The sequence below is a fragment of the Saccharopolyspora sp. NPDC050389 genome (genome assembly GCF_040655595.1).
Lineage (GTDB): Bacteria > Actinomycetota > Actinomycetes > Mycobacteriales > Pseudonocardiaceae > Saccharopolyspora.
The window spans coordinates 1-56877 of sequence record NZ_JBFAKG010000055.1 but is presented as its reverse complement, the minus strand read 5'-3'; the positions used below and the strand labels follow the sequence as shown (position 1 = coordinate 56877).

Below are 56877 nucleotides of genomic sequence, written 5' to 3'. Positions count from 1 at the left end.
GCGTGCCGGCGTCACTGGCCGGTCCCAAGCCCGAGCCCCAGGACCAGTGGGTGCACCGCGACTTCACCGCCGGACCGACGTCGCGATCACCGGGCACCGAGTTCGAATCGCATCCGCTGCTGGTGGTGCTGTGCTCGCAGCACGACAGCCGGGAAGCCGATCTGCGGGCCGGGCAGGCCCTGCAGCGGTTGTGGCTGACCGCGACCGCGCGCGGGCTGGTCGCATCGATGCTCTCGCAGGTCATCGAGGTGCCGGAAACATGCGAGGAGCTCCGGCGGCTGCTGGGCGGGAGCGTCACCCCGCAGGCGTTGCTCCGCATCGGCCACGGCGCACCGTCGGCTGCCACGCCCCGCCGCGATGCCGGAGACATGCTTGTCAACGGCGCCATCGAAGCGTCCGAACCCTGATCACGTATTGGTTCCGCCACCGGCCCGACGAAGTCTCATCGGGCCGGTAGCCGAGTTGATCAGATGGCCGCAACCGGTTCCTCGATCGTGCGCAGTTCCTCGTCGAGCTGCACCCACCGGGTGATGCCGATCGACATGAGGAACGGCACGTCGTGGCTGGCCACGATCAGCGCTCCTTCGTACGACTTCAGGGCCGTGACCAACTGACGTGCACTCGCCATGTCGAGGTTGTTCGTCGGTTCGTCCAGCATGAGCAGCTGCGGCGCCGGTTCGGCGAGCATGAGCGCGGCGAGGGCCGCGCGGAAGCGCTCACCTCCGGACAGCGTCGCCGCCTGCTGATCGGCGCGTGCCCCGGTGAACAGGAAGCGGGCCAGGCGGGCCCGGATCTGGTTGTTGGTCGAACCCGGCGCGAACCGCGCCACGTTCTCGGCGACGCTCAGCTCCTCCGCCAGGACATCGAGCCGCTGGGGCAAGAAGCGCAGCGGTACGTGCGCGATGGCATCTCCCTCCAGTGGTTCCAGTTCCCCGGCGATCGTGCGCAGCAGCGTCGTCTTGCCCGAGCCGTTGCGGCCCACGAGCGCGACGCGTTCGGGTCCGCGCAGGTCGAACTCGCCCCGCACCCCCGCCCCGTGGCGCGGGCGCAGGTCGCGCAGGGTCAGGACGGTTCGCCCGGGCGGCACCGCCGTGTGCGGCAGATCGACCCGGATCTCGTCGTCGTCGCGCACCGCGTCCACCGCTTCGTCGAGCCGCTCCTTCGCCTCGGCGAGCTTCTCCTCGTGCATGATCCGGTGCTTGCCGGCCGAGACCTGGGCCTGCCGCTTGCGCTCGCTCATCACGACCTTCGGCTCGCGCTTGGTGTCCCACATCTTCTGGCCGTACCGCTTGCGCCGGGCCAGCTTGACGTGCGCGTCGGCGAGTTCGCGCTTCTGCCTCCTCAGGTCGGTCTCGGCGACCCGGACCATCCGCTGCGCCGCCTCCTGCTCGACGGCGAGCGCCTCCTCGTACGCGGAGAGGTTTCCGCCGTACCAGCTGATCTCGCCGTCCCGGAGATCGGCGATCTGATCCACCCGCTCCAGCAGCTCGCGGTCGTGGCTGACCACGACCATCACGCCGGACCACGTCTCGACCGCCTCGTACAGCCGTCGCCTGGCGTGCAGGTCGAGGTTGTTGGTCGGCTCGTCGAGCAGCAGGACCTCCGGCCTCGTCAGCAGCAGCGCGGCCAGCCGGAGCAGCACCGACTCGCCGCCGGAGACCTCGCCGATGGTGCGGTCGAGCTCGATGTGGCCCAGCCCGAGTCCGGCGAGCGTGGCCACGGCGCGCTCCTCGACGTCCCAGTCATCGCCGATCGTGGCGAAGTGCTCCTCCCGCACGTCACCGGCGTCGATGGCGTTGAGCGCGGCGCGGATCTCGGCTATGCCCAGGGCCTCGTCGACGCGCATTCCGGTGTCGAGCGCGACGTTCTGGGGCAGGTAGCCGACATCGCCGGATACGCGAACCGCGCCGCCGGTCGCCGCGAGCTCGCCGGCCACCAGCTTCAGCAGAGTCGATTTTCCCGACCCGTTGAGCCCGATGAGCCCGGTGCGGCCGGGTCCGAACGCCGCCTGCAGGCCGTCGAAGACCCGGCTGCCGTCCGGCCAGACGTAGCTGAGCCCGGTGCAGGCGATGGCGGCGATGCCGGGCAGGCGCAAAGAAGTAGACATGAGGGCCTCACGGTTGCTCGAAGTGAACGGTGTGGATGCAACGCGTTCGAGACGCCGTGAGCGACAACGGACGAAGCAGGAAACCGCCAGTGCCCCGCCCATTTCGGGGCGGAGGCGGAGGAACGGCTCACATCGCAGAGGTCGCGACCGGGTCGGCGCTTCGGAACGAGCGTGACGCACGGCGTCTCAGGACCTCAGATGAGCAACGTTCCCTCTCCAATCGACGGCAGCAGAAGCTCGATTACTTTAAAGCGGCGCAGGAGGAACGTCAAGGAATAAACGAGACTTCTTTCATCAGCACGAGCACGCGCAGGGTTGACCGACCACGTCGGCAACCCTGCGCCGTCCTGTTTCCTTGGCGACAGCACTCCTTCCGGAGGGGCCGCCTACGGCCCACCGTCCGAAAAGGACACGATCTCACGAGGCTCGCGTCAGGCTCAGGTGTTCTCGGCTGGTTTGGCAGTGGCTCGGTCGCGGTCGAGCTGGTCTCCGAAGTGCTCGAGCAGGCGGCGGAGTTCGCCGGTGAGGTGCTGGTAGTCGGCTGTTTCGTAGTCCGGGAGCAGCCGTGCCTCGTTGGCCAGGTGGAGCCGGAAGACGCGGTCGACGACATCGATTCCGTGTGCGGTCAGGCGAACGCGCACCGAGCGGCGGTCGCCGGGGTCTCGGACGCGTTCGACGAGGTCTTTGGCTTCCATGCGGTCGATGCGGTTGGTGACCGTGCTCGAGGTGATCATCGCCGCCTCGAGCAGTGCGCCGGGGGTCAGTTCGTAGGGCGGGCCGGAGCGGCGCAAGGTGGTGAGAACGTCGAACTCCCACACCTCGAGACCTTGCTCGGCGTAGAAGTCCTTCAAGGCGCGGTCGAGGATCCGGGACAGTCGTTGCACTCGTCCCACGATCGCCACCGGCCACAGGTCTTCTGCCAGCTCCGGCGCCTCCTGACGCCAGAGGTCCATGATCATGTCGACGGTGTCGGCCACGTCCACTCCTTAATATCTCGACGTCGAGAAACTTGACATCGAGATTGCCTTCCTGATTTTATCTCGACATCGAGATTACCTGACGGAGGGAGGCAGTGACATGGTCGCCGTCGCAACCCTGGCACCCGAGGCACCCAGCCGCGAATCAACGCCGCTGCGCGACGCACTGCTCACCGCGATCGCGCCCGCGAGCTTCGGAACCGTCTACGTCGCAACCACTCTGCTGCTGCCGCCGGATCGGCCGTTGCTGGCCGCGGCCGCGCGTGCACTGCCCGCAGGTCTGCTCATCCTGGCGTTCACCCGGACGCTGCCGCGGGGGACGTGGTGGTGGAAGACGATGGCGCTCGGGATGCTCAACGTCGGCGCGTTCTTCCCACTGCTGTTCGTGGCCGTCTACCGGCTGCCCGGCGGGCTCGCCGCCACCTTCGGAGCGCTGCAGCCGCTCATCGTCGCGGCGCTGGCGGTCCCACTGCTGAAGACCCGCACTCCGCGCGCAGTGCTGCTCGCGTGCGTCGCGGTCGCGGCCGGTGTTGCGCTGATGACCACTACAGCCGCGACCATGCCGGACCCGGTCGGCATTGCCGCCATGCTCTCGGCAACCTCGCTGATGGGCTTGGCGATCGTGCTCGGCAAGAAGTGGGGTTCACCGGTTCCGGCGCTGACCATGACCGGATGGCAACTCACCATCGGCGGGCTGGCGCTCACGCCGTTGACGCTCGCGGTCGAAGGGCTGCCGACGACGTTCACCGCCGCGAACCTGATCGGCTTCGCCTACGTCGGGCTCATCGGAACCGCACTCGCCTACACGCTCTGGTTCCGCGGAGTGCAACGCCTCGCGCCGACCTCGACATCGCTGCTGTCGACCGCAAACCCGCTCGTCGCCACCCTGGCCGGATTCGCCTTCCTCGGCCAGACCCTCACCCCGTGGCAAATCACCGGATTCACCATCGCCCTCGTCGCCCTCGTCGTGGGCCAATCGATGAACAGGAGCACGAAATGACCGCACCGGCAAAGGAATACCGCGTTCTCGCCCTCTCCGGGAGCCTGCGCGCCGACTCCTACAACACCGCGCTGCTGCACGCGGCCGAGAAACTCAACCCCGGCCCGACGTCCATTCAGATCTACCCCGGTCTCGGCGACCTGCCGCTGTACAACCAGGACCTGGAACAAGGCGCGCTGCCGGCCGCAGTGCACGACCTGCACCAGCACGTCCTGCAGGCCGACGGACTGCTGATCGCGACGCCGGAGCACAACGCGTCGGCACCTGCCGCACTGAAGAACGCGATCGACTGGATGAGCCGCATGCCCGGCGGGGCGGGAATGGCAGGCAAGCCGGTCGCCGTGGTCGGCGCCTCGCCCGGTGCGCTGGGAACCGTGCGAGCCCAGCTGGCCCTGCGCCAGATTCTCGGGAGCATCGGCGCCGATGTGCTCGCCAAGCCGGAGGTGCTTGTCTTCCGCGCCCACGAGCAGTTCGACGCAAACGGGATCCTGGCCGATGAATTCACCCAGAACCTCCTGGTCGACCTCCTGGCAGAACTGGCCGGACGAATCGAACGCGGCGGCTTGACCTGAATTTAAGTCGAGGTTTTAGCGTCTCGTTCGACCCCGGTCGGGACACTGCCTCGCTCGCGCGCCACGACCCCGGTCCAAGCTACGAGGAAGGAAATCCATGTCATCGAACGCCCCCGAGGCCCCCGTCCGGAAGGCCGGGCCCCGGGAGTGGTTGGGGCTCGCCGTGCTGGCCCTGCCCACCCTGCTGATCTCCCTCGACCAGAGCGTGCTGTACCTGGCCCTGCCCCACCTCGCCGAAGGGCTGCAGCCCACCGGCACGCAGACGCTGTGGATCATGGACATCTACGGCTTCCTGATCGCCGGCTTCCTCATCACCATGGGCACCCTCGGCGACCGGATCGGCCGCCGCAAGCTGCTGATGATCGGCGCCGTGGCCGTCGGCATCACCTCGGTGGCCGCCGCCTTCGCCACCAGCGCGGAGGCCCTGATCGCCAGCCGCGCCCTGCTCGGCATCGCCGCCGCGACGCTGATGCCGTCCACCCTCGCCCTCATCAGCAACATGTTCCACGACCCGCACCAGCGCGGTCGCGCCATCGCGGTGTGGGCCAGCTGCTTCATGGGGGGCACGGCGCTCGGCCCGGTCATCGGCGGCGCACTGCTGGAGTTCTTCTGGTGGGGTTCGGTGTTCCTGCTCGGGGTGCCCGTCATGGTGGTGCTGCTGATCGCCGCCCCGCTCGTGCTGCCGGAGTACAAGGCCCCCAACGCCGGTCGGATCGACCTGTTGAGCGTCCTGCTGTCGCTGGTGTCGATCCTGTCGATCATCTACGGGCTTAAGGAGCTCGCGCGCTACGGCTTCACGCCGGTGCCGGTCGCCGCGATCGTCGTCGGCCTGGCCGTCGGCGCGGTGTTCGTGTCGCGGCAGGGCAAGCTGGCCCACCCGCTGCTCGACCTGAAGCTCTTCAGGGTCGGCTCCTTCACCGCTGCGCTGCTGATCTTGATGGTCTCGATGCTCGGCACCGGCGGCGGCTACCTCTTCATCACCGGGTTCCTCCAGATGGTCGAGGGACTCTCGCCGATGGCGGCGGGTCTGTGGATGCTGCCCGCGGCCATCGCCTCGATCATCGCCGCGCAGGTGGCACCGGTCTTCGCCAAGCACTTTCGGCTCGGCACCGTGATCGGCGTGGCCCTGCTCATCGGCATGACCGGCTACCTGATGCTCGTCTTCGTCGACCCGGTCGGCGGGATGCCGCTGTTGATGGCCGGATTCGTGATCATCTTCATCGGCGTCGGCACCTTCGGATCGCTCGGCACCAACCTGGTCGTCGGGTCCGTCCCGCCCGAGCGGGGCGGCTCCGCGGCGGGCCTCTCCTCCATCAGCGGCGACCTGGGCAACGCGCTCGGCATCGCCACCCTCGGCAGCCTCGGCACCGCCGTCTACCGCGCCTCGATCGTGCCCCCCGCCGGAATCCCGGCCGATGCCGCCGGGGCCGGCATGGCGAGCATGGAAGGCGCCGTCACCGCCGCCCGGGAACTACCCGCCAAGGCCGCCGAGGACTTGATGACCGCCGCCGAGGCGGCGTACACCAGCGGACTCAACACGATCGGCCTCGTCTGCGCCGTCCTCACCGCGATCAGCGCGATCATCGCGCTCACCATGCTGCGCAACCGCCGCGGAGCCACCCCGTCCGGCAACGCTGCACCGCAGCAGGAAGGCACCACCAAGACGGCCGAGCGCTCTCCTTCGACGGCCTGACGGCCCGCGACAGCGACGGTGGAGAACGCCGGCTTCGTGGTCGATGCGAAGCCGGCGTTCTCCTCATGCCCGGCTACCTCAGCAGCGCCCGCACAGCTCGGCACCGCCGCCCCTCGGCGTCGCGAGACTTGAGAACGGCCCGCCCGTTGCTCCTCCGCCCAGGCGTGTCTCATCGACAGAAGGTGGTCGACGGATCACCCGAGTACCAGGTGGCGTCGACATCGATCCGGCTCAGCGCCCAGGTATCGCGCGCACCATCTGCACAGATCAGAACCCCACCGGTGGTTTCACCGGTAGGGTTCCGCTGTTGGTGTCCAGGCCGGGGGCAGGACGGCGCATATCGGGGCGGCCGCGGCGGGCCGACGCCGTCATGCCCTGTTGCTGGCCGGCTGCCGGAAGTCGGCGGCGGTGATTCCGGTGTCCGCGAGGTGCGGCCAGCGCGGTTCGTCGCCCTTCGGTTCGTCACCCAGGATCGTCACGCGGTGCCCGACACGGCGTTCGGTGTAGTCGTTGACGGCATAGTGCTGGGTGGCCCTGTTGTCCCACACGGCGATCGCGCCCGGCCGCCAGCCGAACCGGCAGATGTTCTCCGGGCGCTCCGCCACGGTGAAGAGATGTTCGAGCAGCACATCGCTTTCCGCCCGGCGCAGCTGGGGGATGTGCATGGTGAACATCCGGTTCACGTACAGCGATCGCCTGCCGGTCACCGGATGCACGCGCACCACCGGGTGCTCGGCCTCGAAGGAGGTGCCGTTCGGGTGCGTGAAGGCATGCACGGCCGTCAGCCCGTCCAGGAAATCCCTGAGCGGCGCGGAGAGGGCCTCGTAGGCCAGGTACTGGTTGCTCCACATCGTGTCGCCGCCGCGCGGCGGGCACTGCACGATCTGCAGGATGGACGCGACCGGCGGATTCGCCTGGAAGGTCAGGTCGGTGTGCCAGACGTCGGCCTTCGCGCCCTGATCGGAGTCGAGCACCACGATCTCCTGGTGTCCGTCCATTTTGGGCAGGAACGGATGAACCTCCAGTTCTCCCAGGAAGCGGCCGAAATTCTTGTGCGCCTCGGCGGAGAGCGGATCTGCCTCCGGGAAGAACAGCACGAGATTCTCCATGAGCAGATCGTGCAGCTGCGCGAAAGATTCCTCGGTCAGCTTCTCCAGATCCAGTCCGCGCACCTCGGCGCCCAGTGCGCCGGAAACGGGACGTACGTCGATGTCGTTGCTCGCCATTGGACGATCACCTCATTTTCCTTTTGTACTCGCATATTCCTGGCATGCTTGCGCGAGCCCGCACCGGGTCCTCCGATGCGGCTCTCCTTGTGATCGCGGTCGTTGACGCGACGACCGGCGGCCGGTAAGGATGGAATGACGGAGGCGGTCGGGTCTTCAATTCGAAAGGAAACAGGTGTCCATGGATTCCGCGGAATCTCAAGATGCTGTCACCGAGACAAGTCTCGAACTGGCCAGACTCATCGATCTGGCAACACCTTTCGCCATTCGCGTCGCGGTGACGCTGCGGTTGCCGGAGCTGGTGTCCGGGGGCACGACCGAACTCGGTCCGCTCGCGACCGCCACGGGGGCACACCGGGAATCCCTGGCGCGGCTGCTGCGCCACCTCGTCCACATCGGACTGTTCGCTGAGAGCGAGCCAGGCGCCTACGGGCTGACGGCATTGTCCCGGCAGCTGCTCTCCGAGGACGGCAAGTGGTTGCGGGACTGGCTCGACCTGGAGGGGCCGGGCACCCGGATGGACCTGGCGTTCAGCGGCATGCTGCACTCCATCCGCACCGGCACGTCGGCCTATGGCACGGTGCACGGCACCCCGTTCTGGGACGACTACCAGCGAAACGACGACCTTCGGCGCTTCTTCGGCGGCGTCATGGCCGCCTACGCCTGGCAGACCGGACCGGTGCTGGCCACGGAGTTCGACTGGACGCGAGTGCGGACCGCCATCGACGTCGGCGGCGGGCACGGCGCCCTGCTCGCCGAGATCGTCCGGGCCAATCCGCACCTCGGCGGTGAGGTGCTCGATCTGCCGGCGGTCGCCCCGGAGGCCGGGCAGTTCTTGACCGAGGCGGGCGTGGCAGGGCAGATCTCGTTCGTGCCAGGCAGTTTCTTCGACCCGCTGCCGCCCGGCCGGGACGTCTACCTGGTCTCCCGTGTGCTCACGGACTGGAACGACGAGGACGCGGTGCGGATTCTGCGGCGCTGCGCCGAAGCCGCTGGCGACAGCAGCCGGGTACTGGTCGTGGAAGTTCTTGCCGGCGACGACCACGCCAAGCAGAACACCTCCTTCGACCTGCAGTCCCTGGTCCTGCTGGGCGGCCAGGAACGCAGCGTCGCGGACTTCGAGGCGCTGGTCGGCAAGGCGGGGCTGAGCCTGACCGAGACCCGCACCTGGCCCGGTGGCCTCGTCGTCGTGGAGTGCAGGCCGCAGTGACGCCCCCGGCATGGCGCCGGTCCTCATGCCCATCCGGGCCGGCGCCGTGCCAGCGGATCCGGCAGCAACCCGAGCTGGCAGAGCCGGTCGAACGGCGAAAGCCGGTGCAGGCCGAGACCCGCCAGGTTGTGCATGACGGTGAAGCTGAGCCGCTGGTTGGCTCCGGTGTTCCGCAGTGCCCGCCGGCCGATCGTGCGGCCCACCCACGACAGGTCGGTCAGCATGCGCGCGGCGTTGTGGCTGATCTTGCCGATCTGGAGCAGTTCGGGCAGACGTCGACGCTGGTACTCGTGCAAGGCGATGTCCACATCGGACTCTTCGAGGGACTGGGACCGGTCGGCGATGCAGGTGCTCAGGGCGTGGGCGTCGTAGATGGCGCTGTTCATGCCTTGCGCCGCCATCGGATGCACCGAATGCGCCGCTTCGCCGACCAGAGCCATGCCGGGCGCGGACAGGCCGCGGGCGACGAACCGGGCCACCGGAAACGTTTGCCGGTTGTGCAGACTGCCCCGCAACTGGTCCTCGAACGTCGCCAGATCGGGCAGTTCCGCGATCAGCGCGTCACCCCAGCACCGCATCGCGTCGTGCTCCATGCCCCGGAGCTCGTTCGGTTCTACCTGGACGTAGAGCCGGATCCGGTCCCCGGGCAGCGGATAGCGCATTCGCAGACCACGGTCGGTGACATAGGCGGTCACCTCCGCCTCCGCGCCGGGCACGTCGGGGATGTCGAGGGCGACCAGCCGGTGCGGGTAGTCCTTCCGGTTCGCGTCGATACCCGCCGCACGCCGAAGCCGCGATGAAACGCCGTCGGCCGCGATCACCAGCGGTGCGCGGATTTCGTGCGTACCCCCGCCTTCCCGCACGGTCAATCCGGTGATTCGTCCGGTGTCGTCGCGAACCGCCTCACGGACCGTCACACCGCGGCGAAGCCCGACGGTCTCCGGCAGGCTTTCGGCGAGCGCGCCCAGGATCGACTCGTGGTCGGCCGACAGCAGCCAGTTGGTCGCGTCCGGCAACTGCGTGTAGTCCAGCGACATCCGGGCGTCACCCCTGCCCTCGCAGGCGACCAGCGCGGAAAGCCTCACCGAGCCTTGATGTTCCAGGCGTTCGGTGACCCCCCACGCATCCAGGATCTTCAACGCCCCGGGCTGCAGCACCTCGCCCTTCGGTATCCGGGGCACCCTTGGTTGCTTCTCGACGACCACGACCCGCAGCCCCAGCGCACCGAGTGCATGTGCGGCGGCCAGGCCGCCCACACCCGCCCCGCAGACCACGACGTCTGCACGCTCGGTGCCGCCTTTCTCGAAAGCGGGAGAGTTCATGTCGGCTGGGTCTCCCTGTCGTCGGCGGCGATTTCGTGTTTCGACCGCATCACGGCCTGGGTCCACAGGCTGAAAACCAGCACCAGGACGAGCAGCGAGCCGACCGTGACCGCGGGGACGGTGCGAGCGAGGACCGCGCCGGCGAGAACGAGGCGTTCGGCGACCAGGAGCTCATGTGCCCGCAACGCACGGGCCTGGCTCAGCGTCGGCGCCAGCCACAGCAGCGGTAGCACCGCGACCAGGCCGACGCAGGCCGCTACGGCGAGCAGCACCGGGTAGCCGGGCCGGTGCGGCAGCAAGAGGCCGAACGCGGCGGTGACGATCGCCGAGACGTACAGAACCGTGGTCAGCCGGGTGGCGTAGCGCATCCCGTATCGCACGGGCACCGACCGGTAACCGGCGGCGCGATCGCCGTCCACGTCGCGGAGCGTGCCGACCAGGTTGGACGCCGTGTCGTGCAGCAGGAAGACCACGGAGAACGCGACTGCCGGCCAACCGGGCAGCGGATCCACGACCATGGCGCCGATCAGGAAGGCCAGCGCGGTGATCAGGCCGCGCACCAGGTTCCCGGAGAGACCACGGGCCTTGCAGAACCTGCTGTAGGCCACGATTCCGCCCAGTGCCACGACCACCAGCAGCAGCGTCCGCCAGTTCGCCCAGGTCAGCAGCGTCGCCGCGCCGACCGCGAACCCGATGCCGCAGGTGAGCGCGGTCCCGGCCGGCAGCCTTCCGGACGGGATGGGGCGCTGCGGTTTCGCGACCCGATCCAGCTCCCGGTCGAAGTAGTCACCGAGGTAGTGCCCGGACAGCCAGCCGAATGCGGGCCCGCATCCGGCGATGACGAACTCGGCGAGCCCGGCCGCGCCGCCGACACCGGCCCCCGCGACGCCCACGAGCACCGGATAGCAAAGCGTGTACGGCCGGCAGGTCTGCACGTGCGCCCACAGGCTTCGGCGCGCTCGCGCCCATCGGTCGCGCATGGCTACCGGTTCCGGTCGATGGACAGATCGGCGATGGCCAGCATCTGCTCGACCGCCGCTGTCCCCGGCAGGTCCGCGATGCTCTCGCGGGCCCAGGCGATCTCTTCGGCGGCGCGCGCCCGGCTGAGGTCCAGCGCTCCGGTGGTGATCAGGAGCTCCCGCATGAGCCGGTGCGAATCCGCGACCGGCATCCGGCCCGACAACGCCTCGGCGAACCGGCGCCGGTCGCCGTCCCCGGCGGCCTGGTAGCCGACGAGCACCGGGAACGTGGGGCGCAGATTGGCCACGTCGCTGGTGGCCGGCTTGCCCGTCGTCGGGGAATCGGCCAGATAGGGCAGCAGATCGTCGAAGATCTGGAAACCCACGCCGAGATGCTCGGCGTACCGGGTGACGGCGTCGACGTGTTCGGCGGTGGCGCCGCCGAGAATCGCCCCCGCCCGGCAGGCGCCCCGGAACAGTGCGCCGGTCTTGAGCGCCACCATTTCCTGGTAGTCGCCGACAGGGCAGTTCAGATCGCCGGCCATTCCGGCTTCCCGCACCTGCCCACGGCACACATCGGATCCCGCGGTGGACAGGACCCGGGCCGCCTCGAGCACGGCGGCCGGCTGCACGGCCGTGCATTCGAGGAGTGCGCTGGTCATGTTCAGGATCAGAAAATCGCCCGTGACCAGCGCGTCGGGCATGCCGTAATGGGCGTGCACGGTGGGCCGGCCCCGGCGCAGGTCGTCATCGTCGATGATGTCGTCGTGCACCAGTGTGGCCACGTGCAGGTATTCCACGGCCAGGGCGGCCGGAAGCAGCTGTGCGCTGTCGCCGCCGGTGGCATCCGCCGAGGTGAGCAGCAGCATCGGTCGCAGCATTTTGCCGGGCGCCAGCAGTGCGTAGCCGGCCATCTGGTCGGTCCGCTCGGCGACCGCCGACCACCTTTTCCGCATCTCGCGGTTGAGCAGCCCGATCAGTTCCGGCGAGCCGAATCCGGTGGGCACCGCGTAGGTTTCGGTGTTGGTCATGTCAGGCGCGATCGACGGAAACCGACTGCCGCGCCTGGGAGTCGCCGCCCGGCGGTTCGTCGCCGTGCAGGAAACGCCGGGTAAGTTCGAGCAATGCGTCGTTGGCCTCGGGAGTGCCGACCGTCACCCGGACCCCGGCGCCGCCGGCGAGCGTGCGCACCTCGATGCCACCGGCCGCGCAGAAGCGCACGAACGACTCGTTCGCCTCGCCGAGCGTCAGCCAGTGGAAGTTGCCATGGCTGTGAGGCACCTCCAGGCCGAGCGCGAGCAACCGCGCGTGCACCCGGTCGCGTTCGGCGGCGACTTCGGCGCACTGCCTTCGCATCACCTCCTCGGCGCGCAGCGCGACGATCGCGGCATCCTGTGCCACGGTGCTGACCCGGAAGAAGTACGAGCCGGGCCGGAGTCCGGTGACCACTGCCTCGTCGGCGATCAGGTAACCGACCCGGAGCCCGAGCAGCCCGTGGGACTTGGAGAAGGTGCGCACCACGCAAACGCGCGGATCTTCGGCTGCGAGCCGGATGCCGTTGGCGATCGCGGATCGATCGGCGAAATCGGCGTACGCCTCGTCGATCAGCACGAGGACGCCGGCGGGCAGGCGGTCCAGGAACGTCCGCATCTCGGCCTCGCCGAACACGGTTCCGGTCGGGTTGTTCGGATTGCACAGCAGCACGACCTTGGTCCGCTCGGTGACGGCGTCGGCCATCGCCACCAGGTCGTGAGCGTCCTCCCGGAGCGCCACCGGCACCGCCGTGGCACCCGCATTGCGCACCAGCAGCGGATACATCTCGAACGACGGCCACGCGTGCACGACCTCGCCACCGCCCGCGAAGGCGGTGAGAAACTGCTGCAGGAGCGCCCCCGAGCCGGGACCGACGAACACCTGCGCGGAATCCAGCCCGAAATGTCCGGCGATCGCCCGCGTCAACCCGGTGGACATCGCGTCGAGCGTCAGGTTGACCCGACCGGATCCGTCCGCAATGGCCTCACGCACTCCGGGCAGTGGTGCCGCGAAATTCTCGTTCAGGGACAATTGGTGCCGGATGGTAGTCACAGGCTGATCTCCGTTCATGACGTGCACACGTTCTCACCGCGCAAGCGGAATCCGGTCGCGGCCGATAGGGCCGCGAAAGGCGAACAGGCTTGACCGAAACGAGGAAGACCGGGATTCGGGCCGGGTGGATCAGAGGATTCCGGGTCGGCCGGCCGCGAAACGGGTGCGCGATTAGCCCGTGGGCTCCCGCCTGAACCGCTGCGCGGGCTCGTGGCGCGTGCCGTCGAGCGACACCGCGTCCGGAGGTGAATCGTTCGGTAGGCGTGCGTCGCGGGCAAGGGACCTGTGGCCTGCGATCTCCAAGTTCACTCCTTCGGCAAGGGAAACCTTCACCAGGAAGCCCCGCTCGTCCCGGACACCTTTTCCTGTCAGGGCGATGCGGGGAACAGGCGGCCGGCTCCCTGTTCCGGCGCGGACCAGGGTGCATCCGTCTCATCGTCGAGGACTTGTGATATTGATCTTGATTACGTCAGACCAGACACCGTCGTGTCAACGGGTCCGCGCCAAGAAGGGCGCGAATGGGCAAATGATGTTGCCCGAAAGTCCCTAAAAGTCCATCAACTTGAAGATGCCCTGCCTACGGCGCATCGCGGGTGGGCGGCAGACCGGCGTTGCACCGGCATGTACGAAATCGACGGTATACTACTGAAAAGCGGGTTCCGCGTGCTCCAGTCCCCGGACTCTCCAGCATCCGGACTCCCCGGTCTCGATCTGGCTCATTGCAGACACATCGCGCGAAAACCTGGTCGATCCAGGAGTGATCGAGTACGGTGAAGCACGCGCGAAATCGGTTAGCGGACAACGTATTTCGCCCGAAATCCGCGACCGGTATCCGCGACCACGACGCCGACGACCTGCCCGATCAACAGGTCGTCACCTGGTCGGCGGTTGTGGCGGGTACGCGCACAGGTGCGGGTACCCGCCGGTTCGAAGAAATCCTCTCCGGGCCGCATGTGCCCCGCCACGAGTTGCCGAATACCACGACTGGGCTGGAGGAATCCGCATGACGACGGTGCAGGCCGACCCCGATCCGTTCACGGACGCGCTCGACAAGGCGATCCGTGAGGGCGCGGAGGCGCTGTTCCTCGCTCAGCGTGCCGACGGCGTGTTCGACTACAGCGAGGACAATCTGACCTCGACGCTGGGGACGGTCGGTGCGCTGTCCGCGCTGCATTACGCCGATCCGGACGGCAGTGCGGACTTGATCGCGGCGGGCGCCGGGTGGCTCAGGCGAACGCAGAACGCCGATGGCGGTTGGGCGATGGTTCCCGGCCTGTCCAGCGAGGCCGGGCCGACGGCCGTCGGCTCGGCCGTGCTCCACCTGGTCGACCCGGTGGGCAGCTCCGAGTCGGTGGCGGCCGGGCAGCGCTGGATGACGGATTTCGGCGGCTTGGACGCGATCCCGCACCCCGAGGTCGTCTCGTGGTGCCGGCAGTACTACGGCTTCGTCGGCTGGCTGGCTCCCGAGGAAATGCGCCGCTTCCCGCTGGAGGTGGCGCTATTGCCGGGCCTGTACCGCAGACTGTTCGACCTGCGTGTGCCGATGGCGTTCGCGCTCGGCCTCGCCCAGGCCCGGCACAAGCCCCTCACCCGCTTCCAGCGGGTGCTGGCCCGTCTTGGGGAGCCGAACGCGCTGAAGGCGATCCGGCAGGTCTACGAGCATGAGGGCTCGACCGGGGCCTGGTGCGAGAACGCCTGGGTCACCGGTCTGGTCTGCACCGGTCTGGCCCGCGCGGACCTGGCGCCGGACATGGTCGAAGCCGCGGTCAAGTGGTTTCGCCGGACGATGGACCCCGACGGCTGGTGGCAGACCGGGCCGCTCGACGCGGCGTGGACGATGTACGCCGCGCGCGGTCTTGCCGAGGCCGGCTACGCCGACGACCCGAGGCTGGCCGCGTCGGCCGAGCTGTTCGTGCGCCTCCAGCAGCATCGCCCGTTCCTCGCGTTCGGGTGCCCACCGGGCTACTGGGGCTGGGCGGGCACCGAGGGCTGGCCATCGACCTTGGAGACCAGCGAGATCCTTTCCGTGCTGTGCCGGCTGCCCGGCGGGGGGCAGGCCAGGGCGATCGAGCGCGGTGTCGACTGGCTGACCCGGTTGCAGGACACCCGCGGCTCCTGGGGACTCTGCGTGCGCAACACCAAGGTCGCCAACAGCGGGCCGTGCCCGATGACCACCGTGCAGGCCGTTGACGCGCTGCTCGACGCGGGTGTCCCGGCGGATGACCGCCGGGTTCGCCGCGCGCTGCGCTGGCTCGCCAAGGCCCAGTTGCCGGACGGTGCCTTCGAGTCGGTGTGGTACCGGCACCACACGATGGCTACCGCCGCCGTGCTCGAAACCTTCTCCAAAGCCGGCTTGGCGGACGACGGAACGGCCCGCCGCGCGAGGGCATGGCTGGAACGTGCCCGGCTGTCCGACGGCTCGTGGGGCGACGGGGATGGTGCGTCCGCCACTGTCGAAGAGACCGGCTGGGCGATCTCGGGCCTGCTGGCCTCGGGCGCCGATCCGGCTTACGTGCGTCCTGGGGTGGACTGGTTGCTGGAGAGACGGACACCCGGCGGTGGGTGGCCGGCGGAGAGCGTCCACGAGTACGTGCGCTACGTGAGCCGGTACAGCAACCCCGCGTTCACGCAGGGCATGGCCCTTCGCGCGCTCGGCCGCTACCGGGATGCGGTGCGCTGATCCCGCGCGTCTGCTTCCGCAGGTGTTCCGGCATCGCCGAACCGCCGTACCCCACACTCCAAGGAACGGAGAACCCCATGACAGGTGCGACGCAAGAGGATTCCTTCACCGAGCACTACTGGCGAGACCCGCACGCGGCGCTCGCCGGGACGCGCGAGACCTGTCCCGTCCGCGAGGTCGACTTCGAGGGTGGACGGACCTGGCTGGTCACCCGCTACGACGACGTGCGGGCGGGGCTCGCCGACGAGCGGCTGGCGAAGGACTGGCGGTCCAGTCTGCCCGCCGAGGAACGCGCGTCCGCACCGCCTGGGCTGCCTGCCCCGATGTCGCACATGCTGACCTCGCTCGACCCGCCTGAACACACCCGGCTGCGAAGCCTGGTAACCCAGGCGTTCACCGCTCGCCGGATCGCCAGGCTGCGCCCGCGCGTCGAGTCCGTCGCCGGGGAACTGCTGGCGGATCTGCCCGAGGACGAACCGGTCGATCTCGTGGCGCGGTACGCGATCGTGCTGCCGATGGTGGTGATCAGTGAACTGCTCGGCGTCCCCGAGATCGACCGGGACGAGTTCGCACGCCTGTCCACCGTTCTCATCGACGAATGCCCCGAGCCCGAGCTGGAGCGTGCCTCCGCCCAGATGGCCACTTACCTGGAGGGGCTTGTCGCGGCCAAGCGCGCCGCGCCCGACGATGCACTGCTCTCCGCGCTGATCTCGGCGTCCGACGAGGGTGACCGGCTCTCCGACCTGGAGATCGTGGCGATGGCCATGCTGCTGCTGATGGCGGGCCACGAGACCACCGCGGTGTTCATCACCAACAGCGTCCGCGTCCTGGTGGCCGACGACTCCGCGCGCGAGCGACTCGCCAGGCCCGAGTCGGTGCCGTCGCTGATCGAGGAGTTGCTGCGCTGGCTCTCGCCGGCCCTCAACGCCTCATTGCGGTTCGCCACCGAAGACCTGGAGATCGGCGGGGTCACGATCCCCAGGGGCGCATCGGTCACCCTGTCCACGGGTGCGGCCAACCGTGACCCGGCGCGGTTCGGGGATCCGGACGTGCTGGACCCGGACCGCAACACCGCCGGCCACCTCGCCTTCGGCTACGGCATCCACCGATGCCTGGGTGCCGCCCTGGTCCGGCTGGAGGGCGAGGTCGGGCTGGCCGCCCTGTTCAATCGCTTCCCGCGACTGCGCATCGTGGCCGACCCGGCCGAGCTGACCTACCGCCGCAGCGTCCACGTGCACGCCCCGCGTACGTTGCCGGTAGTGCTCGGTGCCCGCGCCGGGGGCTGAGGCGCGCAACGTGGTGGCACGAAGCAGTGGGGCACCCCGTTTTTCCGGAATGCCCCCACTCGCACTTCTGTGGGCCCGCTTCATGCTGTGGATCGGCGGAGCGGCTCAGTTCGGTGCGGTGATCGGGACGCGGAGTAGTGCGAATCGTCCGGCAGACGACTTCCCGCAGGCGACACCAGGTGGTGATGATCGCGACGGCGGAGAAGTTCAGCACGAGGCTGTTCGGAGTCTGGTCACTCACTGAATCTGCTCGTCTCCGATGCCGGTCATCCGCGGGTTGCCGCGCGGCTGATGAGCCGGCAACGACATCGTCGAGACCATCGACTGGATCCGCGCCACACCGGACAAAACACGAACACGACCCGGCGGACACGCCCTAATGCTCTTGCGGCATCGAGAAAGTGCTCCGGCCCGCCACAGGTGAAGGAAAACCCTGAAAACGCGACTCCTGTCCAGGATGGACGGGCGCTACCGGCATGATCGCGATACTTCGGCGGTTGACGGCTTCGTGGAACCCTCCGGACTCCGAGTCCCCGACCGCGCAGATGATGGGAGCTCATCCGCCCATGACCAGTGCCTCCAGCACGCCGCCCGTCGCAGCCCCGCAGGTGCGGTCGGGCACAGTCGTCCCGGTGCTGGCGTTCAGCGGCATCGTCGTCTCGCTCACGCTGGCCCTGATGATCCCGCTGGTGCCCCAGCTACCCGGGATGCTGAGCGCGAGCGCGGCGGATGCCGCGTGGACGATCACCGCCGCGCTGTTTGCCGCGGCCGTCGCCACGCCCACCGTCGGCCGGCTCGGCGACATGTACGGAAAGCGGCGGATGCTGCTGTTCAGCCTCGGGATGCTGGTGCTGGGCTCGGTCGTCTGCGCACTGTCGAGCGGGCTCGCCCCGATGGTGGCCGGGCGGGTGTTGCAGGGTTTGTCCGCCGGTGTCATCCCGCTGGGCGTCAGCATCATGCGCGACGAGCTGCCGCCGGAACGGCTCAGTGGCGCGACCGCGGTGATGACCGCCTCCCTCGGCGTCGGCGCGGCGCTGGGGCTGCCCGCGGCGGCGTTCATCGCCGAGAACGCCGACTGGCGCACCCTGTTCTGGGTGGCCGCGGCCCTCGGCGCCGTCGGAGCAGTGCTCGTGATCTCGTTCGTGCCGGAGTCGCGGGTCCGCACCGGCGGGCGGTTCGACCTGCCGGGCGCGGTGGGCCTGTCGGTCGCGTTGCTGTGCCTGCTGCTGGTGATCTCCAAGGGCGCGGACTGGGGCTGGACCGGCGGTTTGACTCCCGGACTGCTCGTCACCGGGCTGGCGGTGCTGGCGGTGTGGGGCTGGTGGGAGCTGCGTGCGCCGCAGCCGCTGGTCGACCTGCGCACCACCGTGCGCCGCCAGGTGCTGCTCACCAACCTCGCTTCCGTGGTGTTCGGGTTCGCGATGTTCGCGATGTCCCTGGTCGTCCCGCAACTGCTGCAACTGCCCGTAGCCACCGGATACGGGCTCGGGCAGTCGATCCTCGCTGCGGGCCTGGTGATGGCGCCGAACGGGCTGATCATGATGGCGATGGCGCCGGTGTCGGCGCGGATCTCGCGGACCAGGGGACCGAAGGTCACGCTGATGGCCGGCGCGCTCGTGGTCGCCATTGGGTACGGCTTGAGCCAGGTGATGATGTCGAGCATCTGGCAGCTCGTGATCGTCTCCAGCATCGTCGGCGTCGGCGTCGGACTCGGCTACGCCGCGATGCCCGCGCTCATCATGGCCGCCGTGCCGGTGTCCGAGACCGCGGCGGCCAACAGCCTCAACACGCTGATGCGCTCCATCGGCACCTCGCTGTCCAGTTCGGTCGCGGGGGTCGTGCTCGCGCACATGACGATCAACCTGGGCGGCGCGGCGGTCCCCTCGCTCAACGGGTTCCGCGTCGTGCTGACCATCGGCGCGGTCGCCGCGCTCTTCGCCCTGTTGATCGCCACCTTCCTGCCGGGCTCCGCGCGTTCCGCGGACCGGTAGCCCGGTCGTCGACCGAAGCGACCGGGTGCCCGCACGACTCCGGCTATTGATCTCCACCGTCGCGCCCGACTTGTGCACACCGGCCGGAAATCCCTGCTGTGCCTGGCCGATCGCCGATCCGAGATCACCAGCGCATTCACCCGCCTGGTAGCCCTTTACCGCACCACGAGGCGGAGGCGCTGAGCGCATCCACCAGCCGATGATCTATGTCCGATGTGGACTGCGAGGACGTCTGTCCGAAGTGGTGCGTAGCCGAGGACCGGCACGCCGGAGGGGTTTCCGGCGGGACGGCACCCGTCAACCGGCGAGTTCGGGGTAGTCGGTGCAGCCGCGGTGGTCCCCGCCGTAGAAGGTCTCCTGGTCTGGGGTGTTGAACGGGCCGCCGGCCGCGAGGCGGCGGGGCAGGTCGGGGTTGGCCAGGAACAACTAGCCGAAGGCGACCACGTCCGCGGTTCCGTCCCGGACGAGGTCGACGGCGTCCGGGCCGGTCACCCGCGGGCGGGTGACCGGGTTCAGGACGAACGAGCCGGGCCAGTCCTTGCGCAAGCACCTCGTCAGGTCGGGGTTGGGGCTTTCGACCTGGGTCTACCTCGGAATGATCGCGGCGGAGCCGGTTTTCCGGGAGATGCGGCGGAATTCCGCCTACCTGGTGCCGCCTGGCTGCATCGGGCGGTGCACGTCGTCGTAGGCGGCGTCGGCCGCGTCCATGAGGCCGGCCCCCTCGGCTTGGAGGCCGTCGATGGCGGCGTACCAGGTGTCGAGGGTGGCCTTGCACTCGCGGACCACCTCCTCCGCCACCGGGCTCAACGCCGCGGGGCGGTGGACGACCCCGAAGGGCACCGACACCAGCGGATCGGTTTCGACCACGACGGCACCGAGCCGCCGCGCCTGAACGGCCATCCGCAGCGGCAGGAAGGCGTGCACACCGCCGCCCAGGACGAGCGTGAGCTGCGCGTGGCGATTGGGCATGCTCGCGATCAGCCGCGGCTCCACCCCGACATCGCGCAGAGCCGTCGCGACCCGGTCGTTCTCGCGCTGCGCGAGCGAGCAGATCGTCAGCGGCAAGTCGCCGAGGGCGTCGAGCGGCAGCCGCCCGGTCGGCGGCGCCGGCGAACCCGGCGGCATCACCAGCAGCAACCGCTGCACTCCGAGCTGGACGAAGTCCAGGCTCTCGGTGGGAATCGGCTGAGTGGTGAACCCGAGTTCGTACCGGCCGGCGACGACCTCACCGCACAGCGCCCGGACGCCGGCGGCCTCGGCGATGTCCAACCGCACGTCCGGATGCCGGGCCCGGAACGACGTGATCCAGGAGGCGACCGCGTCGCTGGACATCTCCGGCATCGTGCCGATGGAAACCGAGCCGGCCTTGAGATCCCGGGCCCGGCTCATCGCGTCCCGGGCGGCCACGACGTCGTCGAGGATCGCCCGCGCCTTCGGAACCAGCAGCGTCCCCGCGGGGGTCAGCACGAGGCTGCGCCGCGCCACGCGCTGGAACAGTTCCACGCCGAGCTCGCGTTCGAGCGCCTGGATCGCTTGGGAGAGCGCCGGCTGGGAGACGTAGAGGCGCTGCGCGGCCCGGTTCAGCCCCTCGTGCTCGACCACGGCCAGGAAGTACTCGATCTGGCGCAGCTCCATCGTCCCTCCTCCGATCGTCCGGGGCCGGCGCGCTCCAGCGGACGAGCCCTAACGTACGCGGTAGCTGTCCGGCAGCACCCCTTCAGCCGCGACCGACCGGATCATCGCGCGGCCCAGGTTCCGCTCGTGGATCGCGGAGGCGCCCTCGTAGATGCGCAAGGTGCGGACGTCGCGCCACATCCGGGGCACGGGGTGCGGCCCGACGATGCCCTCGCCGCCGAGCAGCTGCACGCACCGGTCGGCGACCCTGCCGACCATCTCCGAGCAGTACAGCTTCGCCGCCGAAATCCGCTGCCGGGGCACGGTCCCGGCGTCGAACGCGCGAGCGGCGTCCAGGGCGAGGGCTCGCCCGGCCTCCATCTCCGAGTAGCACCGGCCCAGCTCGGCCTGCACGACGCCGAGATCGGCGAGCGGGGCGCCGAACTGGTGCCGCTCGGTGACGTGGCAGGTGGTCTCCTCCAGCATCCGGGTCGCCTGGCCGACGCAGGTCGCGGCGACGTGGAGCCGGGCGTGGTTGATCCCGCGCATCGCGGCCTTGAGCCCGGTGCCGGGCACCCCGCCGAGCAGCCGGTCCTCGGCGACGACCGCCGAATCCAGCTCGATCTCGGCGACGGGGCCCTCGGCGTGGCCGTTCATGAGGTCCGGGATCCGGGTCGACACGCCGGGCACGGTCTTGTCGACGATGAACGCGGACACCTCGGGGCCATCGGTGCCGTCCGTGCGCGCGAAGACGAGCAGCGTGTCCGCCCAGTGGGCGTTGGTGATGTAGCGCTTCGTCCCGTCCAGAACCCAGCCGTCGCCGGTGCGCCGGGCGACGGTCTGGACGTTGGTGGCGTCGGAACCGGCTTCCGGCTCAGTCAGCGCGAACGAGGTCACCCGCCGGCCGGCCGCCATATCCGGCAGCATCTCGCGGCGCTGCTCCTCCGTGCCGTGGTCGAGCACCGCCTGCGAGCAGAGGCCGATCACGGTCGAGAAGCGGGACCGGTACACGCACGACGCCCTGGTGAACTCGAACGTCAGCAGCACCTGCTGCTCCATGGTCCAGCCGAGCCCGCCGTAGGCCGGCGGGATCGAGATGCCGAACAGCCCGAGCTCGGCCATGCGCCGCACGATCGCGTCCGGAACCTGCCCGGCGGCAACCATTTCCGCCTCGGCGGGGATCAGCTCGTCGTCGGTGAACGCGGCGATCGTGCGCAGGTACTCGTCGAAGTCGGCCTTGCCGGCGGCGCGGGTCATCGTTTCTCCATCTCTGGTCGCGGTTGCTCCGGTAGGGCGACGACGCCGTCGTCGGCCAGCCGGTCGATCTCGTCCTCGCTGCGCCCGAGTTCGCGCAGCACGTCGCGGGTGTGGGCGCCCAGCCGGGGCGCGGCCGACGTCCGGCCGCGGGGCGCCCCGTCGACGCGGAAGGGCGCGGCCGGGGCGTCGATCCCGAGCTCGCCCAGCTCGACGACCAGGCCCGACGCGACGAGGTCGGCGTCCTTCACGAGCTCGTCGAACGACCGCACCGAGCCGCACACGATCCCCCGCGAGGCCAGCAGCGCGATCGCCCCGTCACGGGTGAGGTGGCCGAGAGCGGAGCTGAGGACCTCCTTCAGCGCCAACCGGTTCGCGACCCTCGACTCGTTGTCCGCGAAGCGCGGGTCGGCCGCGAGCTCGGGCCTGCCGATCGCCTCGCACAGCGCGGCCCACTTGGTCGCGGTGTAGGCGGACACCACGATGGCGCCGTCGACGGTCTGCACGAGGTCCGCGGCGGGCGCCACAGCGGGCTGGCCGTTGCCCGTCCGCCGGGGCGCCTCGCCGGTGAGGCGGTAGCTCGCCCACTGCGCCGCCTGGGCCGCGACCACCGCTTCCATCAGCGAGGTCTCGACGATCGCACCGTCTCCGGTCCGGCCGCGCCGGACGAGCGCCGCGAGCACCCCGGCCGCCAGGGCGTTCGCGGCCAATACGTCGGCGACGGTGAAGCCGACGCGCTGCGGTTCGCCGTCGGCGTCGCCGGTGGTGTGCATGATCCCGAACTCGGCCTGGGCCGCGATGTCCAGCCCGGCTCGCCCCGCCGACGGGCCTCGGGTCCCGAAGCCGGTGACGAAGCCGTAGACGATGTGCGCGTGGCGCGAGCGCGTCCGCTCCGGGCCGATGCCGAGGCGTTCGGCCGAGCCGTGCCGGAAGTTGTGCAGCAGCACGTCCGATCCCGCGCACAGCTCGTCGAGGACGCGGAGGCCCTCGGGATGCCGCAGGTCGATCGCGATGCTGCGCTTGCCGCGGTTGTTGGCGTGCAGCATCGCTGCGCCGAACGAGCCGACAGATCGCGCCTGGTCGCCGGTGAGGCTCTCCACCTTGATCACCTCGGCGCCCAGGTCGGCGAGCTGCTGGCCGGCCCCGGGAGCGGCGATGTACTGGCCCAGGTCCACCACCCGGACTCCGGTCAACGGTGCCTCGATCACGAAACCCTCCCCATTGCCGTCTCGGCCTCCAGAGTCCGGCGGGCGGCCTCCGGATCCAGCAGGCGCGCGCCGATCACGGCGAACACGCAGATCGCGATGCCGACGACGAGGAAACCGTTCGAATAGCCCTCGGACGGCGTCGGACCGGCCTGGACGATGAGCCCCAACGCGTAAGGGGCGACGATTCCCGCGATGCTGTAGAAGCCGATCACGCACCCGAAGAACGCGGCCCGCTGGCGTTGCGGGAGGAAGTCGGACGCGCCCGCGAAAGCAACCGAGAACGCGACGCTGTTGATCGAGAAGGTGCAGATCACCAGCACCAGCTGGAGCGTGCCCGGCCCGACCAGCGCGAACGCGATCATGCTCAGCCCAGCGAAGACGATCAGCGCGCCGCTGAGGTGACCGCGCGCGGCCCGGGAGCTCCAGCCCCGCGAGAGGAGCCGGCCGGACAGGTATCCGCTGGCGACGAGCACGACGACCGCCGTGGCGTAGGGCGCCGTGACCAGCCATCCGACGGTGGTCGGCGCGTAGCCGAGGCCTTCGCCGAGGAAAGCGGGCAGCCACGAGACCTTCAGCGAGGTGATGAGGTAGCCCGCGAACGACAGCAGGCTGAGCCCCCAGAAGCTGGGCAGCCGCAGCAGCCGGAGGAACGGCACGTCGATGTGGCCGTTCGGGTCCGCCTCCGCCGCGGCCCGTGCCCCGGCCGCCGGGCGCTTCCGCAGCGGCTGCCGCTCGACGTAGCACAGCCAGACGACCAGCCAGACCACGCCGACCGCGATCAGCACGAGGAACGCGGCGTGCCAGGAGTGCGAGACGATGACCCACGTCAGCACCGGCGCGGAGATCAGCGGGCCGACCGACGACCCCGCGTTCACGATCGACCCGGCGAACGCGCGCTTCTCCTTCGGGAACCGGTCGGCGACGACGCTCTGGCACAGGGCGTGCGCCGGCCCCTCGAAGAAGCCCAGCACGATCCGGGACGCCAGCAGCACCCCGAACGTCGTGGGCACCGTGAGCGGCAGCATGCTGGCGACCCAGGTGAACATCAGGATGGCCGCCGCCCACTTCGCGGAGATCCAGCGCATGGCGGCGGACAATCCCACCGCGCCGACGGCGAACAGCCAGAAGAACGCGCTGCCGACCAGGCCGAAATCCCCGGCGCTCAGACCGAGATCCCGGCGGATCTGCTGCGCCGCCAACCCCACCGCGGCCTTGTCCGCGAAGTTCAGGGTGAAGAAGACGAAGAGCAGGATGACGACGCCCCAGGCCTTGCGGTCCGGGCGTGGGAGCACCGGTGACACCACCGGCGTCCCGATTTCGGCTGATGCCATGTGAGCCTCCGTCGACGGCCTTGACTTCGCTGACAAGCGCTGCGCCGCAATCACTCCACCGGCGATCGGCGGAACCAACAAGGCCGAATCCCGAGTCACGCTTATAGCCAAAGCCGATAATCCGCGCGACGCGCCCGTAGAGCCGAGCCCGGGCGAGAACGGATCGTCATCCACAAGAGACTGTGGCGGGTGAAAGCCGAAGGACCGCAGGGAAAATCGTCGTTGCCAGCCGCCTGACGAGGTTCGGCTCAGGACAGCCCGGGCCAGCCGCGCTCGAGGTGGGAGAACGCGATGTCCAGGGCGGCTCGCGGATCGGGCTCGGTGCCCGCGAGGTCGGGGATCTCCAGGACGTAGCGGGCCAGCAGGCGCAGGGAAAGGTCGTCGGCGTCGTGTCCGGCTTGCTCGGCGATGACGCGGGCCAGCGCCGCTTCGCAGCTCGTCCACAATGTCCGGGCGTAGGCGCGCAGAGCCGGGGTGGAGACCACGAGTTCGGCGATGCGCCGGGACTCGGGGGCGGGATCGGGGGCGAAGGGGCCTCGCGTGGCGAGGAAGTCGCGCAGGGCCTCCAGGACCGAGGTGCCCTCCGCGCGGTTCTGAACGGCTGCGGTCAGGGCCGCCTCGCGTTCGCCTGCGTCACCGAGGATCAACGCCTCCTTCCCGCCCGGGAAGTGCGCGAACAGCGTCGACACCGCCGCGTCCGCGGTGTCGGCGATCTCGGCGACGGTGACCTTGTCGAAGCCCCGCTCCAGGAACAGTCGGCGCGCAGCCTCCGAGAGCGCCTGCCGGGTGGCGGCCTTCTTGCGCTCACGCCGGTCGGGCACCCGCGCCGGATTCTGTGCCATGCCGCGATGCTAGCCGACGGCCAGAGCGGTTCCATAATCGGAGTCGTTGCAAAATCGGAGTGACTTCGATTAACTTGCGCGAGGACGCCCTCTCACCACATCGAGCCCATCGGAGTCGCCATGCCGCCCACAGCTCAGACCGCGCCGTGGGACGTCCGCCGGCCGCCGCGCGCCGACGGCAAGAACTTCCTGATAACCGGCGGAAACGCGGGGATCGGGTACTTCGTCGCCGAGCAACTGGCCGGCACCGGGGCGACCGTCGTGCTCGGGAGCCGCGACAGCACCAAGGCGAACGCCGCGATGACCTCGATCCGATCCCGGGTCCCCGATGCGCGCGTGCGCCATCTCCGACTGGACCTCTCCGACCTTTCCTCGATCAAATCCTCGGCAGACGCGCTGGAGCTGGACGGCCTCGATGCGGTCGTCTGCAACGCCGGCGTGCTGTTGGACCAGCCGCAGCGCCAAGAGACCGAAGACGGCCACGAGCTGACGTTCGCCACCAACCACCTCGGGCATTTCCTGCTGGTCGGATGCCTGGCGCCGCTGCTCGCCGCACGCGCGGGCCGCGTGGTCACCACCGGCAGCTTCGTGGCCAAATCGGCGAGCCTGGATCTCGCCGATCTGCAGAGCGCGCGGGATTACCAGCCCAAACGCGCCTACGCGCGGTCGAAGCTCGCGCAGATGCTGTTCGGCTTCGAACTCGACCGCCGCCTGCGCGCCGCGGGCGGCACGACGCTGAGCGTGGTGAACCACCCGGGTGGCGCGCTCGACTCCCTAACGCCGTCTCGCCCGCCCGTCCACATCCGGACCACCGGCCAGAGGTTGCGGGGCCTGCCCGCCGGTCTTGCCTTGCAGGGCAAGGAAGCCGGCGCGTGGCCCGCCGTTCGAGCAGTCCTGGATCCATCCGTTCGCGGCGGCCAACTGTGGGGGCCTCGCAGGCTCGGGCTCCGCGGCGAGCCCAGGGCCGAAGTCGTCCAGGGCCAGTTAGCCGACACCGCACTCGCCGCCCGCGTGTGGGCAGCCAGCGTCGACCTCACCGGCGTCGATCCCTTCGAGGCCGTCCCAGGACCAGCGCAACGCGAGCAGTAGTGCGCGCGCACCGTCACGTTCTGTCCACAATAGACAGAGCCGGCACGCTGTCGCACACCGCGAACGACCTCAAGAAAATGTGATGCATTTCACGTCTGTTTTGTCCGATTGCCGGGTGTCCCCGCCCCGGCATGATGCACGCGCAGATCGCTCAACAGTGAGGAAAAGCGCGTGGAAAACACTCGGGATACCGGGTCGTGGCGGGAGCTCGGCGGCCATCTGAGCACCGCGGTCGTGCTGGCCGGCGGTGTGCTCGTCGGCGCGGTCAACATCTACGTGGCGGCGAGCCTGCTGCCGACGGCGGTCGGCGATATCGGCGGTGAGCCGCTTTACGCGTGGAACATGACGGCGTTCCTGGTCGCCCAGGTGGTCGCGACGATGTTCGTGGGCCGGATGCTCTCCCGGCACGGCAATGTCCGCTCCTACTTGATCGGCTTCGGCGTATTCGCCGGAGGTTCGCTGGTCTGCGCGGTGGCCCCGGCGATGCCCGTGCTGCTGGTCGGCCGCGGCATCCAGGGCCTTGGCGCAGGCCTGTTGACGGGCCTGGGATTCGCCATGATCCGCTCCGCGCTGCCGCCCCACCTGTGGTCGCGCGGCAGCGCGTTGGTCTCCGCGATGTTCGGCGTCGGCAACTTCGTGGGCCCGGCGCTCGGCGGGTTGTTCGCGCAGTTCGGTTCGTGGCGGCTGGCTTTCGTCGTGCTGGCCGCCGTCTCGGTCGTGATGGCGGCGTTCGTGCCCAGGGCGCTCCCGCGTAGCGAACGGGACGAGCACGCGACCCCGGTGCCGGTGCGCTCGCTGGTGCTGGTCGTCGCGGCCGTGGGCGCGGTGAGCGTCGCCGGGATCCTCTCGAACGCAGCCGCGATGGCGGCGTTCATCGTGCTGGGGCTCGCTTTTGTGTTGGCGTTCCTGGTGGCGGAGAAGCACGCGGAGGTGCGGGTCCTGCCGCGTTCGACGTTCCAGTCCGGCTCGGCGTTGCGGTGGGTCTTCCTGACCATCGTGCTGCTCGCATCCGGTGTCGCCGTGGAGACGTTCCTGCCGTTGTTCGGCCAGCACCTGGGTGGGCTGCCGCCCGTGGCTGCGGGATTCTTCGCCGCAGCACTGTCTTTCGGCTGGTCCGCGAGCCAGATCGCGAGCTCCTCGGCGAGCCGGGAGCGGACGATCCGGCGGCTCCAGGTCGCCGGCCCGGCCGCTCTCGCCGCCGGGTTCGCCGTGCTCGCCCTGCTGCAGCACGACGACGCGCCGCTGCTCGTGGTCCTCGCCTGGCTGCCCGTGCTCGTCGCCGGCGGCGCGGGAATCGGCATCGCCATGCCGCACCTGTCCGTCGCCGCCATGGCCAGCACCGATGATCCCGGCGAGGGGCGGAAAACCGCCGCCGCGATCGCGACGGTGTTGACGATGTCGACCGCCTTCGGCGCGGCGGTCGCCGGACTCCTGGTCAACCTGGGCGCGCCGTCGATGGTCGCGTCCGCCCGCTACCTCCTGATCGGGTTCGCCGCCATCGCCGCCCTCGGGATCTTCACCGCGCGACGCGCCAACGACGTCGCGCGCCGCCAGGAGAAGGCGGACTCCCGCCGATGACCAAGCCGACAACGCATGACAGTCCGACACAAGGAGATTCGATGCACGACGCAGAGGCGGCGACACCGATGTTCCCGATGGCCCGCGCGGCGGGTTGCCCGTTCCATCCGGCGCCAGACCTGTCCAGGCGAGCAGAGCAAGCACCGGTGTCGCGGGTGAGGCTGTGGGATGGCAGCACGCCGTGGCTGGTCACCCGCTACGCGGATGTGCGCGCGCTGCTGGCCGATCCCTTGTCAGCGTCGATGTCGCGCAGCCCGGCTTCCCGCACACCAACGCGGTGAGCAAGGCACGAGACGCGCAGATGAAGACGCTGATGCAGATGGACGCGCCGGAGCACACCGCCCAGCGGCGGTTGCTGGCCTCGGAGTTCACGACCAAGAAAATCGAGGCGTTGCGGCCCGGCATCCAGCGGATCGTCGACGAGCTCATCGACCGGATGCTCGCCGGCCCGAAGCCGGTGGATCTCGTGGCGGCCCTCGCACTGCCGGTCCCCTCGCAGGTGATCTGCGAGCTGCTCGGCGTGCCCTACGCCGACCGCGATTTCTTCCAGGAGGTGGCCCGCACGCTCGTCATGGACGAGTCCGATCCCCTGCGCGCCATGGCCGCCAGCGAGGAGCTGAACGCCTACTTGGAGGAGCTGGTGGCCGCGAAGAACGCCGAACCGGGCGCGGACCTGCTCAGCAAGCTGGCCGTCGAGCAGTACCGGACCGGCGCGATGACCCGGCGCGAAATCGCCGTGCTGGGGCAGCTCCTCCTAGTGGCTGGGCACGACACCACCGCCAGCATGATCGCCTTGGGCACCGTCGCGCTGCTGGCGCACCCGGAGCAGCTCCGCGCGGTCCGGGACGGCGACGATCCCGCGCTGGTGGCCAACGCGGTGGAGGAACTCCTGCGCTACCTGTCCATCACGCACACCGAGGCCCGCCGCGTCGCGCGGGAGGACCTGGAGGTCGGCGGGCGGGCCATCCGCGCGGGCGAAGGCATCATCGCGGTGAAGAGCACCGCCAACCGGGATTCCGCGGCGTTCCCGGACCCCGATGCGCTCGACGTCCACCGAAAGGCCCGCCACCACGTCGCTTTCGGCCACGGCGCGCACCACTGCCTCGGCCACGCGCTGGCCCGGGTGGAGCTGCAGGTCGTCTACGGCACCCTCTACCGGCGGGTGCCGACGCTGGCGCTGGCCGCACCGCTGGAACAGCTTGCGTTCAAACCGGATGCGGTCTTCTACGGGGTGCGGGAGCTGCCCGTCACCTGGTGAGTTCCGGCACGGCCGGCAGATCGCGAAAACCGAGCGGGCGGCTTCGAAAAGCCGCCCGCTCGGGCACTTCCCCGTGGATCCGGCCGGATCACTTCATCGGCACGTATCCGTTGAACAACGGCGTCTGCTTGTCGTCCAGCACGTGGACCCACGTGGTGCCATCCGGGGAGACGGCCTTCGCCCCTTCCGGCAGCCACATCCCGAACGTCCCGTTCGCGACCGGCACGTCGAACGGCTGCTCCAGCGAGAAGTCGGCGATCATGGAGGCCCCCGACGGAGGCACGATGCCCACGAACGCGATCTTCTCGCCGTCCTTGCCCAATCCGGGCACCGCGAGGCGGCGAACCGGGATGGACTCGCCGACGAAGGTGTCGCGGTGCAGCCGGTGGATCTTGCCGGCGGGGTTGGCCGGATCCGGCTCCGTGGTGCAAGCCACCGCGTGCTGCGCGGTCCGGCCCAGCACCACCCGGTACGGCCCGTCCTCGACGAGGACGCCGGGCTGGTAGCCGTCCCGGTCGGCAGGCGGCTCGGCGAGCCCGGCCAGGCATTCGCCGAGCGCCCTGCCCGCCGGCGAAGTCCGGTCCCCGGCGCGGTCGATCAGGCTGAGCAGCGGCGCCGGCGGCGCGGGCAGTTCGGCGCGGGGCCAGTTGACCCTCTGTGTGCCCCTACCCGGCTGTTCCGGCTTACCCTCGCTCGGCTGTTCCGGCTTACCCTCGCTCGGCTGTTCCGGTTCGCCCTGCCCCGGCTCGCTCTGGCCCGACGGCTCCGGCTTGTACTCGTCCAGTCGTTGCGCCCAGAGCCGGGTGGTCGCCGGGTTCGTCAGAGTGAAGCTGGTGAACTGCCGCGTGTCCTTCGCGACGTCGTTCTCCGAAACACCCAAGCCGTCCGGCATGGACAGCATGATCCGGGGCCACGTGGGATCGGCGACGCCGGCGGCCACCCCGGTGCTGGTGTAGAGCAGCAGCGCGGTGCGGCTTCCGGCGGCGTAGGAGGGTTCCGCGTTCGGGTCGGACATCGTCACCGTCGTCGACGTCGTCTCGCAGAAGACGGGCTTGCCGCCCGCGGTGAACGCGGCGACGACATCGTCGCCCTGCGCCGTGACGGACGCGTTGACCCATTCGCTCCGATCCGGCACCCGGCCGGTCTTGCCCGCGGCGCGAACCGCGTTCCAGCACCGGTCGAGCGTCCTGGTCGTGGCGTCGGGCGGCGCGGCGGCGGGCGTCTCGACGAGCTGCGAGCGGGCGGCCTGCACACCGATCACGGCACCGGCGGCGAGCAGGACGACCGCGGCCGAAGCCGCCACCGCCCGGCCGCGGTGGCGGGCCGACATCCCGGCCTCGACCCTGCCCCGCAACCGGGCGCGGACCTCGGGCGGGAGTTCACGTCGCGGGGGAAGCCGTGGCTCGTCGTTCATTTCTCCTCCACCAGGTCGCGCAGCTGGGCCTTCGCCCGGGACAGATGCGAACGAACGGTGACCTCGGCGACCTTGAGCAGCGCCGCCGCATCCGCGATCGACAGATCGCCGAGCAGGCACAGCTCCACGACCTGCCGCTGCGCTCGCGGCAGAGCGCGCACGGCACCGATCAGATGTCTCAGCCGCGCTTCGCCATCGAGCTGATCGGCGACGGCGTCGGCGTGGTCCGACACCACGTCCGGTTCGGGAATGCGGCGCAGCAGCCGCAACCGCCGGCTCGCGCCCCGGCGCTCGGTTCGCGCGAGGTTCCCGGCGACCGTGTAGAGCCACGGCAGCAGGCTGTCCCGCACCAGGACGACCTCGGCGCGCTTGCGCCAGGCGATGAGGAAGGTGTTCGACGTCAGGTCTTCGGCGGCACTCCAGGAACCCGTCAGCCGGTAGGCGTGGTTCCACACCGCTTGCACGTGCCGCTCGAACAGGACACCGAAGGCCCCGTCGTCGTCGCGTGCCGCGCGCGCCCAGAGGTCACCGTCTTCGAGGTCGTCGGCGGACTCCGCCGACGACCTCGCTCCGGTCCATTGCATGGTCACACCCCTCAGTGGCCGGCAACGGCGAAAGTGTTGTCGACGTCGGCCGGGAGATGACCAGAGGCGGCGGTTGGAGCACGAACCCGAGATGGCCTCGCGCTCGTTCTGATCGCGGGTCCGCTCAGGGAACGAGGACGATCTTGCCGACCACGTGCCCGTTCTCGACCTGGGCGAGCGCGTCGCCGGCTTCGTCGAGCGGCCGGATCTGCGTGACGTGCGGGTCCAACGCCTTCGAAGCGACCAGCCGGGCGAGCCCGGTGAGGACGGCGCTGCTCCGGTCCCGTTCGACCTCCCCGCCGCCGAGCTCGCGGGCCAACGGCTTGTCCGCCACCGAGCGCAGCTTGGACCGGTCCGCGACCAGGCCCGCGACGGTGCGCAGGGCCTCGCCACCGACGAGATCGAAGACGGCGTCGATCCCACCCGGCGCAGCGGCGCGCACCCGATCGAGAACGCCGTCGCCGTAAGCCACCGGGACCGCCCCGAATCCGGCCACGAGCTCGTGCTTGGCCGGGCTCGCCACCCCGACGACGTTGATCCCCCGGGCCCGCGCGAGCTGCACGACCGGAATCCCGACGCCGCCACCGGCCCCATTGACCAGCAGCGTCTCGCCGGCAGCTAGGCCGAGGTTCTCCAGGGCATCGTGTGCGGTGCCGGCCGCCACCGGCAGCACGGCGGCCGCCTCTGGTGACACCGCGTCGGGTCGGTGCGCCGAGAACGAGGCGGTGACAAGCGCCTGCTCGGCCCAGCCGCCGACCATCCCGGGGCAGCCGCCGAAGACCTCGTCACCGACCGAGAATCCCTCGACTCCCGGCCCGAGTGCGGTGACGGTCCCCGCCACCTCACGGCCCAGCACCGCGGGCCCCGCCACGCCGTAGGAACCCTCTCGAAGCCGCCAGTCCCCCGGATTCACGCCCGCCGCGCGCACCCGGACGAGCAGCTCGCCCGGACCGGGATCAGGCACCGGGACGTCGAGGAAGGTTTCCTTCTCCGGCCCGCCCGCTTCAGAAAATCCGTACGCCCGCATGCCCACTCCCCTTCGCCGTCACCTACAACCTACTAAGCAGTCCCCTCAGTCGTCACCACGGCCAAGCCGGGCCGCACGGGAAACCATTCCGGCGGCTCCCACAGCACCCTGCTGCGATAGCACCCGCGCAAGCCATCGTTGGGCGGCAGGAAACTCAGTGCGTCCACAAAGGATTGCAGAGTTGTCGGAGCATTGGAGATCCAGGGATGATCGCCGCCTTTCCCGGATGGTGTCGCCTGTCTGCCACCGCAACGCCCTGACGCAACCAGCCGTTGCGGCGTGCGGCAGTTCACCTTTGCTGCCAACGGAAAAGACCAGGAAGTACGAATGGCCGGTGGCGGGCTCACCCCGCCACCGGCCTTTCGGCGCTTGCTACTCCGCCACCTTTTCGTCGGCCCGCTCCGCCGCGGCGAATCCTTCCCGCGCGTGCGATCCGTCGCAGAACGGCTTCTTCGCCGAGAACCCGCACCGGCACAACAGCCGGGTTCGGCCGGGGCCGAGCTCGTAGACGTTGTTCTCGTGGTCGACGATCTTCACAGGACCCTTGACCTGGTACGGCCCGTTGTCCACGGTCTTGATCACCACGGGCGACTCGGCCGGAGTCGGATCACTCATCGAATCGCTTCCGTCAGCTCGCGACCTCGTAACCGGCTTCGTTGACCGCCTTGCGGATCACGTCCGGGTCGACCGGCGACGCGCTGACGACCGTGAGCTCACCGTTGCTGATGTCCACATCGACGTCGGTGACGCCCTCGACGCCCGTGACCGCGGACGTCACCTTGCTCATGCAACCGGAGCACGTCATGCCCTTGACGACGAAGGTGCTCTCACTCATCGGATCTCCTCTTCGATCAGCAACTGGGGCAGTACCCCAGTAGGGTATCCAAATACATACCCTCAGTGGGTATAGGGAGTGTTACTTGGCGACTGCGGTGAACTGCGCGGTGCGGACCGTCCCCGCGTGCTTGAAGTCGAGGAACAGCCGGTAGGTGCCCGGCCCCGGCACATCCGCGTGGAACGCGACCTCGGGCCCCGGCCTGGTCACGCCATCCTCCGGAAAACCGTCCGGGTGGACGTGCAGATAGGCCAGATCTCCCAGCCGAAGCGCGACCAGGTGCCCGTAGGCGCCGAGGTACGGCTGCAGGTCGGTGACCGGCACGCCATCGCGGCGCACCACGAGGGTGAGCGGGTTCGCCTGGCCGGCGATCAGCTCCCCGCCGAGCTCCACCTCGTAGTCATCGACCACCGACACGGCGGCGATCTCCGGCACCGGGCGAGGCCGGTAGTCGCCGGCGACCGCCAGATCGGCCCCGAGCGTGAGCCCCGGCCCTCCTTCCGGCTGGAAGTCGACGAAGACCCGGTACTCACCGGCGTCCGCGAACTCCAGCGGCACCGACCAAACACCGCCGCCCAGCTCGACCGGGTGCACGTGCCGGAACCAGGTGAGATCCCGGCGAACCACGATGAGGTGGATCTTCTTGTCGTGCACCTCGACCAACGAGGTCAGCGCAGCGCCGTCGGGCCCGAGGATCCGGAACCGGTAGTCGACACCCTCGCCGACCGTCAACCGAGCCGTTTCCGGCGCGAAGGTGTACCCGTCCTTCGTGATCTGCAGCCCCTGCGGCACTCCCCCGGCCGCGTGGCCCCGATGGGCAGCTGCATCGCCTTGGTGAGCGACCGCGTGGCCGTGGTGGCCGTGGCGCTGGTGGTGACCGACATTCGCCGACGCATTCATCGCCGCCGCCTCCTTCTTTATACCCCCTAGGGGTATCTCTCGAACACGGAGGACTATGCCAACGATCAACTCGAAGCACAACGTGATCCACAACATACCCACTGGGGGTATGCCTCCAGTGGAGATGGCAACCGCCCATCCGGCAGCGCCATTCGCCGAGATCACGCGGCGGAACTCCACGGCCTCAAATGGAATCGGCCAAGGCAAAACCCGAACCGAGCCATCCGCGGAACCGCACCGACGATCGAATCGGGCTGGACATCTCGACCTCGCTCGTCTATACCCCTAGGGGGTATCAGTATTAACTGTTCGAATCTCGCGAGGAGTCCTGACATGTCCGCAACAACCCGATCGCCGCGCAGGTGGTGGGCGCTCGCGCTCATCGCCCTGGCCCAGTTCATGGTGATCATGGACACCTCGATCATCGGAGTCGCCCTGCCGCGGATGCAGGCGGACCTGGGCTTCTCCCAGGAGAACCTCTCGTGGGTGTTCAACGCCTACGTCATCGCCTTCGGCGGTCTGCTGCTGCTCGGCGGCCGGTTGTCCGACCTGCTCGGCGCGCGCCGGATGTTCGCCGCCGGCTGGCTCGTGCTGCTCGCCGGCTCCGCCGTCGCCGGGGCCGCCGTCACGGCCTGGGTCGAGCTGGCCGGGCGAGCGCTGCAGGGCGCGGGATCCGCGCTGATCGCCCCGTCCGCGCTGACCTTGCTGATGATGCTCTTCGGCGCAACGCCGAAGGAACTGGGCAATGCGCTCGCGCTCTACGGCGCAGCAGCCCCGGCCGGCGGAACCGCCGGTGTCTTCCTCGGCGGTGTCATCACCGAGTACCTGAGCTGGCCGTGGGTCTTCTTCCTCAACATCCCGATCGCCGTGCTCGCGCTCTTGCTCACCCCCGCCCTGATGCCCGCCGGTTCGGCGCAACGCGGCTCCACCGACCTGCTCGGCGCGTTCTTGGCCACCGGCGGACTCGCCGTCGCGGTCTACGCCATCGTCCGCGCGCCCGAAACCGGTTGGGGTTCCGGCGAAACCGTCATCGGCCTGGTCGCGGCGGTCGCGCTGCTGGCGGCCTTCATGGTCGTCCAGGCCAAGCGCCGCACTCCCCTGGTCCGGCTCGGCATCTTCCGGACGCCGGGCCTCGGCGCGGCCAACATCGCGCAGTTGCTCCTGGGCGCGGCGTGGATCCCGATGTGGTTCTTCCTGAACCTCTACCTGCAGCAGGTGCTCGGCCTCGGTGCCTTCGCGAGCGGCTCCGCGCTGCTGCCGATGACCACGGTCATCATGCTGCTGATGATCGTCATCGCGCCGAAACTGGCCGCCCGCTTCGGGGTGAAGTCGATGATCGTGTCGGGCCTGGTGGTGCTCGCGCTCGGACTGGGGTGGCTGGCGCTGCTGCGGCCGGACGGCAACTACGCGGCCGACGTGCTGCCTGCCTCGCTGGTGGCCGCAGCGGGCATGGCGCTGGCGTTCGTCCCCTCGCTGGGCACCGCCATCTCCGCCGCTCGCCTCGAGGAGGGCGGGCTGGCCTCGGGAATCGTCAACACCAGCTACCAGATCGGGTCCGCCTTGGGCCTGGCCGCGATGACGGCGCTGGCGACGTCGCAAGGCGTCGACCGGATCGGAGATCCCGCCGCGCTCACCAACGGGGTCTCGGCCGCCTTCCTGGGCGCCGCCGGCATCGCGATCGCCGGTGCCCTCATCGCCGGAATGAGCCTGCGCGGCAAGCATTCCGCGACCGAGCCCGACACCGCAACCGTCTGACCACCGGCCGTCGCCCATCCCACGGGATGCTCCGAGGTTCGGGGGCCGTCGCCCATCCCGTGCGACGTCTCAACCCGCTCGAACCCGCCGACGCACCGGCCAAGTCCAGCGAACTGCTGACGGAGATCATCGGCCGCCACGGCACGGCCGGCGACATGGTCCGCACCATGGCGCACTCACCCGCGCTGCTGACCGGCTACCTGTCGTTCTCCCGCGCGATGAAGCGGACCAAGCTGCCCGCGGCGCTAGGCGAGAAGATCTCGCTGGCAGTGCAGGAATGGCTCGGCTGCGCGTCCTGCCTGGCCGCGCACACCGACGCCGCTAAGGCCCTCGGCCTCAGCGACGCCGACGTCTCCCTGGCCCGCCAGGGCACCTCGGCCAACCCGCGGGAGGCCGCGCTGCTCGCCTTCGTCGTGAACGTGGTGGCCGAACCCGCGACGATCGGCGACGCCGACATCGCCGCGCTCACCGCCCACGGCTGGACGGAGCGCACCATCGCCGACGTCGTCGGCCTGGTCGCCCTGAACCAGCTCACCGGCACCTTCAACCTCGTCGCCGGCATCGAGCCGGCACCAGCCGGATCTGAATCTGCATCCCTCGACCCGGAGTGACGTCCACGGAAGGCGGTGACCGGCGAAAGACGATGAACTCCATGCAGGAAAAGATTCCGGAGCCAAGCGCGGTAATAGGCTCCGGACGGACATCGCATCGGCGAGCCCCACGCGACCTGAGTTGCGTTTCGCACCGACCTCGACATGGAGGAACCCGAAGAACCCGAGTGGGCGAGCGAACGCGCCGCGCTCATCGACGAGGGCCAGGAATTCGCTCGCCGCCTGATCGAGGGCGACATCGGCTGGCCCCCGCCAACTTCCTGACCTCGTCAACGAGCTCCTCCGGCCCCGTTGTCCATGTTGGACTCCTGCCGGACGACGGACGCGGATCTGGCGCCGCTCCCGGCGCCGTGTCCACAACGCCGGGAGCGGCCGGGTGCTCACGAGCCGAAAACGATGACCCCGCGCAGGTCGCGACCGGCGTTCTCGCGCCGAGCATCTTCATGCCGCAAGGACACCGCCAGTAACGAATTGTCGCCCCTGCGCACACGACCACTTCGCCGAACCGGCGTGCTCTCGCGGTCGATCGGGACGAGATCGCCGACACCGCGATGACGCGCGAAAAGCCCGCCGACCTGCGCTTTCGCGCCACGTCAGCGGGCTTTTCCGGGCCGCCAGGATTCGGACCTGCGCCCCTGTCCCGGCAAGGTCCCCAAGAGACCGTCACTGGCGAAAGCCGGGAAACCGCAGCACAAACGCATCCGTTCGGGGCGGTTTCAGGCAGTTCGGCTGCCGCTCAGGACCACCTCGGCGAACTCCCGGTTCCGCGTCCACAGCTCGCGGCGCATCGGCACCGGCAGGCGGCGGCCGCGAGGATCAGGTGTACGGGCAGAGGTAGGCGACGGTGTCCTTGATGCGCACCGTGAAGGACTCGTCGCCCTCGATCTGGAAGGAATCGCCCTCGCCGAAGGTCTTCCACTCCTCCGAACCGGGGAGTTTGACGTCCCAGGATCCGCGGGTGAGGATCATCCACTCCCGAGTCGGCGCCTCGAAGGTCCACTCTCCTGGTTCCATGACGCCGACGGTGAACTTGCCCTGCGCATTGGCGAACTCGAGGCTGCGGACCTGGCCTTCGTAGTACTCGTTCTGCTTGATCATCGCGTCTCCCTCCACGGGATCGTGCGTCTCGACGGCGAATGCGTCGAGGTGAACTGACGCGCTCACGCTATGGTCGGCGGATCGCCGCGAACAATCTCTGCGCCGTACAAGACCGACGGTGCTTTTTCTCCACCATGGAGAAGTTCCGGGCCAGTACGATCCATGCATGGGAAGCCCTGCTCACGCGCTCACGGTCGCCGACGTCGTCGCCCTCGACCGGCTCCACCTCGCCGTCGCGCACGCCGGATCGGGGATGCGCGCGGTGGTCGACGCCCCGCACGTCGCCGAGCTCCCCTCCCCCGGCCAATGGCTGGAAGGCGGCGAGCTCGTGATGACCACGGGCATGCTGCTCGGGCACGACGCGCAGGCCTGGTCGCATTACATCTCCGAGCTCGATGCCCGCGGCGTCGCGGCCCTCGTCGTCGGCGTCGGTCCCCACGCGCCCTTCGCCGAGGCGCCGGACATGCTCGTCGACCTCGCCCGCGAGCACGACCTCCCGTTGCTCACCGCCCCGGCAACGACGTCGTTCGTGAGCATCACGCGCGCGATCATCGCCGCGCAGGCCGAGTCCGAACGAACGATCCTCCAGGACTCCTTCGCCATGCAGGTGCGCCTGACCGGGATCGTGGCGCGCGGCGGAAGCGTGGACAACCTGCTCGTGGAATGGCACCGGTCGACGGGAGAAGGAGCCGGCGTGCTCGACCGGGTCGGGCGGGTGCTCGGCAAGAACGCGGGCCTCGCCGCCGAGGCGCTGGAGGCGGTCAGCGCCAAGGTGCGGGAGGCGCCACCGGCGCTCGGCGACCGGTTATGCCTGCCGGCGAACGAAATCCCGGGAAGCGATGCCGAACTCGTGGTGTCCCCGTTCTCCGGCGAGACGACGGTGCGCGGCTACGTCGTCCGCACCGATTCGCAGCTGTCGAAGGCCGAGTTGGCCGTGCCCACCCTGCTGTCGCTGCTCGCCCTCGAATTCGAGCGGCGGTGGTTCCTCGACGAGCCGGCCCGGCGTCGGCGGGCACAGCACTTCGCGAACCTGCTGTCGATCGACGACGACGGGCGGGCCCGAGCGCTGCTGAAGGGCCTCGGCGTCGAGGCCCGCAACCTGTGGGGAATCGCGGTCGAGGCGAAATCGGACACCCACGCCGAGGTGCTGGTCGACGATCTCGCCGTGGTGCTCGGGACACCGTTGCTGCGGCAACGCGATCGCCTCGTGGAAGGCCTGGCCACCGGCGAGCCGAAGCGGATCCTCCAGGAATACGGGCTCGATGTGCCGGTGGGGATCGGAACCGCGGTGTCGCCGGGAGGGGCGTCGCGGACGATGCGCCAGGCGACGTCGGCGTTGGCGACGAGCCGGCGCACGGGCTCGATGATCGAGTTCGTCGACGGTGCCGCGCACGAGTTCCTCCTCAACGTCGCCGACACCGACTACCTCAGCGCCTTCGCCGGTGCGGTTCTCGCCCCGATCGAAGCCACCGGCAACGGCGAGGTGCTCCTCCGCACCCTCCACACCTGGCTGATCGAACGGCGGTCGATCGAGGCCTGCGCCGAGCGAATGGGAGTGCACCGGCACACGGTCCGCAACCGGATCCACCGGATCACCCAGTTGACCGGGCACAGCCTCGAGAACGTCGACGCGCAGACCGAACTGTGGCTCGCGCTCAAGGCGCGAGGCTTCCGGGAGGACTGAACCTCCCTGGCTCTCCGGAAACCCGCTGACCAGCGACGATACGGTTGGCTCGGATGCCGGCAGCGGAGGCGACGGCAGCGTCTCCGTGGTTTCGCCGCTACGGACATTTCTCAATACCTCGTTGTCCGGCGCGGCGATTTACCGGCGCACCGGTCGCTGACATCGTAAGTGCACCAGCATCGGGAGAGTGGCCTGAGTCACTTCGGCACCCCTGGCACCATGCGGATCAAGGAGACAGCTCGTGTTCACATCCACCAGGCGATCGACGGCCGAGAACCGCACGGTCCTCCGTCGAGTCGTTGCCGCGAGCGGGGTCGGAACGCTCATCGAGTACTTCGACTACGCCTCCTACAGCTACCTGGCGACGACCATGGCCGTGGTGTTCTTCCCCGCCGAGGATCGTTCGGTGGCATTGCTGAGCACCTTCGCCGTGTTCGCCCTCTCCTTCCTCGTCCGCCCCTTCGGTGCGTTGCTTTGGGGATCCCTGGGTGATCGCCTGGGACGGAAGCGGATCCTGGCGACGACGATCCTGCTCATGTCGGGTTCGACCTTCGCCATCGGGCTGATCCCCGGTTACGCCTCGATCGGCGTGGCCGCTCCCGCTCTGCTGCTGCTCCTGCGAATCGTGCAGAGCTTCTCGGCTTCCGGTGAATACGCGGGAGCCGGCATCTTCATCGCCGAGTACGCGCCCGACAAGAAACGCGGGCTGCTCACGGGAATGGTGCCGATGAGCTCGGCGGCCGGCTTCCTGCTCGCCTCCACGATGACCACGACCCTGTACACGGTGCTGCCCCCTGAAGCGATGGAGAGCTGGGGCTGGCGCATTCCGTTCCTGGTGGCCGGGCCGCTCGGCCTCGTGGGCCTCTACCTGCGATTCCGGCTCGAGGACACGCCGCAGTACCGCAAGATCGTGGAACAGGAACAGAACACCCGGCCCGCGACGCGGCGGTCGCCGTTGCTCGCCAACCTTCCGGGCATGGGCAAGCTGCTGCTAGTCATGGCGCTCAACGCCGGCGGCTACTACCTGCTGCTCGGGTACGTGCCGACCTATCTCATCGAGCAGGTCGGGCTGAGCCAGGCAGACTCGAACCTCGTCGTCACGATCTCCTTGATCGCCTACATCGCCATCGTCCCGATCACGGCATCCCTGTCGGACAGGGTCGGCCGCAAGCGCACGCTGATCGCCGCCTGCGTGCTCCTCATCGCGCTGAGCTACCCGCTGATGGTGGTGCTCTCGGCCGGCGGGATGCTGCTCGCCACCGTTGTCCTCGTCCTGCTCCTGGCGATGTTCTCGCTCAACGACGCGGTTTTCCCGGCCTTCTTCGCCGAAACCTTCGCCACGCGCTCGCGATACCTCGGCTTCGCCCTTCCCTTCAACGTCGGTGCCGTCCTCTTCGGAGGTGTCGCCCCGTACGTCGCGACGTGGCTGATCGCACGGACCGGCAATCCGCATTCGCCGGCCTTCTTCCTCATCGGCGTGGCCGTGCTTTCCCTCATCGGCGTGGCGCTGGCGAAGGAGACCGCGAGGAAGCCCTTGCCGGACACCGCGCCGCACGGGCCCGAGTCTTCGAACCCGCCGCGTCGTTGAGGAGATGCGCGGTTGCCCTTGATCTCTCACGCCCGATCCATGCGGTTGTGCACGGATCGGGCGGGAGGCTCTGCAGCCGCTGACGATGCGGGCAGATCGCGTCCTGCTCCTGATCCGCTCGCATTCCCCGGGCAGTCGCGCTTCCGATCGACGACCCGGGTTTCAACTCATTTCAGCCGGGCGATCCAGGTCTTGAACGCTCCGCTGTCGCTGCTCATCGAGGCGGCGCCCCGGTCAGCGAGTCCGTCCGATCAATGACTGGGCCAGCGCCTCGAAGGACGCGCGGATCTCCGCCGGCATCGCCAGCGAGACGAGGCAGTCCGTGACGCCGGTGAGGTGTCGCATGGCCTCGCGTTCGGCGAACTCCCGACCGCCGGCCTCCTCGATGAGCTCCGCCGCGAGCCTCAGATCGGATTCGGTTCGCGTCTCGGCACCGACCAGCGAAACCAGGCGTGCGCTCGCAGGAACATCCGCGGCCAGCGCGGCGATGATCGGCAGCGTCTTCTTGCCCTCGCGCAGATCCCCGAGCACCGGCTTGCCGGTGGCCGCCGGATCTCCCCAGATGCCCAGCACGTCGTCGGTGCACTGGAAGGCGAGCCCGAGGTGACGGCCGAGGCGGTCGAAGCACTCCACGGTCGAGGCGTCCGCGCCTGCCATCAGGGCGCCCGCCGACGTGGAAAAGCCAAGCAGCGCACCGGTTTTGGCCTCGGCCATCGCCTGGTACTCGGCGACGCTCACCGCCTGCTCGCCCGTCCACGGCCGTTCGGTGAACCGGATGTCCTCGACCTGGCCGACGACCACCTCCCGCATCGCGGCGGCGAGGCGTGCGGCCGCCGCGGCGCCGCTCGGCCCGCCCCGGCCGAGCAGGATCTCGAACGCTTCGGAGTGCAGAGCATCGCCGAGCAGGATCGCCGCCGAAACCCCGTGCTCCTTCCACACCGCCGGCTGACCGCGCCGCAGCACGTCGCCGTCGATGAGGTCGTCGTGGATCAGGCTGAAGTTGTGGACTAACTCGACGGCTGCGGCCGCGGGCAGCGCGTCCGACGGTGCGGCGCCGACCGCCTCCGCGGCGAGCAGCGCCAAGGTTGGCCGAATGGCCTTGCCTGTGGCGGCGGGATCCCGCGAATGCCAACGAAAGTGATACGCACCGATGCCCGCCAGCGACGGCCCGAGCCGTTCGACGGCATCGCGCAGCAGCGGTTCGGTGAGCTCGCGAGCACGTCGGCTCGCGCCCGCCAGCAACTCGTGATCGCTGTTCGCGGTAACCGGAAGTGTGGTCATCATCGGCCTCGATCCTGGTTTCAAACCCCGACGTGATCCACGCTACGTGTCCAAAGAGGTCGGTCAGATCGGCCGAAGCGTCAGCCGAGATCAACCGATCGGCCAGGAAAAGCGGTCCGGCGTCTCATACTTTCGGCCTAAGTTTCGGCGTGCGTCATCCGTCCCTGGCGGTGCGGAATCCGGTGTTGCCGCTGGTGGAGTCGGGAGTGTTGCTGGTGCGGGCGGCATCGTGGGTGGTGCTCCACCGGTCGGCGCACCATTCCCAGACGTTGCCCGCCATGTTGTGCAGCCCGTACCCGTGGCCCAGTAGGCGCCTTGCACACCGCACCACCACGGGACGCTGTCCGGGCGGGGAGCACCGCGACGCAGCGTGGCGCTCAGGAACCCGGCGAACACGTAGGACCAGCCGAACCGCTCGGCCTCGGTGACGTAACCAGTCGCGGCGACAGCTCGCGCTGGTCGCCGCGGGCGCGGGCGTCACCATCTGCAGCGCACTGCACGCCAACCTCATCCGCCGCGGCACCCGCGCGGTGCACATCGACCGGTGCGATCTGCGCGCGACGCTCTGGTTCGCCCATCGGCGGTGGCCGCTCCCGGTCTCGGTCGCGACCTTGGTCGAAACCGTCCGGGAACACACCGAACGCGACGACGCGAACGCGGAGTGATCGCCGCGTTCGCCCGGCCGCATCCCTGCCGCCGCCGGACCGGCCGGCAGGGATGCAGTTCGACTCAGGCGGATTCGAGGACCGGGCGGATTTCGATCGTCTCCGGGGTGGGCAGGCCCTTGGCCAGTTCGACGGCTTCCTCGCGGTCCGCCACCTCGACCACGAACCAGCCGCCGAGCGTCTCCTCGCCGCCATGCGCGGGCCCCTCGGTGACCGCCGACGATCCATCGGCCGCCGTGCGCACGGTCACCGGGGTGGTGCGCTCCGTTTCGAGGGCCTCGCCGCCGGCCAGCTTGCCCGCCGTCGCGACCTGACCGATCCAAGCCTCGTACGCCTTGCGGTAAGCGTCCCGGTCGGCCTGGATCCGGCGGCGCGACTCATCCGTCTCGAAGATCACGAGTGCGTATTTCATGGGTGTTCCTCTCTATCGACCGCGTGGAATTGCGGGAAGTCGTTGTTCAGCGGCGGGTTTCGGGCGTGGCGATCCGGGCGAGGGCACCGATTTCCAGCGCCGTCCACAGTGCACCGTCCGGGCCGAGGGCGATGCCGTGCGGTTCCGAGCCGGGCGCGGGCAGCTCGTGCACCTCGATGACGCCTTCGGCGGTGATCGAGCCGACCCGGCCGGCGCCCCACTCGGTGAACCACATCGCCCCATCCGGACCGGCGGTGATGGCGTGCGGCCGCGCGGCGCGGTCGGGCAGCGGGAACTCATCGATCCGGCCGTCGACGCCGATCCGGCCGATCTGGCCCGCGCCGATCTCGACGAACCAGATCGCGCCGTCCGGGCCCGCCGCGATCCCTACCGGCCCGGCGGCCTCGGTCGGCAGCGGGTGGATCGCGACCTCGCCGTCCAGGCCGATCCGCCCGATCGCGTTGGCCATGTTCATGGTGAACCACATCGCGCCGTCGGCACCGGCGGTGATCGCGGACGGGAACGCGCCGGCAATCGGCAGCGGGAACTCCCGCACCTGGCCGTCCGGCGTGATCCGGCCGATCTGGTTCGCGGCCGTTTCGGTGAACCACATCGCGCCGTCCGGCCCGGCGACCAGGCCGTACGGCCCGGATTCCGCCGTGGGCAGCTCGAACTCGGCGATCTCACCTGCGGTGGTGATCCGGCCGATCCGGTGCGCCTGGTATTCGGTGAACCAGAGCGCCCCGTCCGGGCCACCGACGATGATCGTCGGTCCGCTGTCCGGGGCGAGCCGGTGGCCGGTGGGCTCGCCGCCCGGTTCCAGCCTGCCGATCCGGCCGCTGCGGACCATGGTGAACCACAACGCGCCATCTGGTCCGGTCGTGATCGCATACGGTCCGCCTGCCTCGTCGGAGACGGCGTGCTGCTCGATCTGCACGGTCGATGTCATGCGACCTCCTCTTCCTGCTGCTGCGCGATGCGTTCGATGTCGGCGGGAGTGCCCGCCATGATCATCCGGGCATGCTCGGTGACGAGTTCGACGGGCCAGTCCCACCACGCGGCGCGGAGCAGCCGCTCGACGTCGGCATCGTCGAAGCGCCGCCGGATCGGCTTGGCCGGGTTGCCTCCGACGATCGTGTAAGGCTCCACATCGGAGGTCACCAGCGCGCCGGCCGCGATGATCGCCCCGTCCCCGATCTTCACTCCTGGCATGACGGTCGCCTGGTAGCCGAACCAGACGTCGTTGCCGACGACGGTGTCGCCGCGGCTGGGCATGCCGGTGACGATGTCGAGGGTTCGCTCGGTCCACTCGCCGCCGAACATGGTGAACGGGAAGGTGGACACGCCCATCGTCGGATGGTCGGCGCCGGCCATCAGGAACCGGGTTCCGGTGGCGATCGCGCAGTACTTGCCGATGATCAGCCGTTCCGGCCCGTATCCGTAGAGCACGTTGCGGTGCTCGAAATCGGTCGCGCCGTCGGGGTCGTCGTAGTACGTGTACTCGCCCACGGTGATCTTCGGCGAACCGATCAGCGGTTCGAGGAACACGACCCGCTCGTGGGCGGGCAGCGGGTGGACGGTCGTCGCGTCAGGAATCATCGTGCAGTCCTTCCTCATCGGGCGGGGCTGATCCCGCCGGTCGCACGGACAGCCGGTATTCGTGGCTGCGGCGATGCGGGCGAAAACCCAGGCGCCGGTTGACGACGCACAGGTGGACGTCGTCCTCGGCGTGGTCGGTCTCGATCTCGGCGATGCCGGGGTGGTCGGTCCGCAGCCGCCGCACCATCGCGGCCTTCAGCCACAGGCCGAGCCCGCGGCCGCGGTGCTCTGGCACCACCGCGGTCTCGCGCTGCTGCGCCCGCCGGTTCTCGTCGGCTCGGATGACGATCTCGGTGTAACCGGCCACGGCCTTCCCGTGCAGCGCGGCGACGACCAGCAGGATGTCGCCTCGGTCTGCCGGCACCTGCCCAGCGTCCCGGCGCTGCTCGCCGGTGGGCATGTCGTTCACCGCGGCCTTGGCGGCGGCGAAGGTGTCGGCCAGGCCGTCAGGCACGGTGCCCGTCCACGAAGCCAGCTCGTAGCCGGGGCGTGCGGCGTCGGCCGCGCTGTCGTCTGCTGCGGACAGGTCCAGCGACAGGTGCAGCGAGGTCAGGACGCGCAGGAAGCCCCGCGCGGCGCAGAAGGCGTCACCCGGCCCGGCGTCGGCGACGCCGGTGAACACGCTGCGCCGGTTCTCCACCTGGGCGGCGAAGACCGCCTGCGCCAGCAGCTGCGAGCCCACGCCGCGGCGGCGCCGGTCGGGGCGGACGTGGAGTTCCAGTTCTGCCAGGTGTTCCTGCCCCCGGGGCGTGAACAGCCGCAGCCCGGCCACGCCCGTGACCGAGCCGTCCGGCTCGGCAGCCAGCCAGAGCAGCCGACGGCTGTCCGGCCTGGCGGCGGTGAGCCGGGCGTGCACCTGCTTCGGCGTCGGCGGCCGGTCCGGCAGGTCGTGCTTCAACGACGCGGCCATGACGGCGTGCCAGGAAAGTGCCTTCTCCGCCGACACCCAGGACAGCGGGAGAATCTGGATCGGGGACGGCAAGGCGGCTCCTTCGGTGCGCGATCACGAGAAGTCACGCTAGGTGCGTCGGTCTCCCCCGCGAATCGGGAACGATGACGTAATCGCCGGCCCCGCACTTGCCGCCCTATCAGTCGGAGATCCCGCGCAGATCCGCCTTGGATAGCCTGGCGTCCGTGCTACATGGGAGACAGGCAGAGCTGGAGACGGTCACGCGGCTGCTTGACTCCGCCCGAAACGGGGCCAGCGAAGCCCTGGTGATCCGTGGTGAGCCGGGCATCGGCAAGACGGCGCTGCTGGACGAGATCGCCTCCCGCAGCGGCATGCCGGTACTGCGCGGCCTGGGCATCGAGTCGGAGGCCGAGCTCTCCTTCAGCAGCCTCCACCTGTTGTTCCACCCGGTCCTGGCCGAACACCTGCCCACGCTGCCCGATCCCCAGCGGCAGGCGCTGGAGGGCGCTTTCGGCCTGAGCGCCGGTCCGCCGGCCGACCGCATGCTGGTGGGCCTGGCCGTCCTGACCCTCCTGTCCGGAATCGCCGAACAGGCTCCCCTGCTCTGCATCATCGACGATGCGCACTGGCTGGACCGGCCATCGGCCGAGGCTCTGCTGTTCGCCGCCCGCCGGCTCGGGGCCGAAGGCGTGGCCGTGCTGTTCGGCGTCCGCACCGGTGGCCTGCCCTTCCCCGCGCCTGGCCTGCCCGAGCTGCACCTGGACGACCTGTCGCCCGACGCGGCCGCCGCGCTGGTGGACGAGCGGGAACGCGGCCTGGAGCCCGAGGTGCGGCGGCGCGTTCTGGCCGAGGCGAGCGGCAACCCGCTGGCGCTGATCGAGCTGCCCGCCGCCCTGCGCACCGCCCAGGCGACCGACGTGTTGCCGCTCACCAACCGCCTGCAACTGGCCTTCCACGCCCAGACCCTCCGCCTGTCCGCGCCCACCAGGGCGTTGATGCTGGTCGCCGCCGCCGACGACACCGGTGACCTGGGAGTCGTGCTGCGGGCGGCCGCGAGTTCGGGCGCGGGCGTCGAACACCTGCCGCCGGCCGAACAGGCGGGGCTGCTGCGGGTGACCGGTCAACGCCTCGGTTTCCGCCACCCGCTGGTCCGCGCGGCCGTCTACCACGGCGCCCCGCTCGACCAGCGGCTGCGCGCCCACCAGTCGCTGGCCGATGCCGTGGCGGAGCCCGACCGGCGCGCCTGGCACCTGGCCTCGGCCGCCACCGGCCCCGACGCCCGCGTCTCCGCCGAGCTGGCCCGGACCGCGAAGCTTGCCGCGGCGCGCAAGGGTTTCGCGGCCGCGGCAGCCGCCTACGAACGAGCCGCGCAGCTGGCCGAGGACCGCGACGAGGGCGCTCTGCTGCTGGCCGACGCGGCCGAGGCGGCCATGGAGGCCGGCCAGCTGTCGCGCGCCCGAGCCCTGGCCGAGCGGGCCCTGCCCCACATGAGCACACCCGACGCCCGCCTGGCGCTGGTCCGGGCGCACGCCACCGCCGTGGCCGGTCTCGGCCTGCTGCACGAGGCGCAAGGGCTCCAGTTGGCGGAAGCCACCCGCTTGGCCGAGACCGACCCGCGCCAGGCGGTCGCCATGATGCTGGACGCCCTGCACACCACCTGGTTCTCCGCCGATCGCGAGCTGATCGCCGCCACCGCCGCCCAGATCGATCGCCTCCACCTGCCCGACGACGATCCCGCCTGGCCGGTCCTGCAGCTGCAGCGCTGGCTGACCGCCCTGGCGATGGGCGCGGACACCGAGCGCCTGCCCGAACTCGCCAAGGTGATCGCGCAGGTCGCCGAGTCGCCCGCACGCGATGCCAGGGACCTGCTCATGACCTGCGGCATCGCCCTGATGGGCGGCCTGGACCGGCAGGCGCTGGAATTGGCCGCGCGGGTGTCCGCCGACGCCCGCGACCAGGGCCGGGCGGGCATCATGCCCTCCGCCCTGTACTACATGGCGATCGCCCAGACCTTCCTCGGCCACCACCGCAGCGCGATGACCAGCGCGGCCGAGGCGCTCGACATCGCCGAGGCCACCGGCCAGCACCATTGGGCCAGCCACGCCGCCGGCACGCAGGCCTACCTGCTGGCCATCCGGGGTGCGCAGGACGATTGCCGTCGCCTGGCCGGACGTGCGCTGGAGTACGAGGGCGGCGGGGTGCACCGGGCCCGGTGGGCGCTGGGCCTGCTGGAGCTGGGCTGCGGCAGAGCGCAGGAAGCGCTCGACGAGCTGATGGCCCTGTACGACGGCACCGCTCAGCACCAACTGCCCGCCGAATACAGCCTGCCCGACCTGGTCGAAGCCGCGGTGCGGCTCGGCCGCCACCAGCTGGCGGCCGAGGCGCTGGCCCGTTTCGAGCGGGTGGCCCGACGGGCTCCGGAGCCGGCGGTCGAGGCGCTGCTGCACCGCTGCCGCGCCCTCCTGTCCCCAGCGGAACACACCTTCACCCGGGCTCTGCAGCTACACGAGCGCGACAGCCGCGGCTTCGAGCACGCCCGCACCCGGCTCCTGTACGGCGAGTGGCTCCGCCGGTCACGCCGCAAAACCGAGGCACGCGAGCAACTCGCGGCTGCCCTGGAGATCTTCGACCAGATCGACGCACGGCCGTGGGCCGAGCGCACGCACGGCGAACTGACCGCGGGCGGCGCGGCCACGGCGGCGCGGCGAGGACCCGGCGTGCTGGCACTGCTCACCCCGCAGGAGCTGCAGATCGTCAGGCTCGCGGCGCAAGGGCTGTCCAACCGGGACATCGCAGCCCAGCTGTTCCTCAGCCCGCGAACGGTCGGCCACCACCTCTACCGGGCCTACCCCAAGCTGGGCGTCAGATCGCGCCGCGAACTCGCCGCAGTCGTGCAGCCGGATGGCTGAAGCCGCGTCGTACGTCGGCCTGAAAAGGCCCGCTGCCCAACGCTTTGCGCCGGACAGCGGGCTCTCGCGCCGTCAGCGATGACCGGATTCGCCCTCGGTCTCCACAAGGGACAGTCACCTGCCGCTTTCACGCCATCATCGGCACGCCGCGCACGGCACGTCGCAACCTCACCTGGCGGCGGCATGGGACGGAGAGGGCTCCGTCATCCATGCCGCCGCCGGGTTCGGCGGGTCACGCTCCTGGGCGCCGGGCCAGCTCGGTGACGGCGTCGGCGACCGGCGTGGGGCCGTCGGTGAGCTCGACGATCATCCGGTTGAGCTCGGGCTCGCTCAGCGCAGCCGCGATGAATCCCGCGACGTCGTCGCGGTGTACGGAGCCGTACTCGATCGCGGCGCCGGCCGTCACGCGGCCGGTTCCGGGATCGTCGAGCAGCTGCCCGGGGCGCACGATGAGCCAGTCCAGATCGGTGCGGGCCAGGTAGGCGTCGGCGGTCTTCTTGACCCGGATGTAGTGCTCGAACCGCTCGTTCGGCTCCTTGCCGCGCCCCGCCTCGGGGAACGCCGAGACCAGGACGAACCGGGGCACGGCGGCGCGAGCGGCCGCGTCCGCGGCCTTCTCCAGGCCCTTGCCGTCGATCAACGTGGTCTTGTCCATGCCGGTGCCGTGCGCACCAGCGGAGAAGACGATCGCGTCGTGGCCGGCGAACTTCTCGGCGAGATCGGCCACCGAGTCGGCGATCAGGTCGCCGTGGATCGGCGTCGCACCGGACAGCCGCACCGTCTCGGCCTGCGCCGGCTCGCGATGCATGCCGGTCACGTCGTCACCGCGCGCCGCGAGCAGTGCCGCGAGGCGCCGCCCGACGCCACCGGCCGCACCGATCTGGAAAACCCTCATGCGTCAGTCCTACTCCCCCGGCTCATGCGCCGATGGTGGCGGTGTCGATCACGAAGCGGTACCGCACGTCGCTGTTCTCGACGCGCTCGTAGGCCGCGTTGACCTGGTCGGCGGAGATCAGCTCGATCTCCGCGCCGATGCCGTGCTCCGCGCAGAAGTCCAGCATCTCCTGGGTCTCGGCGATCCCGCCGATCATCGACCCGGCCAGCACCTTGTTACCACCCAGCAGCGAGAACGCGTTGTAGGACAGCGGTTCACCGGGAGCCCCGACGTTGACCATCGCGCCGCCCACCCGCAGCAGCCCGAGGTAGGCGTCGATCGGGAGCTTCGCCGAGACCGTGTTGAGGATGAGGTCGAAACGCCCCGCCAGCGCCTCGAAGGTCGTCTCGTCACTGGTCGCGAAGTAGTCGGTCGCGCCGAGCCGCAGGCCGTCCTCCTGCTTCTTCAGGCTCTGGCTGAGCACCGTCACCTCGGCCCCCATCGCTGCGGCCAGCTTCACCGCCATGTGCCCCAGCCCGCCGAGCCCGATCACGGCGACCTTCTTGCCCGGGCCCGCGCCCCACTGGCGAAGCGGCGAGTAGGTGGTGATGCCCGCGCACAGCAGCGGCGCGGCGACGTCCAGCTCGATGCCGTCCGGGATCCGGCACACGAAGGCGTCCTTCACCACGACCTGCCGGCTGTAGCCGCCGTAGGTGTTCTCGCCGTCGAAGCCGACGCCGTTGTAGGTCTGGACGTTGCCCTTGACGCAGAACTGCTCGCTTCCGGCCCTGCAGTACTCGCACTCGCCGCAGGAGTCGACCATGCAGCCGACCCCGACCCGGTCGCCGACCTGGTACTTCGTCACGGCCGAACCGACCGCGGCGACCACGCCCGCGATCTCGTGCCCGGGAACCATCGGGAAGATCGCCTGACCCCAGTCCTCCTTGGCCTGGTGGATGTCGCTGTGGCAGATGCCGGCGAAGGCGATGTCGATCAGCACGTCGTCCGGCCGCAGGTCACGTCGCGTGATCGTCGTCGGCTCCAGGGGTGCGCCCGGCGACTGCGCGACGATAGCGTGCGTGATCGTGCTCATGAATCCTCCAAGGAACAGCAGTGCAGCAGGCCCCGATCATGTAAGAGGCCTCTTACATTGGAGACGTAAGAGGCCTCTTACATATTCCGAGCGGAAGATGTGATCCACGACATGGGCGGTAAGTACCACCACGGCGACCTCCGCGCCGAGCTCGTGCGCGTCTCGCTCGACCTGATCGCCGAGCGGGGCCTGGCCGGCTTCTCGGTGGCGGAGGTGGCGCGGCGGGCCAAGGTCAGCCCGGGCGCGCCGTACCGGCACTTCCCCGAACGGGAGAGCCTGCTCGCGGCCGCCGCGACCGCCGTCGCGTGCCAGCTCGCGGAACGCGTGCAGAAAGCCGTTGACACCCGAGAAGATCCCGTGGACGCACTCGCCGCCGCGGCCGGGGCTTACACCGAGTACCTCCTCGAACGCCGCGCGGGCATGAACGTCATCTACGCGGACGACCTGCAGGGCCCCAAGCACGCCGAGCTGCACGAGCAGACGCGACGGCTGACCGATCAGTTCCTGATGCTCTGCCTGGCCGTGTCAGACGGACCGCAGGAAGCCCTCGAACTGATGGAGCAGCTGTTCGCCCAAGCACACGGCTACGGCATGTTCTGGCTCGACGGCGTCTTCACCAAGCAGGGCTACTCCCCTGAGCTCGTCGTCCGGAAGTCCACCACGGCCGCGCGCATCGTGATCGAAGGGCACCGACACGCCTCGCCCGGCACTCCCGCGTGCTCACGAAAGCAGCCATGACCGATGAGCTGCTGAAATCATTGGGAGACAAGAGCGTTCGCCCTGCCGTTCTCGTTGCCGAGAACGGCAGGGCGTGAGCCTTACCGATCGGGCGTCGCGTCGAGGCTGCGCAGCTCGCGCACGCTCTCGGCGAGCGTGCGGTCGCCGAGCGAGTCGAGCACCGCCTGCTCGGCCTCGGCCGTGAGCGTGGCGAAGTACTCACCCGCGCGCGCGGTGACCAGGCACATTTCCTCCGCCTCCGGCGAGCAGGCCCACAGGGGCTTGTCGCCGACGGCGCAGCGGTAGATCTCCGCCAGCGTGATCTGGTCCGCCGGCCGCCCCAGCCGGGCCCCGCCGGCACGGCCCTTGGCGCAGACGACCAGCCCGGCATTCGCCAGCGGGACGAGCAGTTTGCGGACCAGGCTCGGGTTGGCGCTCAGGCTGTTGGCCAGGTGGGCCGAGCTCAACGCGGCGGAGTCGCCCTCGGCGGCGATCGCCAGGAACAGCATCACCTTCAACGCACGGGAGAACCGGATGTCCAACATGGTCTCCACCCCCGCCCGCCAGATCGGGATCGACGTCAGCGTCCACCCCAGAATAGCAACCATCACAGTTGCACTTCTCGGCGCTAAATGTATCTTTGACTTGAACACTTAAACGCGGGCGAGCGCCCGCAAGCACACGGCAGGAGATCGACACGGTGAGCACCCGCGCAGCTCAGGCACTGTCCCGCCCGTTCACGTTGGGTTCGGCCGAGCTGCCGAACCGGATCGTCATGGCACCCATGACCCGCCAGCTCTCGCCCGGCGGCGTTCCCGGCGAGGACGTGGCCGCCTACTACGCGCGCCGCGCCGCGGCGGGGACCGGCCTGATCATCACCGAGGGCACCTTCGTCGACCACCGGTCCGCCGGTTTCAGCGACGGCGTCCCCCGCTTACACGGCGAGCAGCAGCTCGCCGGGTGGGCCCGCGTTGCGGAGGCGGTGCACGCACACGGCGGCAAGATCATGCCCCAGATCTGGCACGTGGGGATCCAGCGGCCGGCGGGCGCCCCGCCGTTCCCGGAAGCCCCGCCCGTGGGACCGTCCGGGCTCGCGCTGGACGGCACGCCCGGAGCCGGCGAGGCGATGACGCTGTCCGACATCGACGACGTCATCAGCGCTTTCGCCGACGCCGCGCAGGCGGCCGAGCGGATCGGCTTCGACGGCGTGGAACTGCACGGCGCGCACGGCTACCTCATCGACCAGTTCCTGTGGGAGCGCACCAACCAGCGCACCGACGCCTACGGTGGCGACCTGCTCTCCCGGGCCAAGTTCGCCGCCGACATCGTGGCCGCCGTCCGCGAGCGGGTCGCGCCGGACTTCCCCGTCGTGCTGCGGTTCTCCCAGTGGAAGGCCAACAACTACGACGTCCGGCTCGCCGAGGATCCGGGCGAGCTCGAGGCCGTGCTGACCCCGCTGGCCGACGCCGGAGTCGACGCCTTCCACGCCTCCGGACGCCGCTACTGGCTGCCGGAGTTCCCCGAATCCGGGTCGGACCTGAACGTCGCCGGATGGACGAAGAAGCTCACCGGCAAGCCGGTCATCACCGTCGGCTCGGTCGGCCTCGACAAGGTCTTCGAGCCCGGCGCCCTCACGGGAGCCGGCGCAGCGGTGGAGAGCATCGAGCGGCTCGCCGACCACCTGGAGCGAGACGAGTTCGACCTCGTCGCCATCGGACGCGCGCTGCTCTCCGACCCGGAGTGGGCCGACAAGGTCCTCAACGACCGCCTGACGGAACTCGTCCCGTTCAGCAAGGACGCGCTGCAGACCCTGCACTGACGAGCGGATCCGCGGAAGGGCGGGCGTTGACGTCAGCCGAAAACGCCCGCCCCGCCGCACTTCGCGCCGCGCCGCCTCGATCGGCAGATAGTCCATAAAGGACTAAGGGAATCCCGGACGGAGGCGGGGCCGCGGTGTCGATCCAGACGATGCGTTCGGCGGCCACTCCGAGACGACCATCTCCACCCCTTCCCTGCTGCAGGCCCGGTCGTCCGCCAGCAGCCGCAACCCCTCCTCGGTGGGCCGCGACTTGCGCGCCATGCCGCCTTCGGGGTCGGGGAAACGCTCGACGAGTCCCCGCTTGAGCAGCGACGCCACCTGGCGGTTGATCGTCGAGGCGGAACGCCTCCGCGAGCTCCCCGAGCGACATCGACTCCGAGACCTCGAGCCGGGTGAACAGAAGGTAGGCGGACCGGTCCAGCCGCTGCCCGGGGCGGGACTGCCGAACGGACAGGTGATGCCTGGCGAACAGCGACAGCTCGCGTTCCAGGGACGACCAGCCGGAGCAGCCTCGCCGCAGGCCGCCGGAACCCACACCCGGAGGAGGACACCGCGTGAAATCCGACGTCCACTGCCCGTTGTGCACATAGGACTCTCCTAAGTGCACAGCGGACGACGGAAGGTACAGGCGAGTTCGGGGGCGGATGACGCTCGACGGGCAGACCGGCGATGAGGCCGGGCGGACCGGCACCAGCGGACCTCGGCCTGGACTGAGTAGGCTGGCCTCGATCGCATCCGCCGGGCGCTCGCTCGGCCCACGCATGCTCCGACCGCCCAGGAGGTCCTCGTGCCCGAATGGCGTCCCCTGCGCAAGCGCCCCCGGCGCACCCCGGAGCAGTCTGGGCCCGCCGCTCCCGAGCACTCCATGGACCCCCGCTCCGCCGACGAGCGGCCGCTGGCGGACCGGCCGCTGATCGACACCGCGATCTACCGCGACGGCGTCCGGACCGCCACCCCGTCCAGCCTCGCCGAGACCTACCGGCTGCTGCGGGACGAGCCCGGCATGATGGCGTGGATCGGGCTGTACCGCCCCGCCGAAGAGGAACTGCTGGCCGCCGCCGAGGAATTCGACCTCCACAAGCTCGCCGTCGAGGACGCGATCGTCGCCCACCAGCGCCCCAAGATCGAGCGCTACGGCGACACGCTGTTCGTGGTGCTGCGCGCCGCCACTTACGTGGACGAGGCCGAAGAGGTCAGCTTCGGCGAACTGCACCTGTTCATCGGCCCCAACTTCGTGCTCACCGTCCGCCACGGCCAGTCCCCCGACCTGTCGACGGTGCGCCGCCGCATGGAGGACGACCCGGATCTGCTGCGGCGCGGCCCGGAGGCCGTGCTGTACGCGGTGCTGGACAACGTCGTCGACGGCTACGCGCCGGTTATCGCGGGCCTGCAGAACGACATCGACGAGATCGAGACCGAGGTCTTCGAGGCGAACCCGAACGTTTCGCGGCGCATCTACGAGCTGTCCCGCGAGGTCATCGAGTTCCAGCGGGCGACGCAGCCGCTGCTGGCCATCCTGCGGAGCCTGGAGGCGGGCTTCCAGAAGTACGGCATCGACGAGGAGCTGCAGCGCTACCTGCGCGACGTCGCCGACCACGCCACCACGGTCGCCGAGCGCGTCGACGGGTTCCGCCAGATGCTCAACAACATCCTCACGGTCAACGCCACGCTGGTCACCCAGGCCCAGAACGAAGAGATGAAGCGGATGACCGAGGCCAGCTACGTGCAGAACGAGGAGATCAAGAAGATCTCGTCGTGGGCGGCGATCCTGTTCGCGCCCACCCTGATCGGCACGGTGTACGGGATGAACTTCGACTTCATGCCCGAACTCCACTGGGGCCTTGGCTACCCCTTCGCGGTCGTCCTCATGCTGGCGGTCTGCCTGAGCCTCTACACGATCTTCAAGCGCCGCAACTGGTTGTGAGCCGGAGCCCGTGCGGCGGGCGCTTACCGGGTGTCGCCGAACCGCGCCAGCAAGCCGCGTCGCAACAGCCACTGTATGGCCGCAACTACATCCTCCTTGGCTGGGCTTTTCTGGGCATACCACCAGTGGAACACAATGCCCAGAAAAGCCCAGCGAATGTAACCAGGTGAAGGCCATCGCTCAGAACGCCGAGGGCTGATGAGTCAACGCACCGGTGTTGCGTGATCAGGCGTCGCCCGTGGCCGCATCAGCGGTTGAACCACACCAGACGCGCGCGGATGCGGTTGCCGACGTTGAACCCGTGAAGCGCGCTTTCCGGTGCTGACAGGCCCATCCGCAACCCGCCGCCGACAGAGACGACCTCCACATGATCAGCAAAAGCCATACCCCAGGCGGCAATTCGTCCATCAACCCGGTCGCCGTACTCCTGCACTATGGCGAACAGCCGAGGCGCCTCATCAGCGACGGCCTTGCTCCGAGCCTACGGCGCGGACGTCGAGCACGTCGACCGCATGTCGTCGCTTGCCGCACGAACCGATCAAAGCACCTGGTGGGCACCGTTCGGCGATGTACTACCCAACTGGTTCAAGACCTTCGTCGGATTGGAAGGACTCGCCACCGCCGAGTCCACCTACGGATCGTTAATCCTGCCGGGCCAACTCCAAACCCCTGAATATGCCGCCGCTTTGCTGCAAGGCAATCTCCGAGTCCCGCCGATGGATGCTCCGCAAGTAGTCCGCGCCCGCATGGCCCGGCAGCGACTCACCGACGACACCAACCCGCTGAGGTTCCGCGGCATCATCGAGGAGTACGCACTCGACCGCATCATCGGCGGTCCTCAGGTCATGCGAGCCCAACTGGAGCACTTGCTCGAGTTGATGCGACGCGACAACGTCGAGCTGCACGTCATGCCGGTGAGCGTGCCCGTTCACGACGGACTTGACGGGGACTTTCTACTGCTGGACTTCACGGAAGCACAGAGCATCGGCTACATCGAGTACCCCACTGGCGCGATCTACGTGCAAGACCAAGATCAGGTTGCGGCATACAATCTGTCCGTAGAGCGGCTGTGTTCTGCCGCGCTGTCGGTGTCCGATTCCGCCGATGTCATTTCGGCACGCATCGCCACCTTGGGTACGAGTTCGGAGGACTGAGATGACCATCGCTGACAACCTCGCCTGGCGGACGTCCACCCGCAGCAGCAACGGCGAAAAGTGCGTCGAGGTCGCGCCAACAGCCGACGGCGTGGCAATTCGGCACAGCAAGCACCCCACCGCTGGCACGATCACCTTCTCAGTTATCGAATGGACTACCTTCGTCCGCGAGACATGCAGCAGCTTATCCAGCAACAACGGGGTCGCCATCGTCACCAAGATCGGCACGGACACGTTGGTCAAGTCGCTTCGTACTGCAACCGAACTGCGCTTTAACGAAGCCGAATGGACTGCCTTCGTTGCTGGCGCAGGAGCGGGCGAGTTCGACTTCGCAGGCCAACGCTCTCTGAACAGGTAGGACACCCGCGCAGGCCGCCCGACCCACAGCGTGGCACACGGATTGCACAACGCTCGCTACACGGAGGGTCGATGTCGTCGATGGCCCGAAGACACTACCTCCAGCCTTGAGGCCAGCACTGAAGATGTACATGGTGAGCTGACGTTGGTGGCTGACACGCGCTCGATGTTCGACGTACGTCGCCAACAGCGGTGCATCACGCTCCGTGCCCAGTGCCTACCACACTGCCATTCATGGCTACCAACGATCCACATGGCAAAACCCATCCGTGTCAATTCCGGTCGACTCTTGGCTCTGGCACGGTTTCCGTGATGGACCCGGGCGTTGCCCGCTGGCCACATAGTTGATCATGTACTCGGTGTGCTGATCTTGGAGTGCTCGGGG

The 56877-nt window shown here is 69.5% G+C and carries 52 protein-coding genes and 1 pseudogene (1 of these 53 only partly in view); 22 read left to right on the top strand and 31 right to left on the bottom strand.

From position 1 onward, the window contains the following. Positions 1–407: the final stretch of a nitroreductase family protein gene (locus AB0I53_RS30870; RefSeq protein ID WP_358610674.1), read on the top strand. It extends 598 nt beyond the left edge of the window; only the last 407 of its 1005 coding nucleotides appear in the window; its start codon lies beyond the left edge, outside the window; it ends in the stop codon at positions 405–407. Between the two features lie 59 nt (positions 408–466). Here AB0I53_RS30870 and AB0I53_RS30865 read toward each other — a convergent pair whose 3' ends face one another. Both AB0I53_RS30865 and AB0I53_RS30860 read right to left on the bottom strand, forming a co-directional pair. Further along, on the bottom strand, positions 467–2107 hold the full coding sequence (locus AB0I53_RS30865) for an ATP-binding cassette domain-containing protein (protein ID WP_358610671.1): 1641 nt from the start codon (positions 2105–2107) through the stop codon (positions 467–469). Positions 2108–2544: 437 nt separating this feature from the next. Then, positions 2545–3084 (bottom strand): MarR family transcriptional regulator, encoded by a 540-nt coding sequence (locus tag AB0I53_RS30860; protein ID WP_358610668.1) that lies wholly within the window; start codon positions 3082–3084, stop codon positions 2545–2547. A 100-nt stretch (positions 3085–3184) separates the two neighbouring features. Here AB0I53_RS30860 and AB0I53_RS30855 point away from each other — a divergent pair, with 100 nt between their 5' ends. The 3 genes from AB0I53_RS30855 to AB0I53_RS30845 all read left to right on the top strand — a co-directional run bounded on the left by AB0I53_RS30855 (position 3185) and on the right by AB0I53_RS30845 (position 6349). Continuing rightward, complete coding sequence (locus tag AB0I53_RS30855) at positions 3185–4084, top strand: EamA family transporter (protein WP_358610665.1); 900 nt, start codon at positions 3185–3187, stop codon at positions 4082–4084. Then, the gene (locus AB0I53_RS30850; RefSeq protein ID WP_358610662.1) at positions 4081–4656 is read left to right on the top strand and encodes an NADPH-dependent FMN reductase; all 576 of its coding nucleotides are present in this window, start codon (positions 4081–4083) and stop codon (positions 4654–4656) included. Before AB0I53_RS30855 ends, AB0I53_RS30850 begins: the two co-directional genes overlap by 4 nt. A 97-nt stretch (positions 4657–4753) precedes the next feature. Continuing rightward, positions 4754–6349, top strand: coding sequence for an MFS transporter (locus AB0I53_RS30845; RefSeq protein WP_358610659.1), 1596 nt, complete (start codon positions 4754–4756; stop codon positions 6347–6349). A gap of 368 nt (positions 6350–6717) precedes the next feature. Here the strand turns inward: AB0I53_RS30845 and AB0I53_RS30840 are convergent, their stop codons facing one another. Next, positions 6718–7575 (bottom strand): TauD/TfdA family dioxygenase, encoded by an 858-nt coding sequence (locus tag AB0I53_RS30840; RefSeq protein ID WP_358610656.1) that lies wholly within the window; start codon positions 7573–7575, stop codon positions 6718–6720. A 181-nt stretch (positions 7576–7756) separates the two neighbouring features. Here AB0I53_RS30840 and AB0I53_RS30835 point away from each other — a divergent pair, with 181 nt between their 5' ends. Then, positions 7757–8785, top strand: a complete 1029-nt coding sequence (locus tag AB0I53_RS30835) for a methyltransferase (RefSeq protein WP_358610712.1) — start codon at positions 7757–7759, stop codon at positions 8783–8785. Positions 8786–8808: 23 nt separating this feature from the next. On the opposite strand, the gene AB0I53_RS30830 is transcribed toward AB0I53_RS30835, so the two are convergent. The 4 genes from AB0I53_RS30830 to AB0I53_RS30815 are packed head-to-tail and all read right to left on the bottom strand — an operon-like array spanning position 8809 to position 13130. Then, on the bottom strand, positions 8809–10107 hold the full coding sequence (locus AB0I53_RS30830) for an NAD(P)/FAD-dependent oxidoreductase (protein ID WP_358610654.1): 1299 nt from the start codon (positions 10105–10107) through the stop codon (positions 8809–8811). Continuing rightward, positions 10104–11087, bottom strand: coding sequence for a UbiA family prenyltransferase (locus AB0I53_RS30825; protein WP_358610651.1), 984 nt, complete (start codon positions 11085–11087; stop codon positions 10104–10106). The genes AB0I53_RS30830 and AB0I53_RS30825 overlap by 4 nt, the downstream gene beginning before the upstream one ends. 2 nt (positions 11088–11089) lie before the next feature. Further along, positions 11090–12097, bottom strand: a complete 1008-nt coding sequence (locus AB0I53_RS30820) for a polyprenyl synthetase family protein (RefSeq protein ID WP_358610648.1) — start codon at positions 12095–12097, stop codon at positions 11090–11092. Between the two features lies 1 nt (position 12098). Continuing rightward, positions 12099–13130, bottom strand: coding sequence for an aminotransferase class I/II-fold pyridoxal phosphate-dependent enzyme (locus tag AB0I53_RS30815; RefSeq protein ID WP_358610646.1), 1032 nt, complete (start codon positions 13128–13130; stop codon positions 12099–12101). Between the two features lie 791 nt (positions 13131–13921). Between AB0I53_RS30815 and AB0I53_RS30810 the strand changes: the two genes are divergently transcribed. The 4 genes from AB0I53_RS30810 to AB0I53_RS30795 all read left to right on the top strand — a co-directional run bounded on the left by AB0I53_RS30810 (position 13922) and on the right by AB0I53_RS30795 (position 19108). Next, complete coding sequence (locus AB0I53_RS30810) at positions 13922–14158, top strand: hypothetical protein (protein WP_358610643.1); 237 nt, start codon at positions 13922–13924, stop codon at positions 14156–14158. Then, entirely contained in the window at positions 14155–15831 is a 1677-nt protein-coding gene (locus tag AB0I53_RS30805) for a prenyltransferase/squalene oxidase repeat-containing protein (protein ID WP_358610640.1), read from the top strand. The genes AB0I53_RS30810 and AB0I53_RS30805 overlap by 4 nt, the downstream gene beginning before the upstream one ends. A 77-nt stretch (positions 15832–15908) precedes the next feature. Then, positions 15909–17117, top strand: a complete 1209-nt coding sequence (locus AB0I53_RS30800) for a cytochrome P450 (RefSeq protein ID WP_358610637.1) — start codon at positions 15909–15911, stop codon at positions 17115–17117. Positions 17118–17683: 566 nt separating this feature from the next. After that, positions 17684–19108 carry an MFS transporter gene (locus AB0I53_RS30795; RefSeq protein WP_358610634.1) on the top strand — a complete coding sequence of 475 codons (1425 nt, stop codon included), beginning with the start codon at positions 17684–17686 and terminating at the stop codon, positions 19106–19108. 297 nt (positions 19109–19405) lie between these two features. Here AB0I53_RS30795 and AB0I53_RS30790 read toward each other — a convergent pair whose 3' ends face one another. The 6 genes from AB0I53_RS30790 to AB0I53_RS30765 form a co-directional block, all read right to left on the bottom strand. Beyond that, entirely contained in the window at positions 19406–19534 is a 129-nt protein-coding gene (locus tag AB0I53_RS30790) for a hypothetical protein (protein ID WP_358610631.1), read from the bottom strand. Positions 19535–19750: 216 nt separating this feature from the next. Further along, positions 19751–20743, bottom strand: a complete 993-nt coding sequence (locus tag AB0I53_RS30785) for a LysR family transcriptional regulator (RefSeq protein ID WP_358610628.1) — start codon at positions 20741–20743, stop codon at positions 19751–19753. A gap of 48 nt (positions 20744–20791) precedes the next feature. After that, positions 20792–21979 (bottom strand): acyl-CoA dehydrogenase family protein, encoded by a 1188-nt coding sequence (locus tag AB0I53_RS30780; protein WP_358610625.1) that lies wholly within the window; start codon positions 21977–21979, stop codon positions 20792–20794. Further along, complete coding sequence (locus tag AB0I53_RS30775; RefSeq protein ID WP_358610622.1) at positions 21976–23184, bottom strand: CoA transferase; 1209 nt, start codon at positions 23182–23184, stop codon at positions 21976–21978. The genes AB0I53_RS30780 and AB0I53_RS30775 overlap by 4 nt, the downstream gene beginning before the upstream one ends. Further along, on the bottom strand, positions 23181–24515 hold the full coding sequence (locus AB0I53_RS30770) for an MFS transporter (RefSeq protein WP_358610619.1): 1335 nt from the start codon (positions 24513–24515) through the stop codon (positions 23181–23183). Before AB0I53_RS30770 ends, AB0I53_RS30775 begins: the two co-directional genes overlap by 4 nt. Positions 24516–24763: 248 nt before the next feature. Next, entirely contained in the window at positions 24764–25357 is a 594-nt protein-coding gene (locus tag AB0I53_RS30765) for a TetR family transcriptional regulator (protein ID WP_358610617.1), read from the bottom strand. Positions 25358–25477: 120 nt separating this feature from the next. On the opposite strand from AB0I53_RS30765, the gene AB0I53_RS30760 reads away from it, so the two are divergent. From AB0I53_RS30760 to AB0I53_RS30750, 3 genes and pseudogenes are all read left to right on the top strand, one after another. Continuing rightward, entirely contained in the window at positions 25478–26446 is a 969-nt protein-coding gene (locus AB0I53_RS30760; protein WP_358610614.1) for an SDR family NAD(P)-dependent oxidoreductase, read from the top strand. A gap of 171 nt (positions 26447–26617) precedes the next feature. Beyond that, a complete protein-coding gene (locus AB0I53_RS30755; protein ID WP_358610611.1) occupies positions 26618–28024 on the top strand; it encodes an MFS transporter in 1407 nt (468 codons plus the stop codon). A gap of 41 nt (positions 28025–28065) precedes the next feature. Next, positions 28066–29282, top strand: a pseudogene (locus AB0I53_RS30750) (cytochrome P450). A gap of 88 nt (positions 29283–29370) precedes the next feature. Here AB0I53_RS30750 and AB0I53_RS30745 read toward each other — a convergent pair. From AB0I53_RS30745 to AB0I53_RS30720, 6 genes are all read right to left on the bottom strand, one after another. Next, positions 29371–30696, bottom strand: coding sequence for a hypothetical protein (locus AB0I53_RS30745; RefSeq protein ID WP_358610608.1), 1326 nt, complete (start codon positions 30694–30696; stop codon positions 29371–29373). Then, complete coding sequence (locus AB0I53_RS30740; RefSeq protein ID WP_358610605.1) at positions 30693–31280, bottom strand: RNA polymerase sigma factor; 588 nt, start codon at positions 31278–31280, stop codon at positions 30693–30695. Before AB0I53_RS30740 ends, AB0I53_RS30745 begins: the two co-directional genes overlap by 4 nt. 124 nt (positions 31281–31404) lie before the next feature. Continuing rightward, complete coding sequence (locus AB0I53_RS30735; RefSeq protein WP_358610602.1) at positions 31405–32307, bottom strand: NADP-dependent oxidoreductase; 903 nt, start codon at positions 32305–32307, stop codon at positions 31405–31407. A 372-nt stretch (positions 32308–32679) separates the two neighbouring features. Continuing rightward, complete coding sequence (locus AB0I53_RS30730; protein ID WP_358610599.1) at positions 32680–32922, bottom strand: CDGSH iron-sulfur domain-containing protein; 243 nt, start codon at positions 32920–32922, stop codon at positions 32680–32682. Positions 32923–32935: 13 nt separating this feature from the next. Next, positions 32936–33142: a heavy metal-associated domain-containing protein gene (locus AB0I53_RS30725; RefSeq protein WP_358610596.1), complete on the bottom strand. Its 207-nt coding sequence runs from the start codon at positions 33140–33142 to the stop codon at positions 32936–32938. A gap of 81 nt (positions 33143–33223) precedes the next feature. Then, positions 33224–34042, bottom strand: a complete 819-nt coding sequence (locus tag AB0I53_RS30720) for a hypothetical protein (RefSeq protein WP_358610593.1) — start codon at positions 34040–34042, stop codon at positions 33224–33226. Between the two features lie 333 nt (positions 34043–34375). Here AB0I53_RS30720 and AB0I53_RS30715 point away from each other — a divergent pair, with 333 nt between their 5' ends. Then, the gene (locus AB0I53_RS30715) at positions 34376–35797 is read left to right on the top strand and encodes an MFS transporter (protein ID WP_358610590.1); all 1422 of its coding nucleotides are present in this window, start codon (positions 34376–34378) and stop codon (positions 35795–35797) included. Positions 35798–35823: 26 nt separating this feature from the next. Further along, a complete protein-coding gene (locus tag AB0I53_RS30710; protein ID WP_358610587.1) occupies positions 35824–36408 on the top strand; it encodes a carboxymuconolactone decarboxylase family protein in 585 nt (194 codons plus the stop codon). 816 nt (positions 36409–37224) lie between these two features. Here the strand turns inward: AB0I53_RS30710 and AB0I53_RS30705 are convergent. Then, complete coding sequence (locus tag AB0I53_RS30705; RefSeq protein WP_358610584.1) at positions 37225–37572, bottom strand: pyrimidine/purine nucleoside phosphorylase; 348 nt, start codon at positions 37570–37572, stop codon at positions 37225–37227. Between the two features lie 100 nt (positions 37573–37672). Here AB0I53_RS30705 and AB0I53_RS30700 point away from each other — a divergent pair, with 100 nt between their 5' ends. Together AB0I53_RS30700 and AB0I53_RS30695 are read left to right on the top strand one after the other, a co-directional pair. Next, positions 37673–39190 (top strand): PucR family transcriptional regulator ligand-binding domain-containing protein, encoded by a 1518-nt coding sequence (locus AB0I53_RS30700; protein WP_358610581.1) that lies wholly within the window; start codon positions 37673–37675, stop codon positions 39188–39190. A 241-nt stretch (positions 39191–39431) separates the two neighbouring features. After that, a complete protein-coding gene (locus tag AB0I53_RS30695; RefSeq protein WP_358610577.1) occupies positions 39432–40778 on the top strand; it encodes an MFS transporter in 1347 nt (448 codons plus the stop codon). A gap of 234 nt (positions 40779–41012) precedes the next feature. Here AB0I53_RS30695 and AB0I53_RS30690 read toward each other — a convergent pair whose 3' ends face one another. The 6 genes from AB0I53_RS30690 to AB0I53_RS30665 form a co-directional block, all read right to left on the bottom strand. Further along, positions 41013–42062, bottom strand: coding sequence for a polyprenyl synthetase family protein (locus AB0I53_RS30690; RefSeq protein ID WP_358610574.1), 1050 nt, complete (start codon positions 42060–42062; stop codon positions 41013–41015). A 151-nt stretch (positions 42063–42213) separates the two neighbouring features. Next, positions 42214–42390, bottom strand: a complete 177-nt coding sequence (locus tag AB0I53_RS30685) for an SUMF1/EgtB/PvdO family nonheme iron enzyme (RefSeq protein ID WP_358610571.1) — start codon at positions 42388–42390, stop codon at positions 42214–42216. A gap of 398 nt (positions 42391–42788) precedes the next feature. Continuing rightward, positions 42789–43136: a YciI family protein gene (locus AB0I53_RS30680; RefSeq protein WP_358610568.1), complete on the bottom strand. Its 348-nt coding sequence runs from the start codon at positions 43134–43136 to the stop codon at positions 42789–42791. 46 nt (positions 43137–43182) lie between these two features. After that, entirely contained in the window at positions 43183–44085 is a 903-nt protein-coding gene (locus tag AB0I53_RS30675; RefSeq protein WP_358610565.1) for a virginiamycin B lyase, read from the bottom strand. After that, positions 44082–44735: a CatB-related O-acetyltransferase gene (locus AB0I53_RS30670; protein WP_358610562.1), complete on the bottom strand. Its 654-nt coding sequence runs from the start codon at positions 44733–44735 to the stop codon at positions 44082–44084. The genes AB0I53_RS30675 and AB0I53_RS30670 overlap by 4 nt, the downstream gene beginning before the upstream one ends. After that, entirely contained in the window at positions 44725–45717 is a 993-nt protein-coding gene (locus AB0I53_RS30665) for a GNAT family N-acetyltransferase (protein ID WP_358610559.1), read from the bottom strand. The genes AB0I53_RS30670 and AB0I53_RS30665 overlap by 11 nt, the downstream gene beginning before the upstream one ends. Positions 45718–45869: 152 nt before the next feature. Here AB0I53_RS30665 and AB0I53_RS30660 point away from each other — a divergent pair, with 152 nt between their 5' ends. After that, positions 45870–48554 (top strand): AAA family ATPase, encoded by a 2685-nt coding sequence (locus AB0I53_RS30660; protein ID WP_358610556.1) that lies wholly within the window; start codon positions 45870–45872, stop codon positions 48552–48554. Between the two features lie 232 nt (positions 48555–48786). Here AB0I53_RS30660 and AB0I53_RS30655 read toward each other — a convergent pair whose 3' ends face one another. Beyond that, positions 48787–49449, bottom strand: a complete 663-nt coding sequence (locus tag AB0I53_RS30655; protein WP_358610553.1) for an NAD(P)H-binding protein — start codon at positions 49447–49449, stop codon at positions 48787–48789. 22 nt (positions 49450–49471) lie between these two features. Next, on the bottom strand, positions 49472–50521 hold the full coding sequence (locus AB0I53_RS30650) for an NAD(P)-dependent alcohol dehydrogenase (RefSeq protein ID WP_358610550.1): 1050 nt from the start codon (positions 50519–50521) through the stop codon (positions 49472–49474). 99 nt (positions 50522–50620) lie between these two features. On the opposite strand from AB0I53_RS30650, the gene AB0I53_RS30645 reads away from it, so the two are divergent. Then, entirely contained in the window at positions 50621–51259 is a 639-nt protein-coding gene (locus AB0I53_RS30645) for a TetR/AcrR family transcriptional regulator (protein WP_358610547.1), read from the top strand. Between the two features lie 80 nt (positions 51260–51339). Here AB0I53_RS30645 and AB0I53_RS30640 read toward each other — a convergent pair whose 3' ends face one another. Beyond that, a complete protein-coding gene (locus AB0I53_RS30640; protein ID WP_358610544.1) occupies positions 51340–51846 on the bottom strand; it encodes an Rrf2 family transcriptional regulator in 507 nt (168 codons plus the stop codon). A gap of 92 nt (positions 51847–51938) precedes the next feature. Here AB0I53_RS30640 and AB0I53_RS30635 point away from each other — a divergent pair, with 92 nt between their 5' ends. Continuing rightward, the gene (locus tag AB0I53_RS30635) at positions 51939–53057 is read left to right on the top strand and encodes an NADH:flavin oxidoreductase (RefSeq protein WP_358610541.1); all 1119 of its coding nucleotides are present in this window, start codon (positions 51939–51941) and stop codon (positions 53055–53057) included. Positions 53058–53159: 102 nt separating this feature from the next. Here AB0I53_RS30635 and AB0I53_RS30630 read toward each other — a convergent pair whose 3' ends face one another. Further along, the gene (locus AB0I53_RS30630; protein ID WP_358610538.1) at positions 53160–53375 is read right to left on the bottom strand and encodes a hypothetical protein; all 216 of its coding nucleotides are present in this window, start codon (positions 53373–53375) and stop codon (positions 53160–53162) included. 469 nt (positions 53376–53844) lie between these two features. Here AB0I53_RS30630 and AB0I53_RS30625 point away from each other — a divergent pair, with 469 nt between their 5' ends. Next, positions 53845–54981, top strand: a complete 1137-nt coding sequence (locus tag AB0I53_RS30625) for a magnesium and cobalt transport protein CorA (protein ID WP_358610535.1) — start codon at positions 53845–53847, stop codon at positions 54979–54981. 247 nt (positions 54982–55228) lie between these two features. Here the strand turns inward: AB0I53_RS30625 and AB0I53_RS30620 are convergent, their stop codons facing one another. Next, positions 55229–55414 carry a hypothetical protein gene (locus AB0I53_RS30620; protein ID WP_358610533.1) on the bottom strand — a complete coding sequence of 62 codons (186 nt, stop codon included), beginning with the start codon at positions 55412–55414 and terminating at the stop codon, positions 55229–55231. A gap of 1 nt (position 55415) precedes the next feature. Between AB0I53_RS30620 and AB0I53_RS30615 the strand changes: the two genes are divergently transcribed. Both AB0I53_RS30615 and AB0I53_RS30610 read left to right on the top strand, forming a co-directional pair. Continuing rightward, the gene (locus AB0I53_RS30615; RefSeq protein WP_358610530.1) at positions 55416–56135 is read left to right on the top strand and encodes a DUF5753 domain-containing protein; all 720 of its coding nucleotides are present in this window, start codon (positions 55416–55418) and stop codon (positions 56133–56135) included. Between the two features lies 1 nt (position 56136). Further along, complete coding sequence (locus tag AB0I53_RS30610) at positions 56137–56493, top strand: DUF397 domain-containing protein (RefSeq protein WP_358610527.1); 357 nt, start codon at positions 56137–56139, stop codon at positions 56491–56493. Positions 56494–56877: the final 384 nt, after the last annotated feature.

Excerpts from the sequence above, each read along its gene's own strand:
- AB0I53_RS30700 (WP_358610581.1), top strand. The coding sequence starts at position 37,673 with ATGGGAAGCCCTGCTCACGCGCTCACGGTCGCCGACGTCGTCGCCCTC.
- AB0I53_RS30820 (WP_358610648.1), bottom strand. The coding sequence starts at position 12,097 with ATGACCAACACCGAAACCTACGCGGTGCCCACCGGATTCGGCTCGCCG.
- AB0I53_RS30730 (WP_358610599.1), bottom strand. The coding sequence starts at position 32,922 with ATGAGTGATCCGACTCCGGCCGAGTCGCCCGTGGTGATCAAGACCGTG.
- AB0I53_RS30655 (WP_358610553.1), bottom strand. The coding sequence starts at position 49,449 with ATGAGGGTTTTCCAGATCGGTGCGGCCGGTGGCGTCGGGCGGCGCCTC.
- AB0I53_RS30615 (WP_358610530.1), top strand. The coding sequence starts at position 55,416 with ATGGCGAACAGCCGAGGCGCCTCATCAGCGACGGCCTTGCTCCGAGCC.
- AB0I53_RS30735 (WP_358610602.1), bottom strand. The coding sequence starts at position 32,307 with ATGCGGGCGTACGGATTTTCTGAAGCGGGCGGGCCGGAGAAGGAAACC.
- AB0I53_RS30640 (WP_358610544.1), bottom strand. The coding sequence starts at position 51,846 with ATGGTTGCTATTCTGGGGTGGACGCTGACGTCGATCCCGATCTGGCGG.
- AB0I53_RS30740 (WP_358610605.1), bottom strand. The coding sequence starts at position 31,280 with ATGCAATGGACCGGAGCGAGGTCGTCGGCGGAGTCCGCCGACGACCTC.
- AB0I53_RS30770 (WP_358610619.1), bottom strand. The coding sequence starts at position 24,515 with ATGGCATCAGCCGAAATCGGGACGCCGGTGGTGTCACCGGTGCTCCCA.
- AB0I53_RS30675 (WP_358610565.1), bottom strand. The coding sequence starts at position 44,085 with ATGACATCGACCGTGCAGATCGAGCAGCACGCCGTCTCCGACGAGGCA.
- AB0I53_RS30710 (WP_358610587.1), top strand. The coding sequence starts at position 35,824 with ATGCTCCGAGGTTCGGGGGCCGTCGCCCATCCCGTGCGACGTCTCAAC.
- AB0I53_RS30825 (WP_358610651.1), bottom strand. The coding sequence starts at position 11,087 with ATGCGCGACCGATGGGCGCGAGCGCGCCGAAGCCTGTGGGCGCACGTG.
- AB0I53_RS30785 (WP_358610628.1), bottom strand. The coding sequence starts at position 20,743 with ATGGAGCTGCGCCAGATCGAGTACTTCCTGGCCGTGGTCGAGCACGAG.
- AB0I53_RS30845 (WP_358610659.1), top strand. The coding sequence starts at position 4,754 with ATGTCATCGAACGCCCCCGAGGCCCCCGTCCGGAAGGCCGGGCCCCGG.
- AB0I53_RS30745 (WP_358610608.1), bottom strand. The coding sequence starts at position 30,696 with ATGAACGACGAGCCACGGCTTCCCCCGCGACGTGAACTCCCGCCCGAG.
- AB0I53_RS30610 (WP_358610527.1), top strand. The coding sequence starts at position 56,137 with ATGACCATCGCTGACAACCTCGCCTGGCGGACGTCCACCCGCAGCAGC.
- AB0I53_RS30800 (WP_358610637.1), top strand. The coding sequence starts at position 15,909 with ATGACAGGTGCGACGCAAGAGGATTCCTTCACCGAGCACTACTGGCGA.
- AB0I53_RS30855 (WP_358610665.1), top strand. The coding sequence starts at position 3,185 with ATGGTCGCCGTCGCAACCCTGGCACCCGAGGCACCCAGCCGCGAATCA.
- AB0I53_RS30690 (WP_358610574.1), bottom strand. The coding sequence starts at position 42,062 with ATGATGACCACACTTCCGGTTACCGCGAACAGCGATCACGAGTTGCTG.
- AB0I53_RS30780 (WP_358610625.1), bottom strand. The coding sequence starts at position 21,979 with ATGACCCGCGCCGCCGGCAAGGCCGACTTCGACGAGTACCTGCGCACG.
- AB0I53_RS30765 (WP_358610617.1), bottom strand. The coding sequence starts at position 25,357 with ATGGCACAGAATCCGGCGCGGGTGCCCGACCGGCGTGAGCGCAAGAAG.
- AB0I53_RS30840 (WP_358610656.1), bottom strand. The coding sequence starts at position 7,575 with ATGGCGAGCAACGACATCGACGTACGTCCCGTTTCCGGCGCACTGGGC.
- AB0I53_RS30650 (WP_358610550.1), bottom strand. The coding sequence starts at position 50,521 with ATGAGCACGATCACGCACGCTATCGTCGCGCAGTCGCCGGGCGCACCC.
- AB0I53_RS30715 (WP_358610590.1), top strand. The coding sequence starts at position 34,376 with ATGTCCGCAACAACCCGATCGCCGCGCAGGTGGTGGGCGCTCGCGCTC.
- AB0I53_RS30805 (WP_358610640.1), top strand. The coding sequence starts at position 14,155 with ATGACGACGGTGCAGGCCGACCCCGATCCGTTCACGGACGCGCTCGAC.
- AB0I53_RS30865 (WP_358610671.1), bottom strand. The coding sequence starts at position 2,107 with ATGTCTACTTCTTTGCGCCTGCCCGGCATCGCCGCCATCGCCTGCACC.
- AB0I53_RS30795 (WP_358610634.1), top strand. The coding sequence starts at position 17,684 with ATGACCAGTGCCTCCAGCACGCCGCCCGTCGCAGCCCCGCAGGTGCGG.
- AB0I53_RS30760 (WP_358610614.1), top strand. The coding sequence starts at position 25,478 with ATGCCGCCCACAGCTCAGACCGCGCCGTGGGACGTCCGCCGGCCGCCG.
- AB0I53_RS30835 (WP_358610712.1), top strand. The coding sequence starts at position 7,757 with ATGGATTCCGCGGAATCTCAAGATGCTGTCACCGAGACAAGTCTCGAA.
- AB0I53_RS30725 (WP_358610596.1), bottom strand. The coding sequence starts at position 33,142 with ATGAGTGAGAGCACCTTCGTCGTCAAGGGCATGACGTGCTCCGGTTGC.
- AB0I53_RS30850 (WP_358610662.1), top strand. The coding sequence starts at position 4,081 with ATGACCGCACCGGCAAAGGAATACCGCGTTCTCGCCCTCTCCGGGAGC.
- AB0I53_RS30720 (WP_358610593.1), bottom strand. The coding sequence starts at position 34,042 with ATGAATGCGTCGGCGAATGTCGGTCACCACCAGCGCCACGGCCACCAC.
- AB0I53_RS30670 (WP_358610562.1), bottom strand. The coding sequence starts at position 44,735 with ATGATTCCTGACGCGACGACCGTCCACCCGCTGCCCGCCCACGAGCGG.
- AB0I53_RS30830 (WP_358610654.1), bottom strand. The coding sequence starts at position 10,107 with ATGAACTCTCCCGCTTTCGAGAAAGGCGGCACCGAGCGTGCAGACGTC.
- AB0I53_RS30680 (WP_358610568.1), bottom strand. The coding sequence starts at position 43,136 with ATGAAATACGCACTCGTGATCTTCGAGACGGATGAGTCGCGCCGCCGG.